Consider the following 42,828-nt stretch of genomic DNA (forward strand, 5'->3'; position numbering starts at 1 on the left):
GCACTGCTCAGAAGAATGGTCAAGTTATAAACCTGAGCCAATCCCACTCGATGTGTTCTGTGATGGCTGGTTAAAAGAGATGTACGATGACGGCGTATTAATCGGCACTAACTGGGATGAATCACTCAATGGTCCTGAAGTCGAGCCGCGTGAATTGCTAGAAGCGCTGGCGCTTGTACAGTAATTAAACACCGTGCTACACCCTAAGCCCAGCCTTTGCTGGGCTTTCGTCGTTTAAGGGTGTAAAATAATAATATTATGATCTGGTCGCTAAACTGCTTTTCTTTGCAGTGCGTATAACAGATATTGCAAATCAGTATTTGGAAAAACTATGTTATCAGAAGCAGCAATGTTAGTCCGTAGTGCACTTGAGACGCGTGGTCTTGAGACTCCTATGCGTGATAACGGCTTGTCCCGCGATGAAAAATACGAAAAGATTAATCAGTTACTTACTGAGGTTGTCACCACCTTGGGGCTTGATCTCACCGATGACAGTTTAAGAGAAACGCCACATCGCATTGCTAAAATGTATGTTGATGAGGTTTTTGGTGGTTTGGATTATCAAAACTTTCCGAAGATGGCGCTGATAGAAAACAAAATGCAAGTTAACGAGATGGTCAAAGTGAAAGACATCAGCTTTACTAGTACTTGCGAGCATCACTTTGTGACCATCGATGGCAGCGCTACGGTGGCTTACATCCCTAAAGATAATATCATTGGCTTATCTAAGATTAATCGCATAGTGCGTTTCTTTGCACAGCGTCCTCAGGTGCAAGAACGCTTAACCCAGCAAATCTTAGTGGCGTTACAAGCCTTACTTGAAACAGACAACGTTGCAGTGACCATGGATGCGGTACATTACTGCGTGAAATCGCGTGGTGTGATGGATGTGAATTCTAAAACGCAGACTACGGCACTAGGCGGTATTTTCAAAGATGACGCTCGCACCCGAGCGGAGTTTTTAGCTCGCTAATCGCCGTTGATTGCGGGATATCACGGGGCTAATTGCTTTAAACAATTAGCCCCTTGCAGTTCTAAAAAAGTCGTGGCATTTTCAGCACTCAAAGGTTTGCTGTAGTAGTAACCCCTGAATTTCATGACATTGCATGTTTTCTAGTAACTTCAGCTGCTCTACTGTTTCAACCCCTTCAGCAAGAGTAATTAAATCCATTCTTTTAGCAATATTAATGATCGCACTGACAATCGCTTTATCGTCTTTATCATTTAGAATATCTTGAATAAATGATTGGTCTATTTTTAATTTTGTTAAGGCAAAACGCTTTAAATAACTAAATGATGAATAACCCGTACCAAAATCATCGACTGAAATTTTAAAACCTAGCTCAATGTTATACCAGCGAAGTAGTGCTTCAAAGCCAATGATTTTTTGCGTTGGGTGATATCTAAATGAATACCGACAGTGAGTTTATGTTCTTAGCTGATAATGGTTCTGCCACGCAAAAGGACCCATACTCAAAGACCCTCTTTATGGCACATCTTAAATTGATTTTCGTATAATTTATTGTCTGTTTTGTTAATGTAATCGTCGAAATAAGCCCTAACACTGGTCTTATCATGTGGATGTAAGGCTTTAACCCATAGATCATCTATCGTGCCCTTTTGAGCGCGAGCAATACTGTTGGGTTAACCCTGCATAGCAACGTGTAAGGCTCACCGTAGCTTCAAAGAAAAAATCTTAATTAGAGCAATAAGTTGTAGTGCTGTTAAGAATGATATTTTTTATGAGCACACAACCTTAGTGTGTTTAATTTGTAGTATTAATGCATTCAACCATAACTTGCTGCCTATGAAACTAGCATTAAACAAAATAAACTGCTTTTCGTCTGGTGGCGTATAGTCACTACCTAAGATCGTTCTTAGCGGTAAATACTTGGAGAAAGCGAAATGAAAAAAACACTTAACCTCGCGGCCGTGCTAGCACTGACCTTTTCGGTACAGAGCTTAGCCGCACAGTGCGGTAATATTCTCGGCCATTCAGTGCAGCAACTCAAAACCCGTGAAAGTGTCGATTTATGTGATGAATTCAAGGGTAAAACATTAATTGTGGTGAATACTGCCAGTAAGTGTGGCTTTACTCCGCAGTTTGAAGCCTTAGAAACGCTTTATCAAAACTACAAAGATCAAGGTTTAGTGGTATTAGGTTTCCCATCAAATGATTTTCGGCAAGAACACAGTGATGAAGAAAAAACAGCTGAGGTGTGTTATTTAACGTACGGTGTTGAGTTTCCAATGTTTTCAACCAGCAGTGTGCGCGGGGATAACGCTAACCCTGTATTCAAAGCCTTAATTGCAAAAACCGGTGAAAGCCCGTCTTGGAATTTCAATAAATATATTGTCAGTAAAGACGAGCAACAAGTGGTGCATTTTGGTAGCCGAACCAGCCCTGATGATCCAAAGTTTATTGCTGAGCTTGAAAAACTGCTTGCGGCAAAGTAATTACTGACTTTGCTCAAAAGCGCTATCAATCGCGGTGGCATTGTCGGTGGCTGCTGTTCTTGCTAGCTCATCACAGCGTTCATTTTCAGGGTGGCCGCTGTGGCCTTTTACCCAATGCCAAGCAATCTGATGTTTGCTGCAAGCGGCATCTAAACGTTGCCATAAATCTTGATTTTTAACCGGCTGTTTTTGACTGGTTTTCCAGTTATTGCGTTTCCAGCCCGCTAACCACTGCATGATCCCCAAGCGCACGTATTGGCTGTCCGTGGTCAAATCAACCTGGCAGGGGCTGGTCAGTGATTCTAAACTGACAATAGCTGCGAGCAATTCCATTCGATTATTGGTGGTTAGTCGGAAGCCGCCACTCAGTTCCTTACGATGTTGCTTGTAAAGCAAGACACTGCCATAGCCGCCAGGACCAGGGTTACCCAAGCAAGATCCATCGGTATAGATCGTAACAGTTTTCTGCATAAAGTCTTTCCTCAAAGCAAAACGGCGTATAATCTACCCTAATAGTAGGCAATAGCGAAAGCAGCAATGTTAAAACGTCAAATTATCTTAGATACCGAAACCACCGGCATTAACCCAAAAGATGGCCATCGTATTATCGAAATTGGCTGTGTTGAGCTGCTAAATCGGCGTTTTACCGGTAACAATTATCATGTTTATATTAATCCAGAGCGGGAAATTGAAGCTGAAGCTATCGCCGTGCACGGTATTACTAACCAACGTTTGCAACATGAACCCAAGTTTCGAGATATTGCACAGGGCTTTTTCGAGTACATTAAGGGGGCCGAATTAGTCATTCACAACGCCGCTTTCGACGTCGGTTTCATTGATCATGAATTTGCCCTGTTGCAGCCAAAACTCCCACCAGTGGCGGAGTATTGTGGCATTGTTGATACGCTTAAATTAGCGCGAGACTTGCATCCCGGCCAAAAAAATAACCTCGATGCACTGTGCCGCCGTTATGATATCAATAATAGCCATCGTACTTTGCACGGCGCCTTATTAGATGCCGAAATTTTGGCTGATGTTTATTTATTAATGACCGGCGGGCAGGTCAGTTTAAACTTAGCGGCGGAAGACGCGAACAATCAACAGGATCAGCAGGGGCCCTTGGTTATCCAGCGCAGTGGTAAGTTAAAAGTGATTAAAGCCAGCAGCCAAGAATTAACTGCCCATCAAAGTCGTTTAGATTTAGTGCAAAAGAAAGGGGGCAGCTGTTTATGGCGAGATTAATGCTACTGTGTTTTATGCTGTGTAATGTGTTTGTGCTGACCGTTGCTGCACAACAAGACTCGACGTTACCTGTTGCAACGCCAGAATCGGCCTCAGCGCAAACACCCGAGCCATTAATGCGCATGTTGGCAGACTTGCCATTACGTAATCAAATTCCCTTGTTAGATAATCGGTTTCGAATCGATGACGGTATTGAATCTATCACCTTGGTATTTTTTCGCCGACCGGGTTCGGCTTCTATCGTATTAGTGCGTCCCGATGGCAGTAAGGTGTTTTATAACACGGCGAAGCAAAACAACATTCGTTGGTTTGATGGCCCTTCCTACGATTTAATTGAAATTACTCAGCCGATGCCAGGGCCTTGGCAGGCCGTCGGACGAGTTTTACCCGAAAGTAAGATTTTGGTGCTGACCGATGTGGAATTAGATGTTGATCCTTTACCTAAACCGATGATGGTAGGGGAAACGTTTAAGTTAACGGCGCGGATGCTGCAAGATGGCAAAGCGATTAATGCGCGAGAATTTAAAGACATCTTGTCGCTACAAGTGGTTTTTACCAGTACCAATGATAAACGTTACGAAAACTTCGGCCGAGGTATGGTGGAAGTGGCCAACTTTCGTGATGATGGTCGTGGTTATGACATCAGTGCGCGTGACGGTATTTTTACCGGTGAGATAAATTTGGTATTTGGCCAAGGCGAGTGGATCCCGCGTTTTATTGTGCGTACGCCTTTGTACACTCGCGAAGTGGAACAAAGCGCCGTTATTATTGAACCTTCGCCTATTACGCTTAACGTACAGATGGCAACTAAAGCGGAGCAAAGCCATATTATTATGTTGGATGCGAATAGTGATCTGGTAGACGTCGACTCTTTGCTGTTCCAAGGGCAAATTCAATACCCAGATGGCGATATGCAATCATTCTCTTTAGTCGAGCCTACCACAACAAAGCAACTGCAGGTCGATAACCGCGGGCATGGTAGTTATATTTTGAATATGGCCGTTTTTGGCCAAATGCGCGATGGTCGAGAGTTTGTATTAAATTTACCTGAAGAGCGTTTTTTAGTGGCCATGCTGGCGCAGGAAGCGCCTGACTTAGGGCCCGCCGACACTGCAACCGAAGCCATTGTTGAGGTTGCCGAGCCGGTTGCCACAGAAGTACCTTGGCTTTGGATCATTCTGATTAATTTGTTTATTTTAGTGTTAGGCGCAGTAGCCATTTGGTTTGTGTTATCTGGCAAGCAGTTCAGCCGTTTGATGTTTTGGCGCAAAAAGACCGAGCCTGCTGCTACCGCCGCGGGAAATAAGACGGCCACAGCGGCGAAAGTGGACAACACAGCGAACAAGAAATCAGCAAAAAAGAAAGATGGAGAAGATATATTGGATCTTTCTATGCCAGATGGCTAAGGAATAGGCAAAAGCGGAAAAAAAGAAGTTGACTGAGTTTGGGGTAATCCGTATCATTCCCGCCGCACCAGACGATACCCAAATGAAATCGTTTGATGCTGGCGCGGAGCGGTAGTTCAGTCGGTTAGAATACCGGCCTGTCACGCCGGGGGTCGCGGGTTCGAGTCCCGTCCGCTCCGCCAACAATTTTGATGCTTTCCGGAGCGGTAGTTCAGTCGGTTAGAATACCGGCCTGTCACGCCGGGGGTCGCGGGTTCGAGTCCCGTCCGCTCCGCCACTAGCATCAAAAAAGCTTCCTGATCCGGAGCGGTAGTTCAGTCGGTTAGAATACCGGCCTGTCACGCCGGGGGTCGCGGGTTCGAGTCCCGTCCGCTCCGCCATTTCAGTTAGTGTGCCATTGAGCGTAAGCTCACTCCAGTGCGGAGCGGTAGTTCAGTCGGTTAGAATACCGGCCTGTCACGCCGGGGGTCGCGGGTTCGAGTCCCGTCCGCTCCGCCATTTTCATCTAAATCAGCCAGCTAATGCTGGTTTTTTTGTGCCTGCAAATTAAGTGAGCGGTAGTTCAGTCGGTTGCTGTTATAAAAGCAAGCTTCGGGGTCATATACCAAGACCCCTAACGTTTTCGCCGTGGGCGAGATACTTTCTTTTGTGTCGCCAAAAGAAAGTATCCAAAGAAAATGCGACCCCACTTCCGCTCGAAAGCCCGACTGCTCATGCGTTGTCCAAGGCGAAAACGTAACTCGCGCTATGCTTCGTCGCCGCACTCAAACACCCGTTTTCTTAAAACCTTGGCCAACGATGATCAGTCGGCTCGCTCTAAGGGGACTAAAATCCAGAGTAAGCTTTGGGGCAAATATTAAGACTCTATTGATCAGTTAATAGCGAAGTAAACGTTGGCTTAAGACGTCTTTTTCAGGGATGAAAAAGAGGAGCGTACACGGATGTATTTACCGCGTGCTCCAGTCGAAGTTTTACGGAGCGTTTAACATTTTCGCTGTTGGCGAGATACTTTCTTTTGTGTCGCCAAAAGAAAGTATCCAAAGAAAATGCGACCCCACTTCTGCTCGAAAGCCCGACTGCTCATGCGTTGTCCAAGGCGAAAACGTAACTCGCGCGGCGCTACCGTCGCCGCACTCAAACACCCGTTTTCTTAAAACCTTGGCCAACGATGATCAGTCGGCTCGCTCTAAGGGGACTAAAATCCAGCGCAAGCTCCAAGCTTCGGGGGCAGATACCAAGACTCTGTTGATGAGTTAGTAGCGAAGTAAGCTTTGGCAGGATACGTCTTTTTCAGGGATAAAAAAGAGGAGCGTGCACAGCTGTGTTGAAATTGAGCCTTGTCGCAATGACAGTGCGGTGATCGGTTTTGCAGGGGTGTTATGTAGAATGTTGCCAGATAACCGGCTCTTGCGCGTTATGGGCGGCTTGAAGAAGCTCTAACAGTGGAAAGGCGCGAGTTGATGCGCTAGGCAAAGGTTCTTCTTGAAGTTCAGCGGGTAATTCAACTAATTCATGCTGCATGTCATCTTGCTGTTGTTGGACTTCATCAGCAAGGCGGCTACGTTGTTGCAACAGCGCGATGGCTGTTGCCACGTCTTTAGCAGGGATAATACCGGTAGATTTCTTAATAGTCTGCGCTGAGTCGGCCATATAGGTTTGCGTGTTACAGTTCATCATTTGCAACATCTGTTCACCGGACTGTTGTAAATAAGATAGCGCACTCCAACTGGGGGTTGTGAAAGTAATCATCTTTGAATCCTCTATTTTAATCTGTGGAGTGGTCGTGCTATCGGCCAGTGCTCACTGTATTGTGATTAACGCAAGATGGAGCGCATAGGGTAAGATTCGCATTTAAGTATGGTTCAGATAAGCATAGATAGCGAATTAACGCGGTGTAACGTATTGTTATCAGCGAATACCTATCCGTCGTAAGTGACGCACGAGTTGAGCTGAACGGCTGATTTGCTATTTAGCTATCACAAACGACTAGGTTTGTTTTTTCTCCTGCTGGGACAATTTGTGACTGGCTTTTTGTTGATACATGGCTACGTCTGCTTGGTTTAGCAATGACTCAAGATCCTGTGCGTCGCTGGGGAAAAAGGCAGTGCCGAGGCTTAACTCAAATGCAACTGACTGACCATTGGCGAAAAAAGTCGCGCGTTTAAAGCTGGTCATGATTTTTTGCAGGATAGGCTGAATATCTTGCTGCTTGCTAATGCGTGGCATAATCACTAAAAATTCATCGCCTGATAAGCGGCAAGCAACATCAGAACTGCGTAAATTAATTTGGAGTAGCCTGGCAACTTCTTGTAAAAATTGATCGCCAATCGCATGCCCAAAGCGATCATTGATCAGTTTGAATTTATCTAAGTCTAAGCTAATGATACAAAATTCAGCTCGGGAGTTAATGAGCGTCTCTAACCATTTCATCGCGAAACGCCGGTTAGGTAATAAGGTTAAAGGATCTTGCAGCGAGTTAATTCGTGCGAAATGGTAACTATAAAATAAGCTAATAAAAACCAGCAGTAATAACAAACTAAAACCGTACCCAATCACACGAATATATGACGACGCTAATGCCGGGCCGTTGTAAGATGTTCCGGGTAATTCGGCAATCGCTATCAACCAGCTGCCGTTGATTAATCGGATCGTTTCGCTGCTAAAAGCCTCTGCAAACACGCTTTCATCACCGAAAAACACCTCGCCATTCGCACCTAAACCATCTTTACCACGGATTGCCAGTCGAGATTGTGCAGCAAGCTCATTCACACCGGCTAACTTGAACAGCTTGTCTATTTCGATGACCGCGCTACAGGTCCCCCAATACCGCTGATTGAACGGTGGATCGGTGAAGATAGGCATCCGCGCAATAATGGCTTGGTTGCCTTGGATTAATGTTAGCGGCCCGGCAATAAAAACCTCTTGTCGCTGCTTAGCTAATTCGACAGTGTGTAATTGTTCCGGTGACTGGCGGTAATCAAAGCCTATAACACTTTCATTACCTGTTAAGGGATAGACAAAACGGATCACGTTATCGGGAGCTAAAGCGATATTGCGCAAACTACTGGACTTTAAATATAAGGCTTCAGCCATACGCGTCAATTGTTCGTTATCAGATTGCGGATTAACCGAAATCAGCGTGGCTAAACTATCGGCTAAAAAAATATTGGAATTTAATTCAGACTCAATATTGGCTCGAACCGAGGATAACTGCTGACTCAGGCGTTCATGCTGATGAATTTGCATTAGTTCTGCGTAATTACGATGATAATACTCGACTAGCATTACCACACTGGCCATAAACGCGGCTAATGCGAAAAATAATAGCGATTTTTTATGACCATTCGCCTTGCCAAACACTTGTTTCATAAAGGAAACTTTAAGATATCAAACAGCGACATACAAATCCTAGCTAGCGGCGTGATCAATAGCCGGCCTTACGCGCAAAACGCCCGAGTTGTTGCTCTGTCGTGGCAGTACCCTCTAACAAATTTTTAGCGGCATCGTCAATGGAAGCCATTTGTTGATAAGCTTGATTGGTGATCTGCTGGATCGCACTTAAATGCTCATGGGTTTGTTGATATTTTTCTTCAAGGTTAGATACGCTGCTGGTGATGGTTTTCATACCACCCTGAGCCGTTAGCAACTCTTGCTGTAATAAAGCAAATTCATGATTCGTTTCATTAATTTGATTTTGAGCATCTTTTGCTTGTTGATTTAAGCTAGTGGATTCTTCTTTTGTTTCTTTTACCAAGCGCTCCATATCATTCAAAAAACCTGAAATTTGCTTCGTTGCTTCATTCACTTTGGCTGCCAGTGTTCGCACTTCGTCGGCAACAACGGCAAAACCACGACCGGCATCGCCCGCTCGAGCTGCTTCGATGGCGGCGTTTAAAGCCAGTAAATTGGTTTGATCTGAGAACCCTTCAACCATAACTAAAATCTGTCGGACATTTTCTGAGTTTTTTTGTAAACCGTTAATAGTGGCGGCAAAAGAGTCAAGCAATCGAGCAATCGCCGCAAGTTGTTGATTAAGTTGCTGCATTTGTGTGCTGGCAACTTGAGCTTTACTTACTGCAAGTTGTGTTACCTCGCCCATTTGATCGCTGCTTTGGACGATGTTCGTTAAATAGTTGATAACTTGTTCACTTTCTCGGCGAATTAAAGTATTGCGTTGCTCAGTTTCTTGTAAGTTTTTGCGAGTACTTTTTACTGCGATAGATACCTGCTCATTGATCTGATGCGTATTACGCGCTTGTTGATGCACATTGCCAAGTACGTCACTAAGTTGGCTAACGAATTGGTTAAATTCGTCCGATAATGTTCGGAACTCATCAAAGGTGAAGGCGGGTAAACGTTGGCTAAGATCAGCCCCAGAGCGATTACTGTCGTGTAAATTTTTGACTAAAGCCTGAACCGGGCGAACAATTAAATGCCACATATAGAAGACAGTAAAACTATAAGCGGCGCTGCCAACAACGAGCAACAACCACCAAAGTTGTTTGTTATCAGTGGTAGGGTAAGCAAGATACATCGCCAGCGCAAAGAACAGGGTAATAAACATTACATTACCCACTATCTTTCGGGTTAAGGTAAAAAAGAATCGCTGCTCTATCAGATGGTAAAGTGTCATAACCCGCTCCAGTAAAGATGCTGGTTTAGCCCAGCATGGGTATTTTTAACAGTGCAGAACGTGCAAGGCAAAGGCGGTAGGTTTGCACTGTTATCAATATAAAACAATAAACTAGTTTATGGTATGTGCCAATGTTTAAGCATACCACTGACCTTATCTCTTACCCCTGCTAGCCAGATAACCGGAAGTATCATTCCGTTGCTGCCCTACTGTACTTTGTGAATGCTGTAGCATACCAATCATGCATAGCATTTAAGCGGTAACATCATGCTAAGGGATTAAGGCTTTAGCAAAAAACGCGCTTAAGAGCATTGCGCCGTAAAACGTTGTGCAATTTGCATAGCTTATGATTTAGGGTATGAAATATTTTTAATAATAAGGAAGTTTACTCTTTTCATGTTGTGTCGCGGGGTATTTATTTACAGGTTTTTTGCGCTAGATCTTAACCATGAGCAAAAAACTCGTGGTTAAGAACGGCGTTAAAGAGGAGATAGATTTAGTTAAATTTAATTTTTCGAGTGAGCCACCATCCGAACACCATGCTTAGCACAAAACCGATGGTACCGGTGCTACCTGAGGTTAGAGCGGCAATAGCAGGGCCAGGGCAATAACCTAATAGGCCCCAACCGACACCGAAAATTAATGCCCCTAACAATAATTGGCGATCTACTTTGGTGCTCTTTGGAAGATAAAAAGCCTTTTCTAGGAAAGGGGCTGCTCGTTTTTGGCTAAAGTAAAAACCAGTAGAATAAACCACTAAAGCCGCGCCCATGACTAACGCTAAGCTTGGGTCCCAGTTATCAAGTACATTCAGAAAACCAATTACTTTTGCGGGATCGATCATCATTGAAATAGTGATACCCGCAGATAACAATAAGCCGGATAAAAATGCCACTAATGCTTTCATATTTACTCCTGCTTAAAATAAGCTTGCAACCAGCACGCCTGCTGCCATAAATACTAAGGTAGCACTAATCGAGCGTGGAGATAGTCTACCGATACCACAAACACCATGACCTGAGGTACAGCCGCTGCCCCAGCCCGTGCCTAAACCCACCAATAAACCGGCAATTAAGGTTTTAGTGTTTAAGTCAGGCGTAGTAAAGGTGAGATCTTGCATAAAAAAGCTTACCAGTAGTGGTGCAACTAAAAGGCCAGCCACAAACGCAAATCGCCAGCCTCGACCATCACGTTCAAAAATAAGCTGGCTGGCAATGCCAGAGATTCCTGCTATACGTCCTAACATGGTCATCATTAGCAATGCACCAAAGCCAATTAAACTGCCGCCAATTAGCGCAGATATCGGGGTGAAATTCTCCATTACGACTCCTTATTGCGTGACGGGTAAGCCTGCTTCTTGCCAGGCTGCCATGCCACCCGCGACCGAATAGACATCAGTAAAGCCCATGTTCTGTAACGATTCCGCGGCTAAAGCCGAGCGAGCACCTGAACGGCAAATTAAATACAACGGCTCCTGTGCTAATTGCGCTAAGGCTAACTCTGCGGCACAACCTGACGCCGCGACGGCGGGGTGGTTAGCCAATTGCATTTCTAATACACCGCGTGGGTAGTTAACGACACTGCTGATGTGTGCTTGAGCAAATTCGGCAGGCTCACGTACATCAATAATACGAGTTGATGGCTGTTTTTCTAGCTGCGCCGCGAGTTGCTGAATATCGACTTCTTTGATACGTTCTTTTGCTTCGGCCACTAATTGTTGTGCTGTTTTCATTATAAATCCTCCAAAAAAACAGTTTATAAAACAGATTGATAAATCACTACACCCGCCATGATCGCCAAGAATACGGCAAAGCCCTTTTGTAAGATCGCTTTCGGTAATCTGCGATTGAGCCAACCGCCAACATAACTTCCCAAAATACCGGCCACAACCATGATAGTGATGGCGTGCCAATCAAATACCAAGCCTTGTGCATGAAACACACTGTAGTATTTTGCAAAACCGACAAACGATTTTAACGCAATGATCATTAAGCTGGTTGCTACGCCGATATGAAGGGGTAACCCGGCCAATAATACTAATGCGGGAACGATTAAGAAGCCCCCTCCAACCCCCACAAAACCAGTAATAGCACCGACAACTAAGCCATCGGCAATGACTTTAATATGATGAAACGTTTTGGGTTGATCAATCATCGTGACTTTGCTGCGCCACATCATTATTGCCGCAACCACCATTAAGGACGCGAAGACTAATAACTGCCAGCGGCTATCTACTAAGGTGCCTAGCCAAGCGCCACCATAAGTTCCTAACATTCCGGGTACACCAAACCATAAAACATGGCGCCAACTGATTAAACGGCGAAACATATTGTGGATTGAACCAAACAAGCTGATCAGCGCTACTATTAATAACGAAGACGCGATGGCCAATGATGCGGGCATGCCAACCAAATACAACAACACCGGTACGGTCAGGATCGAACCACCTGACCCGAATAACCCCAAGCTAAGCCCGATGATTAAAGCACCTATTAATACCAACATGGCCACTCCTATATTCTTTTATGGAATATGCATATAACGGAATTGCATTCTATGGGCTTTTTCGTTAAGCTGCAATCAAAATTTAGCATTAACTAAAGTAAGGGCTGAAAAAATGAGTAACCTAGATAATCTGCATATTGAAATGTTCTTTGATAATGATAGCGCAACTTGCAGTTATGTGGTTGTTGATAAAGCAACGGCTAAAGCGGCAGTGATTGATCCAGTACTTGATTACGATGCCGCCGCAGGGCAGGTTAGCACAGAGGCCGCAGATAAGATTTTAGCGTACTTAGCTGAGCAAGGCTGGCAATTACAGTGGATTTTAGAAACCCACGCCCATGCTGATCATCTTTCTGCCGCGCATTACCTAAAGCAAAAGACAGCAGCACCCATTGCGATTGGTGAGGGGATCCGGAAGGTTCAGCAAACGTTTAAAATGGTTTTCAATATCGCTGATGCAGAATTAATGGGCACGGGTGATTATTTTGATAAGTTATTTGCAGATGGTGAAACGTTTAACATCGGCTCGGTTACCGCGACGGTGATTAATACACCTGGTCATACTAACGACAGTGTCAGTTATTTAATTGCTGGCAATGTGTTTGTAGGTGATTCACTGTTTATGCCTGATGGCGGTACGGCACGTTGCGATTTTCCGGGTGGTGATGCTCATATCTTGTTCCGTTCTATCCAGCGTTTATATCAGTTGCCAGCAGAAACGGTTGTTTATGTTTGCCATGATTATCAACCGAATGGTCGTGAATTACGTTTTAAAACGACGATAGCAGAACAAAAACAGCAAAATATCCATGTGAAAGCTGACACCTTTGAAGCAGATTTTGTACAAAAACGTGAAACACGGGATAAAACCTTAGCTGTACCGCGACTGATTTATCCTTCGGTACAAGTGAATATTCGCGCTGGGCAACTGCCTCAAGCAGAAAGTAATGGTGTGAGTTACGTTAAAATACCTTTAAAACAAGTATAACAACCACGTGATGATGCGAGCTTAGAGTATTTTACACCCTAAGCTCGCCAAGCGATAATAAAACAGCCGCCCGCAATCAGTCGAAACTGCTGTTGTAGGTGCTATTTGAGCAAAGCCGTAAATTGACTGACTAATTGGTCTAAATCTAACAGCTGCTTTTCACCTGTGCGGCGATTTTTGTATTCAGCCTGACGGTTATCGAGGTTACGCTCGCCAATCACAATGCTGTGAGGCACACCAATCAGTTCCATGTCGGCGAACATCACACCCGGGCGCTCTTTACGATCATCAAAGAGTACGTCAATACCTGCAGCTTTAAGTTGTTGATATAACAGCTCAGTGGCTTCAGCTACACGCACTGACTTGTGCATATTCATTGGGATCAACACCACTTGGAAGGGCGCTATTGCGTCAGGCCAAATAATACCGTATTCGTCGTGGTTCTGTTCAATCGCGGCGGCAACAATGCGTGACACACCCACACCATAACAGCCCATGGTCATAATTTGGTGTTTACCTTCTTCATTCAATACACCGGCTTTAAGCGCTTGAGAGTATTTATCACCCAATTGGAAGATATGACCCACTTCAATACCACGCTTAATCACTAAGTGACCAAAACCACAAGGGCTGGGGTCGCCTTCAACGATATTACGAAGGTCGGCAACCTGGTAATCAGTGATATCGCGATCCCAATTGACGCCGGATAAATGGTAACCGTCTTTATTGGCACCCACAACAAAATCAGCAAGGTGTGCGGCGCTGCGGTCAACAATCACCGGGATGGTTAAACCCACAGGACCGACTGAGCCAGGTGCTGCGTTTACCAGTTGACGAATTTGCTGTTCGTTAGCAAATTGCAGGGGTACGGCAACTTGCGGTAATTTCTCCGCTTTAACTTCATTCAGCTCATGATCGCCGCGAACCACTAATGCAACTAGGGATGCCGGTGCATCATCCTTGGCAACGCCAACAACAAATAAGGTTTTCGCAATTTGCTGTTCGCTGATGTTTAATAACTCTGCTACAGCAGCAACAGTGCCGACATTTGGCGTGGCAACTTCTTGCATGCTTTGCGTTGCGGCTGGGCGTTCGCCCGCTGGCGCTATTGCTTCGGCCATTTCGATATTCGCGGCATAATCGCTGGTATCAGAGAAGGCAATGGCATCTTCGCCGGAAGAGGCCAACACATGAAACTCGTGCGAAACACTACCGCCAATCGCGCCGGTGTCGGCAAGCACAGGCCGATAGTCTAAGCCAAGACGATTAAAGATATTGCAGTAAGCGCGATACATGGCATCGTAGGTTTGTTGTAATGAGTCTTGGCTTAAATGAAATGAATACGCATCTTTCATTAAAAACTCACGCGCGCGCATCACACCAAAACGAGGCCGACGCTCATCACGGAATTTGTTTTGAATTTGATATAAGCTCAGTGGCAGCTGTTTATAGCTGGTGATTTCGCGACGAACCAGATCAGTAATCACTTCTTCATGTGTAGGGCCTAATACGAAATCGCGCAGATGACGGTCTTGAAAACGCAATAACTCGGCGTCCATTTTCTCCCAGCGCCCCGATTCCTGCCACAGTTCAGCCGGTTGTACCATCGGCATCAGTACTTCAATGGCACCGGCGTTGTTCATTTCTTCACGAACAATTTGCTCTACCTTACGCAACACTCTGACACCAGTAGGTAAGTAAGTGTATAAACCAGAAGATAAACGGCGGATCATACCAGCGCGAAGCATTAATTTGTGACTAATCACTTCGGCATCTGCTGGCGTTTCTTTCATCGTAGATAATAAATACTGACTGGTGCGCATGAGGCTCTCTGTAAAAAAGACTTAAAAAATTACCCTCATTCTAACAACGGATCTACTCAGGCAGAAGTTTAATCTGATGTTTAATGAGCTTATTTGTGACTTCTTGCTCTAAAAGCATGCCGCCAAGGCTGTATAAACCATCAGGTAACTCGATTAGACCTCTTAAATCCATTATCGCTGTTGTATTTTCAGCGGCTAACCAGCGTTGTTGTTTTGGAGAATATAACCAAACAGCAGCACTGGGGGTGGCAACTAGATTTTGATAATCACGACCATTCAGTTGATAAGGCACATTACTACCGCCGATAAACACGGCCATTTCTTCGCCGTTGACGTTAACGGTGGCTGCGGCTAAACGGTAGCGAGCATGGCCAGTGGGGTGGGGAATGCTTTGCCAGGCGATGCTATTGGCATTGTTACCCAGCTTTCCAGCCCAACATTCAGCCACCGGTTGTTGTTGTGGGCTGCTGTGATGATAATCCAAGGTTACGCCATCACAGACAATTAATTGATCTGCGGCAACAGCAGCTGCTAAACCAAAGGCAGGTTTACCGGGAAATGGTGTTGCTTGCGACCAGCGCTGGGTGAAATTATCAAATAACTGCACCACATTAACGGCACCGTATTCACTAAAACCACTGATGAGATAAATGTAACGATTTTGATAAGCCACGGCGGCCGCGTGATCGACCGGTACTGGCATATCATTTAAACGCGAATAGCGACGGGTGATGGGATCGAGCCGGTAGCTATCAGCTGCTGTCGTGGTTTTACCATCGCTTTGTACAAAAGCGCCGCCCAGAATGAAAAAATTATTGTTTAAGGCCACGGCACTGGCCCCAATGCGGCCTTGAAGCCGTTGTTGATTGGGTAAGATAGGTAAGGTTGTCCAGTTATATTCGCCAAGCGTATGTAACCACACTTTATCATGGATCTGTGCGCTGGTTTTTGCTGGGCCTATGCCGCTTGCAGAAAGCAGATAGGTTTTCCCTCGAACTGTGGTGGCTGCTACGGCATTATTACTGACAGGCTCAGGCAGCTCGGGCAGGGCGAAGCAAATAAAACTGGTGGCCAATAAGCTAAGGTAGCTGCATGATTTCAGTAACATGGTTGTGTTCTCCGTCGACGGTCCATTTAATATTAAATTCGTATAGGGTCATGCCATAATGTTGAATGTCAGCCCGTTGTTTTTTATAGGGTGGCCGTGGATCCTGTTTTAAAACCTTTTCAATAAAAGTGCGTAAATGCGGATAGTGCTTTTGTTGCTGGCAAAATTGTTCAGCATTTTCAGACATTGATACGGTCATCATGGTCTCTGGTGCGGCATCGGCAAAGCCACCATTTGCAGCAGGTAGCGCATCAGAATAGGGCAGATAAGGTTTAATGTCCAAAATGGGCGTGCCATCTAATAAATCTAACCCGCTGATCAAAATCTGTAATTTACCGTTTTTTCGAGTAACCCCATCTAGTTTTACGACCGATAAGCCAATTGGATTAGGTCGAAAGGTGGCGCGTGTGGCAAATACGCCTTTTCGGGTGTTGCCACCTAACCGAGGGGGACGGACTAACGGCGACCAACCCTTGTCTGCCGTTTCATGAAAAACAAAAACTAACCAGAGGTGACTAAAGGCTTCGATACCTCGCACGATCCCTTCATCGGCATAGTCAGCTTCTAATTCAATACTGCCACAGGCTTCTGCGATTAAACCTGGTTGTCTTGGTATGGCAAACTTTTGTTTATAGGGTGATTTAATATAGCCGATGCTATTAAATTGATACTGAGCCATCTTCAGAAATATCTTGGTTAATAAGCAGAAAAACAATCAGCTATTATGCAAGCCCCCCGTTAAAACAACAAGTAAACTTGCCCTTTACTATCAGAAGTCTAAATGGCTTTGACGCTAGACGTTTAAGTTGTCACAATACGTAGGTCTTTTTATTATTGAATTAGTGTCATTATGGAACAGCGTATTTTATTAACTGAGTGTCCCGATTCAAAAGGGCTGATCGCGCAGATCACCAATATTTGTTACAAGCACCAACTGAATATTATTCGTAATACTGAATTTGTTGATCCGGTAACCGGTCAATTTTTTATGCGTACCGAATTAGACGGCATTTTTAACGAGCACACCTTATTACAAGATTTGGATCGGGCTTTACCGCTAGGCAGTAGCCGCAGTTTGTTGTGCCGGCAGGCGAAAAAAGTCGTCGTGTTGGTCACAAAAGAAGCGCATTGTCTGGGTGATATTTTGATGAAAGTATATGATGGCTCGCTATCATTAAATATCGCGGCGGTTGTTGGTAATCATCCTGAATTAGCCGCATTGGCGCAGCGTTTTGATTTACCGTATCATTTTATTAGCCATCAAGGGCTGAGCCGAGCTGAGCATGAAGCCGCGTTGTTACAGGTGATCACACCTTATCAGCCTGACTATCTTATTCTCGCCAAGTTTATGCGGATTTTAACACCCCGTTTTGTCGCGCATTATCCGAATCGTATCGTGAATATCCATCATAGTTTTTTACCGGCTTTTATTGGCGCTAAGCCCTATCAACAAGCCTTTGAGCGTGGAGTGAAAATCATCGGAGCAACCGCGCATTTTGTGAATGAGCAACTCGACGAAGGGCCAATTATTCAGCAAAAAGTAGCTGCGGTAGATCACAGCTACAGCGCTTTGGATATGGAAAAAGCCGGCCGTGATGTGGAAAAGGCGGCATTGAGTGAGGCGCTACAATTTATTACAGAGGATAGGGTCTTTGTGCACGGTAATAAAACCGTGATTTTATAGGGCGCATGTCTGCGGCCCCACGGTGTTTAGTCTGCTAAACTGGGATCGTCATGTAAATCGAGCGCATAGATCTCATCAATTTGATCAATACTTGAGTGACTGACTCGTAAGTCTTTCACTCGACCGTTACGCAAACTATATACCCAACCATGCACGGTTAAAGCCTGATCGCGCTCCCATGCCTCTTGCACAAAGGTGGTGTGACACAGGTTACGCACCTGCTCCATCACATTAAGCTCAATCAGTCGATTGACACGTTGGTCTTCGTCCTCGATTAAATCTAGTTCGTTACGATGCATGGCATAGACATCTTTAACATTACGCAGCCAGTTATCGACGAAGCCAACACGCTGTTTCATCATGGCTGCCCGCACGCCGCCACACCCGTAATGGCCCACTACTAAAATATGTTTTACTTTTAATACTTCGATAGCGTATTGCAACACAGAAAGGCAATTCATATCCGAATGCACCACTAAGTTGGCAACATTGCGGTGTACAAACAATTCACCTGGCATCAAACCGACAATTTCATTCGCCGGTACACGACTATCCGAGCAACCAATCCACAAATATTCAGGGGCTTGTTGCTCTGATAATTGTTTAAAAAAGCCAGGTTGCTCGCGTTCAATCCGATCCGCCCATTGTCGATTGTTGATAAATAACTCTTTGAAATTTGACATTAAACAATCCAACTGAAGGCGTGATGCGCCACAATAACGATTTTTTTGCTGCTGACAAGCCCGACCAGCCGGCAATACGAGTGAGAACATGGTGATCCTACCTAACTGTTAGGGGCGTTGTCACGGAAATTAAAAAGGTTATTTATATGTTAAAGTAACAAAATGATAAGACTAACAGTTAAAACTTTTTTACTATTACATTATCTAGCTAGTTTTAATTATTTAAGATGACTTTTATTAACGCTAGCTGAATAATTATTTGGATTAATTTATTCAATACGAAAGAAATACTTTAATTATTTTACTTTATTCGATATTCTAGAGCTGTAATATTACTTGGGAGTATTAAAATGTCGTTATTACTTGATAAGCGTGAATTAAAGAAAGCCGCAAAAGAATTAACGCTGGCTAAATTAAATGATGTGCTAGACACATTAAATTCAGTATTGGTTGAACGCCAATCTGAAATTGACGCCATCAGTGAAATTGAACGTTTTGCCCGCGAAAAAGGATTTACGTTGGAACAGCTTGGCTATAAGCAAGTACAAGATGTGATGCCAGAAGAGAGCGTCAGTGTAGCCAAAGAATCAAAACGTCCGGTTAAACCAAAGTTTAAAACGTTAAACAAAGCCAGCCAGTATTTCTATGTTGAAGATGGCCAATTACAATTACTGCGTACTCACACCATGAAAAAAGGGTTACAAGCACGGGGTATTGAAGTTGTGCCGGTCAATAAAGTCGATAAAAAGTTTGCTAAAGATATTGAACGTTTATTAGATGAAGCGACAGAGCAAGCTACCGCCAACTTTAATAGCAAAGTGGTCGTTTGGAATGCTTGGGCTGCTGAAAACGGTGCTGAGATATTAGAGCCACGTTAATACGGCAAAGATAAGACATAAAAAAACCGGCATTGCCGGTTTTTTTATGTCTGTTTATTTAATCTGTGCATCTAACGATTGGCCATTAATACCGATACTATCGTCAGACATTAAATACAGATACAACCACATTAAATCTTCTGGTGTTTTTAACGTTGCCGCATCTTCACCCGGGTATGCACGCGCCCGCATACTGGTTCGGGTAGCACCAGGGTTAATACAATTACAACGTACGGTAGTGTCTTCATACTCGCTAGCAATAATTTGCATTAAACCTTCGGTAGCAAACTTTGATACCGCGTATGGCCCCCAAAACGCTCGACCTTGCCGACCCACGCCAGAAGAGGTAAACACGATAGACCCTTGCTGACTTAACTTTAAAACAGGCAGTAACGCCTGTGTCATCAACATGGCGCCTGTGACATTGACTTGCATAATGTCTTGCCAGCTGGCTAAGTTAATATGCTCGAACGGCGACAACACGCCTAAAATTCCTGCATTGTGTAATACGCCATCGAGTTTACCGAACTCTGCTTTAATGGTAGCGGCCATGTCGTGATAATTTTTTGCGGTCGCGCCTTTTAAATCTAACGGGATGATGGCTGGCTCAGGATATCCCGCATTCACAATTTCATCGTATACGGCGGTTAGTTTATGGGTGGTTTTACCCAATAAAATAACTGTCGCCCCAAAACGGGCGTAGGTTAAAGCGGCAGTTTTGCCAATGCCATCACCGGCGCCAGTAACTAAAATAACTTTATTAAGCAGTGCGCCAGCGGGCGCAGAGTAGTGTTTTGGTGCTTGCATTAACGGAGCCCCTGACTGAAAAAAACGGCAACAGGATACTTGGAAAAACCCGCTTTTGCACTCTTCTTGATGAAACTTCAGTTTATCTGTCTTTTTGCTCTAGCGATTTGCTAAAGTTTGAGTTAACTTTAACTGGTCGTAGCTGTTCGTTAGGGCAGTCACTCTAATTCAGAATAAGTGAAGCAAACTTATGCTTTGCAATAAAAAATACCAGTGATGGACAGGGGAGATAAAATGAAGAGATTGGCAATAAGCATTGCAGTAATCACCGCTTTAGGTTTAGCTGGCTGTGGTGATTCAATAGAAGATATCAAACAAGATGTAGCGGTTGAAGGTACGGTAACACCGAGTGCACGGGTTATATTTGACCCCACAGCAGGCAACGTTTCTGTACCAAACGATTTACTTTTTCAGGGTACTACTGATGGTACGCTCACGCTTGATAGCGGTGCTACCCCTGATTACACCAATCCACAAGTTGCATTGGGTGCTTTAGATGGTTGGTCTACGCAAAATCCGTTTACCATTGCCTTAAGCTTTCCTGCTGGTGTGACGTTAAATATGGACTCGGCGGCAGCACCTGGCTCTGTGCGTGTTTTTAAAGCCGTAATGGGTGATCCTGCGTCTCCTGAGACAGATTGTCGCGCTGTACCCCGTGGTGCCGCCTGTAAAATTGTTGCTGAATTACAATACGGTGTGGATTTCGTTTCTGCTGGTAGTGGCAACAGTGTTGCTGTAGTGCCATTAAAACCACTTGAATCTGCCACGACTTATCTTTTAGCGTTAACTAACGGTTTAAAAGACAGCACCGGTGCAGCCGTAAAACCTTCAACCACTTATGAATTAGTGAAACAAGACCTGAGCACTTTACCACTGGCCACGGATTCTCAGCGTGCCTTACAAGGTGTTATCAACAGCTTTGAAAACGTGATGGTGCGTGATCAAGGGCTACCCAAAACCAGCATTATTTATTCTGCGGCCATTACCACGCAATCAACAGGGGTTGTGTTAGCTAACTTAAAGCAGTTAATGGCATCGCCAACACCAACAGGTTATGCACCTACCGGTTTGGCTATGCAAAACACCGGTTTGACGGTTTCGCAACTTAACCCTGCTTTTGCCAGTCAGCCGGCTTTTACTATTACCCGTTTGTACCAAGGTAGTTTAACGCTGCCGTACTTTTTAGGTAAACCTTCTGAAGCGAATATGACCGCGCCGTTAAATACGCGTTGGACTGCACGTTGTGACAGTGGTGCTATTATTGCAGCCTTACCTGCTAGTATGAAACCCGAAACGCCGGTTTCTGAAAATGACGGTTTTTGTCAGGCGGTAACTTCAGGTGCGCTTCGCGATCTGGGTGTGGATAGTGCTCGTCATTTAACTAAGTTTAACGTGATCCCTGCTATCCGCAGTTATGAAACCGTTGGTGTGCAGATGACCGTGCCTGATGGAAATGTTATTTCAATGCCTGAAGCCGGTTGGCCATTGGTGATATTGCAGCACGGTATTACTTCTAAAAAAGAAGATATGCTAGCTGTTACAGGTGCCTTAGCTTCGCAAGGTTTCGCCACTATTGCCATTGATCACCCGTTGCACGGCAGCCGTGGTTTTACTCAAGCAACTGAAACCGGCAACTTAACGTTTAATGCCTCTACTAACTCTGCAACCGATTATATGAATCTGAGCAATCTGTTGGTGACTCGGGATAATTTGCGTCAAAGTATTGCGGATATGTTGGCGCTGCGTTTTGCTATAAATAACCTTACCGGTGTGACCATTGATAAAAGCCGCGTACAGTTTTTAGGGCATTCGTTAGGGGGCATTACAGGTACCAGCATGGTGGCGTTAGCGAATAGCACCACCGGCAATGCTGCTTTAGATGCCGCGTTTAAAGTTGAAAGCTCGGTATTAGCAATGCCAGGTGGTGGTATTGCTAACTTCTTATTAGACTCGCCACAATTTGGCCCACTGATTAAAGCCAGTGTGATGTTAGGCGCGGGTGGCCAATTAACCAGTGAGTTTGTCACTTATGTGGCTACCAATACTGATTGCGGTGCACCAACTGCGGCAACCGCTGCAACTTGGCCGACTTGTGCGGCGCCGGTGGTTAATCAGTACCTTGCTAGCTTAAGCCAAACAGGCAATACAGCACAGCAAGCGCGCATTACTGCCACCTTAAGTCAGTTTGCCTTTGCTGCGCAAACCGTGACCGACAGTGGTGATCCAAACAACTACGCAAAAGCCTTAGTCAGCAGCGGTACACCTACTTTTATGATTGAAGTAGTGGGTAATGGTGCGGATAGATTGCCAGATCAAGTGATCCCGAATGGCTTCTTTAATCCATTAACGGCGTTAGCCAATGGCCGTATGGCATTAGCCGGTACAGAACCACTGGCACGCTTATTAAGTGCCGGCTCAGTACCCGCTCAAGCGCCAGGTGTTGCGTTAACAGGCAATGCGATTACCCGTTTTAACGCGGGTGCGCACAGTTCAATTTTAAGCCCTGCAAGTAGCGCAGCTGCTACCGGTGAAATGCAATATCAAGCCGTGACGTTCTTTTTAAGTCGGGGTACACAAATTGGTATTCAAGATACTTCGGTGATTGTAAACTAAGCTTTGCTTAGCGTTTAACCACAGCCCGGTTGCACTTGCACCGGGCTGTTGCTTTTATTAGGGTATGATGCACCTTTATTATTCATTGTAAGGAGACAGGCTTTGGCATTTTTATATGAATACGGCATTTTTTTGGCGAAGGTTGCTACCTTGGTGGTGGCATTAGCGATTGTGGTGGCCATTATGGCAGGCGCTGCGATGAAAACGCGTCAACGTAAAGGTCAATTGTCTATTACGGATCTCAGTGAAGAGTATCAGCACAATCAGCAACTGTTACAACAGCAACTGATGGATAAAAAAGCCTTCAAGAAATAGCAAAAAGCCCAATCAGCAGAAAAAAATCAAGTGCAGCCAACACTCTTTGTCATTGATTTTAATGGCAGTATGGATGCGAAAGAAACCGACGCGTTACGCGAAGAAATTAGCGCCATTTTGGCAGTAGCCACGTCAAAAGATGAAGTATTGTTAAAGCTCGAAAGTGGCGGTGGTGTAGTGCATGGTTATGGTTTAGCCGCCTCGCAGTTAGACAGGCTAAAACAACAAAAGATCCCACTCACTATAGCCGTGGATAAGGTAGCCGCCAGCGGTGGCTATATGATGGCCTGCGTTGCCGATAAACTATTGGCGGCACCTTTTGCGATTATTGGCTCTATTGGTGTTATTGCACAAATACCTAATTTCAATAAATTATTAAAGAAAAACGATGTTGATTTTGAACAGTTCACCGCGGGTGAATTCAAACGCACTGTAACCTTGTTTGGTGAAAACACCGCAAAAGGCCGTGAAAAATTTCAGCAAGAATTAGAAGAAACCCATGTGCTGTTTAAAGACTTTGTCAGCCAACAGCGGCCAGTGTTGGATATCGACAGAGTGGCTACGGGTGAACATTGGTTTGGCTATCAAGCCCTTGCTTTAGCATTGGTAGATCAATTGCAAACCAGTGATGATTACTTGTGTAGTATGTTTGCCGAGCGAAAAGTACTACAGGTGAAGTTTCAATTGAAAAAAGGCTTGGCAGATAAACTGGGTGCAGGTGGCGCAAGCTTTGCTAGTGGTATCTGGCAAAATCTGCAACAACGCCGTTGGTGGTAACACATGGACGCAGCATTTTGGCAGGCGTGTTGGCAACAAAATAAACTCGGCTTTCAATTAGCTCAACCGCATCCGCTGTTGCAGCGTTGGTTGCCGCAGATCTTGGCCGAGCAGCCAAGGCTGACTGAAATCGTGGTACCGTTGTGTGGTAAAAGCCCTGATTTGCTATTTTGTCAGGCTTTGCGGCCGGTTCTGGGTATTGAGTTATCGGACATCGCTTGTCATGCTTTTTTTGCTGAAAATCAGCTGGCGCATACTGTTACAACAGCACATCCATTAGCCGAGCAGGGCTTTATTCGTTTTCAAGCTGAAGCGTTACAACTGTTACAAGGTGATTTCTTTCAATTGCCTGATAGTCGCGTCAACGCCAATAACCTTATCTACGATCGCGCGGCATTGATTGCGCTCCCTTTGGAAATGCGACAACGTTATGTTGAAAAATTAGATAACTGGTTAGAGCAGGGAGCAGTATTGCTGCTGATCAGCCTAGAATACCCCGAGGATGAAAAAGCAGGGCCACCTTTTAGTGTCACTAGCGCTGAGATAGAGCAGCATTTTGCAAAGCGACAGGTACAATTGCTAGAACAAGTGGATATTACCGGGCAAGGCTTTGCTCGGCGTCGTTTTGAAACATCACGTTTATGTGAAAAAGTGTATCTAGTTCAGGCATAAAGAGAGGAAAAACGCTACCCGCAACATCGGTGGGTAGCGCTAAAACTAAATGTTAATTTCTTAAATGATGGAAATCGATGGTTTCTTCTTTCTCACCGGCGTTTGGATTATTATAAATAGCCGCATTAAATTCTCCTTCGCTTTTAGCGACAATACAGGACACCATCGCATCACCGGTCACGTTTACTGCGGTGCGCGTCATATCCAGTAAGCGATCCACACCAATAATTAGCGCGATACCTTCAACCGGTAAGCCTACTTGCTGTAGTACCATCGCCAGCATGATTAATCCCACCCCCGGAACACCAGCCGTGCCGATTGAAGCCAAGGTTGCAGTTAAAATGACCATCAAGAAATCGCCAAGACTTAAATCGACGCCAAACACCTGAGCGATAAAGACAGTGGCAACACCCTGCATAATGGCAGTACCATCCATATTGATAGTAGCGCCCAGTGGAACTGTGAATGAACTGATGCTGTTGTTGACACCGAGCTTTTTATTGACCGTTTCCATGGTCACTGGCAGCGTGGCATTACTGCTTGAAGTACTAAAGCCAAATAGCGCGGCATCGCGCATTTTCTTTAAAAAGATAATTGGGTTTAAACCCGTTAGTGACTTTAACAGCAAGGCGTAAACCACAAACCCATGAAACAGTAGCACAAAAAGCACTACGCCAAAGTATTTGACTAAACTGCCGATAGTTTCTAAACCCAGCGTGGTGAAAAGTTTCGCCATCAGGAAAAACACACCATAGGGGGCTAAGTTCATGAGTAAAGTGACCAGCTTCATAATCACTTCATTAAAATCATTAAACTGTGCGGCAATCCGCTCACCCGGCTTGCCTGACAAGGCCACGGCTAGGCCAAATAACACGGCAAAAACGATAATTTGCAGCATATTGCCTGAAGCCATTGACTCTATTGGGTTACTTGGGAAGATATTGATAAAGACCTGCGCTAACGTTGGGGCAGAGCTAACATCAAAGGTTTGATCACTTTGCATTTCTACACCCAGCCCAGGGCCAGTGATTAATGCGGCACCAATAGCCAAGCTGATGGCAATTGCGGTAGTGATCATGTACAAGCCGATGGCTTTGCCACCTAAGCGCCCAAGTTTAGAGGTGTCAGATAACGAGCAGGTCCCACAAACTAAGGACACAAATACCAACGGCACCACCAGCATTTTTAAGCTGGCAATAAATATTTCGCCGCCAACATGAAAAATACCGTCAACAAAAAAAGCTTTTAAGGGAATATCCAGACCAAGCAAAGCCAAATTGCGCTCTTCGGCACCACCTAGTAAAAATTGAAAGAAGAAACCGACTGCAAGGCCCGCTAACATACCAATCACAATACGTAAGGTAAGACTGAGTTTTTTATTATTTGACGTCATATATAGTGGTTTTTTGGTTGTAGTAAAGCACTAAGACTACCAGTTTGTGCCAGCTTTGGTCACTAGAGAGAGAAATTTTTTTTAAATTAACCCTGCCAGCTGGATAATTAATGGTTTAAGATGCAAAATTAACAAAACTATAAAAGAAGTGCTAGGGAGAGTTTCATGTTAAACATCCGGCAATTGTGGGCGGTGTTCGTTATTTTCACGCTATCAGCTTGTGGCGGTGGTGGAACATTAGACGGTAGCAGTTCTGGCGGTACATCCGCAGTTCCTGTTTATAGTCTGAGCGTAACTTTAAAAAATAGCCAAGGCCAAAGTGCTAATCAGTTAGCACTTGCGACTCCTTTGATTATTGAAGCAACTTTAACTGCAACCAATTCAGGCGTGGTATCAGGCCAATTGGTCAGTTTTGCTTTAGATAACTCGTCTTTAGCGACATTTGCTAATGGCACAGGTAGCGCGGTGACTAATGCAAATGGTGTTGCATCGCTCGGTGTTAATGTTGGCACCCTCTCTGGTGCGGGTAAAATAACTGCAACTTTTGGTGATATAAGTGCCGAGGTTGTGTTTAGTTCGGCGGGTGATGGTGATACGAATGTCGGTGAAACGATTGGTTCCGTATCATTAATTGCAGATAAATTACAATTAGGCTCAGCGAGTACGGACAAAGTAGAGTTGAGTGCTTTAATTCGTAACACTAACAACAATGTTGTTTCTGATATACCTGTAACCTTCAGTACAGATTCAGGTGAAATCCAAGTGGTTGACTCTGCATCCGCAGCAAACGGTATTGCGCGTGCCACACTAACAACTCTTTCTAACAAAAATAACCGTGATATCACAGTTACTGTTAGAGCACAGCAGCAAAGTTCACAACTGATTGTTAAGGTTGTTGGCACTGAAGTTAGCATTAATGCACCGCAGGCTGTTGTCCTGAACGATAGCGCACAACTCGATATTTTTATTGTCGACTCTGAAGGTAATGGCCTTGAAAATGTGATGGTAAATATCGCATCGTCCTTAGGTAACACTTTAAGCGTGACTAATCCTGTAACCTCAGGTTCAACAGGTAAAGCGACCGTAACTTACACCGCTGTTAACAGTGGGATAGATACCATTCTAGTTACTGCGCTGGGAGCTCAACGCTCAGTGAGCTTAAATGTAAGCCCTGATTCATTTACATTTCTTCAAACTGTGACAAATGCGCCAGTTATTGAAGAAGTCAGTTTAAATAGCCCCAAAGAAATGCGTGTGCAATGGCTGGTAGATAATCTACCTAATGCTGCTCAAAACATTAATTTTGCCACTAGCCGTGGTGTCATTGCGGCAGAATCTGCTGAGCTAATTCAAAAAAATGTTGCGGTAGCCAAAACAACAGATGCTAATGGCCAAGCAAATGTTTATGTTTCTTCTGAGTATGCAGGTTTAACGACCATTGCTGCTCAAGCAGGCTCTGGAAGCAGCACGGTGAACACGCAGAAAACGATTGAGTTTGTTGCAGTAACAGCATCTAAGCTTGAACTACAAGCATTCCCTGCTCAAGTTGGTCCAGGTGAGCAAAGTAATGTTCGCGCAATTTTGCGAGACGCTAAAAATAACCCTGTTAAAAACCGCAGTGTTATTTTTACTCTGGACAATTCTGCCGGTGGGCAATTAAGTACCGTAAGTGCAATAACTAATTCTGCAGGGGTAGCAACCACAGTATTTACTGCTGATGTAAACACTGGTGCGGCTGTAGATGGTCTGAATTTGCAAGTTAAAGGTTCTTTAGTTAAAAACGCATCAGAAGCTAACGATATCTCTGGCATGACTGATATCGCAGTTGGTGAAAGAACATTGTTCTTCCGCTTCGGTACAGGTAATGTCATTTCTAAACCAAGCGATAGTCTGTATTCTAAAGAGTTTTCAGTCATTGTGACTGATAGTTCGGGTAATCCTGTTGCTAATCAACAGCTCAATGTGGCAGTTGTGCCAGTATCCTATGGTAAAGGTGTTTGGGTAAAATCGACACCTGAAGAATTTAAGGTTTGGGTTCCTCAACGTAGTACAACATGTCCTAATGAAGACGTTAACTTGGATGGTATTTTAGAAGTTTCTGAAGATACCAATAATGACAAACAAATTACACCTGGCAATGTTGCTACTGTGCCTCAAACTGTTACTGCAGATGAGAATGGTATTGCAGTGTTTAATGTTCGTTACCCACAAGATTATGCCACATGGTTAGATGTTAGGTTACAAATTTCAGGTTTTGCCGCAGGTACTGAGAACGTTGCCTTTAGAGAATATAATCTTCCAGTAGCCTCTGATGATGTAACTACCGAGACATCAGCGCCACCACCTAATCCATTAGGTAGCAGCGCTAACTGTACTGACATTTTATAATTCGTTTGAAATAAAAAAGGAGCCTTGCGGCTCCTTTTTTATTTCCTATTATTTTTAAACGATTAACGGCTTAAGCAAATAGGTGTTATGCAATACTTAGCCTAACGCTGAAAACTATACACCGAACCCAACTTAAGTAATTGTGTCAATTCATCCAAGGCGGTACGAGACTCGATAACTAATTGTGGATCGGCTAGATCAGATTCTGATAACCGATCACGGTAATGTTTATCAACCCAGCTATTAAGGTTAGCAAATAAGGTATCGTTCATCATTACAGCAGGGTTAACCGCTTGACGTTCTTGCTCGTTTAATACCACTCTTAAACGCAAGCAAGCAGGGCCACCGCCATTTTGCATGCTTTGCTTAACATCAAAATAATGGACGTTTTTAATCGGGGTATTTTGCTGGCACAGTTCGGTTAAATAACGATATACACCAGCATGCTCTTGGCATTCTGTTGGTGCGATGATTACCATTTCACCTGACGGCAAGTTAATTAATTGCGTATTAAATAAATAGGTGCTGATGGCATCCGCTACTGAGACTTGTTGATTTTTGACTTCAATAAAGTGCAGCTGGGCGTCACCAGGAAACTTTTGTTTGATCTCTTGTAAGCTGGCCGCTGTATTTAAAAAGGCCTGCTCATGAAAAAACAGCACGTTACGGTTACCCACGGCGATAACATCATTATGAAATACGCCCTGATCAATCACCTCAGGGTTTTGCTGCATAAAGACGGTGTTAGCCTCAGTTAACCCATGTAAACGCGCGACAGCTTGACTGGCTTCGATTGTTTGCCTAGCTGGATAGCGCTGTGGTGCCGGTTTACTTTGATTAAAGGCATAACGGCCATATACAAAGAGTTCAAGACCGCTTTGCCCATAGTCACTGCACAGACGCGTATGATTAGCTGCACCTTCATCGCCAAAGTGCTCATTGTCAGGTAAATGCAGATGATGCGCGAAGTGCCTACTGTCACTGAACATCGCTTGCAGGATCCGACCTGTAGTCGTTGGCTCCAGTGAGCGGTGAAATTTGTTAGTTAAGTTTGCTGGAGTAAAATGAATTTTTTTATCTGGCGTATCGCCGCTGGGTGAAACGGTTGCTGCGTTGGCGGTCCACATACTTGATGCAGAGCACACTGCGCGGTAAATTTCGGGGGCTTTTGCTGCGGCGTCTTGCATAACTTGTGCATCACTGCCACTAAAACCTAAGCGGCGTAGCATATCCAAATCGGGACGTTCTTGCGGTGCAAGCACCCCTTGAACCATGCCAAGGTCATGTAATGCCTTCATTTTTTGTAAGCCCTGTTTAGCAGCTTGTTTCGGGCTAGAATGATTTTTGGCATTGTTTAAAGACGCCACATTGCCGACTGATAAACCGGCATAATTGTGGGTAGGGCCCACGAGTCCATCGAAATTTGCTTCATAAGCTTGCATAGTTTTTCTTATCCTTTGTTAGTTGCGGTGCTGTTTTTGTTATTTTTACGACCGCGAGATGTTATGCTTCATTTTTTGCTGAGTGACAGGCCTTATCGCAGAATAATTGTGGCCTATTTGCATAATAATCAGTTTAGACACTTGTCACAACAGCGGTTTGCGGATATACGTTTAAAAAAGGGCACCACAAGATGGTGCTGTAATAGGGGATCTCTGGGTTTAAAATGGCGAAATCACTGGTAATAGTCGAATCACCGGCAAAAGCAAAAACCATCAATAAGTATCTGGGCAATGACTTTATCGTCAAGTCTAGCGTGGGTCATATTCGGGATCTACCTACGAGCAGTAGCAAAGATAAAGCTAAGGCTACCGATAAAACGCTTAGTAAAGACGAAAAGGCCTACCAAGCCTTGGTTGATCGAATGGGTATTGATCCCGAGCATGGCTGGAAAGCACGGTACGAAATTCTGCCTGGCAAAGAAAAGGTTGTGAAAGAGCTTAAAACGCTGGCTGATAAAGCCGATATCGTTTACCTCGCAACGGACTTAGACCGTGAGGGAGAGGCCATTGCATGGCATCTTCGTGAAATTATCGGTGGCGAAGAAAGTAAGTTTAAACGCGTGGTGTTTAATGAAATAACAAAAAACGCTATTACTCAAGCTTTTGAGCAGCCTGGTCGGCTTAATGTTGACCAAGTTGATGCCCAACAAGCTCGACGTTTTCTTGATCGCGTTGTCGGCTTTATGGTTTCACCGCTGTTATGGAAAAAGGTCGCCCGTGGTTTATCGGCTGGCCGTGTGCAGTCAGTGGCTGTGCGCTTGGTGGTTGAACGCGAGCGTGAAATCAAAGCCTTTGTTCCTGAAGAGTATTGGAGCATTGACGCTGACACCATGACGGCTTCTAAACAAGCCTTACAATTAGCGGTCAGCAAATATCAGGGCAAAACGTTCTCGGCGGTAAACAAAGCGCAAGCTGATCAAGCCCTGTCGTTATTAAATAAAGCCCAGTATCAGGTTTTAGATCGGGAAGATAAGCCCAGTAGTAGCAAACCTCAAGCGCCGTTCATTACCTCGACATTGCAGCAGGCGGCCAGTACACGGCTGGGTTATGGTGTGAAAAAAACCATGATGTTAGCGCAGCGGCTATACGAAGGCGGGCATATTACCTATATGCGTACCGATTCGACCAATTTAAGCACAGAAGCTGTGGCAAATTGTCGTGATTATATCGAGCAAAAATTTGGTAAAGCCTACCTACCTACTGAACCTATCAGTTATGGCAGTAAAGCGAATGCTCAAGAAGCGCATGAAGCTGTACGTCCTTCTGAAGTTACGGTGCTGGCGTCTGATCTTACTGATATGGAAGCCGATGCCAGAAAATTATATGAGCTTATCTGGCGGCAATTTGTTGCCTGCCAGATGCCTGCTGCACAATACGACGTAACCAACATTACCGTTGCAGCGGGAGATTTTGAATTAAAAGCCAAAGGTCGCGTGCTACGTTTTGATGGTTGGACTAAAGTTCAGCCAGCGATGAAACGCAAAGGCGATGAAGATACTGAGTTACCGGATGTGCGCACCGGTGAACAACTTACTTTAAAAGAGCTGCACGGTGCTCAGCACTTTACTAAGCCGCCAGCGCGTTTTAGCGAAGCCAGTTTAGTTAAAGAGTTAGAAAAACGCGGTATTGGCCGGCCATCGACGTATGCTGCTATTATTTCGACTATTCAAGATCGTGGCTATGTTCGGGTGGAGAATAAACGCTTTTATGCTGAAAAAATGGGGGAAATCGTTACCGATCGTTTAGTTGAAAACTTTGATGATCTGATGAATTATGATTTTACCGCCAATATGGAAGTGAAACTCGATGATATTGCCAAAGGACAGTTAAGTTGGCGTAAAACGCTTGACCAGTTTTATCAGGGCTTTACCAGTAAACTGAAAACCGCTGAGCTTGACCCGGAAGAGGGCGGGATGCGGGTTAATCAGTTCGTGTTAACCGATATTGAATGCCCTACCTGTGGTCGTAAGATGGGTATTCGTACTGCATCTACAGGAGTGTTCTTAGGTTGCTCAGGCTATAACTTGCCACCAAAAGAGCGCTGCACCACCACGATGAATTTAGTCTCGGGTGAGGAAGCGGTTAATGTTACTGACGATGAACTTGAAACAGAAGTGCTTCGCCAGAAGAAACGTTGTAGCAAATGCGGCACAGCTATGGACAGCTACTTGATTGATGAGCAACGTAAATTGCATGTCTGTGGTAATAACCCTGAGTGTGATGGTTATCAGGTTGAGGCCGGGCAGTTTAAGTTGAAAGGCTACGAAGGCCCTGAAATTGAATGTGATAAATGTGGCGCGCAAATGCAGCTGAAGTCGGGTCGTTTTGGTAAATATTTCGGTTGTACCAATGCAGACTGTAAAAACACCCGTAAATTATTACGCAGCGGTGAAGCAGCGCCACCAAAAGAAGATCCTGTTCATTTAACTGAATTAAAGTGCGAAAAATCGGATACGTACTTTGTGTTGCGCGATGGTGCGGCCGGTTTATTTTTAGCCGCGGCAACCTTTCCTAAATCTCGCGAAACCCGAGCGCCGCTAGTGAGTGAGCTTAAAACATTCCGTGACCGTATTTCACCGAAGTTTTATTATTTGGCTGATGCGCCTGCTAAAGATAAAGCCGGTAACCCTGCTATTGTTCGCTGGAGTCGAAAGACTAAACAACAATATGTAATGACCGAACATGAAGGCAAAGCCACAGGTTGGGCGGCATGGTATGAAAACGGTCGCTGGGTGGTCACAGAGAAATAAGCTTTAGATGCTTAGCGTGATAACATAGGCACTAAAACGTTCAATGGATAAGCACAAATGGTAAGGCCTTGGCCTTACCATTTCTTTTTGGGAGCAAAGAGCTCATCGAGATCTTTGTTATCTTTATCATTACGATCTGCGGCGTCTTTGGCATTACCGCTTTTTAATGCTGCGGTTATTTCAGCTAACTGCTGCTGAACTTCGGCTTGACGCTGGCTAATATAGTCATTTTGTTGATTGGATGCTGCGAGTAGTTTTAATGCTTTTTCATAGTATTGCCGAGAAGAGCCAATCATATTATTGGTGAGAGCACTCTTACCGCGCTTAATTTGTGTTTCGACAGTGATACGTAATTGAAACAGATCAAGACGTGCATCCTCGTCTACCACCAGTTGAGTTTCCACTTTACCTCGAGCGTGCTCTGCTCTGAGCATGGTTCTTAGCTTTTTAATAGCTTTGAACATCGCGATACATTGCTGATCATCATCAGGTAGGCTGATATTGTCTGCAACAGCGCCCGTATTATTTTTCAATTCTTCGATACGGTTTTCAGTATCTTCTAAGCGCTGGCGTAATTCCCGCTGATCGGGTTCGAGCTGTTTCATGGCTTTTAACAAATAGCTGACCCTGCGCATCAGCATTAAGGCAATACCGTTAGACATCGGCACATTCGTAGAATTAAACAAAATTTCTTCTGTTTCTTCTAGTGCGTGACGCAATTTAGTGAATTCAGCACGTTTTAATTTTTGAATTTTTTCTTTATGCTGCTGCACCACATTGACTGTAATGGCGATAATCACCAGTGCTAAGATTAGCGTGATGATTAGGGAAAATACCATCGATACCTCTGCCTTATAGTTTTCGGTGTGTTAAGCCGCTGTTTTGCTTGCGTAGCCATAAGTCTACGCGTCATTATTCCGTTCGGCTTGACAAAATCTAGCTTAGACTAGCAAAAATCGCACCATAAGCCAGCTATTTTTAGCCAGCAAACGCAGCTATTTGCTAAAACAAAATGTTATAGATAGTGCTATTATACAAAATTATTGGAATATTTGGGCTATCCAGATTGTTGACCGTTACCGGGTAAGGAAGTCAATTAATGAAATTGCAGCAACTGCGTTATATTGTCGAAGTGATGAATCATAACCTTAATGTTTCTTCTACGGCAGAAAGTTTATTTACCTCACAGCCCGGTATCAGCAAACAAGTACGGATGCTAGAAGATGAGTTAGGCATTCAAGTATTTGGACGTAGTGGTAAACACTTGACGCACGTTACACCTGCTGGTCGCGAAGTGATCGAAATAGCCCAGCAAATATTGGCCAAAGTCGACAATATTAAAGCCATCGCCAAAGAGCACACCTTACCCGATCAAGGTAAACTCAATATTGCGACGACACATACGCAGGCCCGCTATGCGTTACCTCCGGTGATTGGTAATTTTATGCAGAAGTTTCCCAAGGTCTCGCTACATATGCACCAAGGTACACCTCAGCAAATTTCTGAAGCTGCTTCACGTGGTGATGCCGACTTTGCCATTGCCACTGAAGCGCTGCACTTATACCACGATCTGGTTATGCTGCCTTGTTATCATTGGAATCGCAGTATTATTGTTGGAAAAGATCATCCCCTTGCGCAACTGGACCACAAAGTACAAATTGAAGATGTAGCCCGTTTTCCTATCGTCACTTATGTTTTTGGTTTTACCGGGCGCTCAGAGCTCGATCGCGCTTTTGCTGCGAAAAATTTAGAGCCGCATATTGTCTTTACCGCTACCGATGCCGATGTCATTAAAACTTACGTGCGTTTGGGTCTGGGCGTTGGCGTGATCGCTTCAATGGCGATTGACCCGAACTTAGACAAAGATTTAGTCGTGATCGAAGCAGGGCATTTATTTGAAGCGTCTACTACCAAAATTGGTTTTCGAAAAGGCGCATTTTTACGCACCTATATGTATGAATTTATTGAGCGTTTTGCGCCACACTTAACCCGTGATGTCGTGGAAAAAGCCAGTGCTTTGCGTACTCAAGAAGACATTGACCGGATGTTTAGTAAGTTTGTGCTACCGATCCGCTAGTTGAAATTCTTGCTGCAAGATGGCCTGAGTAAAGTGACTCTTCAGATAAAAACCCCGCGGTAAAGTTTGGATCGGTTCGCCATGCGCACCGATCGCTTTTGTTAGCGCTTTGCTATCGGCTGCCTTAGGCCGTAATTGCAAGGCCTTACCGTGAGCCCCTCGAATATTAGCGATACCGCCAAGGCTAATTAATTCCATTAACTCTTCCCAATCTTGTTGCAAAATAGCAGCCTGTTCAGCATTGGGTTGCCATAAAAAACCTTGGCCTATAATTCGCTGATGCAGGGGAAGTTGTCGCTCAGCCAGGATGGGCAACCATAATACTCGCTGTAATTTCTGACAAACCCAAGAGTCCGCCCAATGTTGACCAATGTTACCCGTTAATGGCGCCACACAAACATAGGTACTCTCCAGTGGTTTGCCGCTGTGATCAATGGGCAGTGTTTTTAATTCAATGCCTAACTCTGGAAAATCAGGTAAAGCCTGTGAACCTGCGCTCGCCCCTAAGGCTAATTCCATGAGTTGACCGACCCAGCCTTTATCTTTACGGAGATCTTTGGGGACCGGTTGCGATAATTCTGCTGCTAATTGCCCCAGCGTTAAACCGGCGATACGTTGGCAGTTAGTCAGTAGTTCGGCAGTAGATTGTGGTTTTGCAGACATGTTGCGCTATTTTGAACATTACTGCTTTTACCCTAGCATTATTTAAGGCTTTTGGCTGTTTAAAAAGGCAGCAAACCGACTTATGCACAAAAGTATTTGGTATTTCGAAAGCGCCAAATATAATTAATTGCATGAAATATAAAGAGAAAATGATAAGGTTTTGTTTGAAGTTATTTGCGGGTTTCGAGTTATTAAGTGGCTAACTGAGGCTTAGTCACAGCTTTATGCACAGCATCTGTGAAAAAGCTCACATTCGCGCACTGCTTGTTGCGTTATCTGTGGATAACTTATGGGGTGTGATTGAAAAATACCGTTTGCCGCCAAGACGACTTTGTGAAAGAATCCTCTACATAGCAGATTTAACATCGCTTGAGGTTTGTGTGATCGATGCCGAGGGTTTCCGACCCAATGTCGGCATAGTGATTTGTAACACCCATGGACAGGTGTTTTGGGCGAAAAGATATGGTCAACATTCCTGGCAATATCCACAGGGTGGCATTGATGACGGTGAAACACCGGAAGAAGCCATGTTTCGCGAATTGCATGAAGAAGTTGGGCTTCGGCCTGAAGATGTGGAAATTATTGCGACAACCAAACACTGGTTACGCTATAAGTTGCCGAAACGGCTGATCCGCAAAGACAGCAATCCTGTGTGTATTGGACAGAAACAAAAGTGGTTTTTACTGCGTTTGATCTGTCGGGAAGAGGATGTCAATCTGGCGAAAACCAGTCATCCGGAGTTTGATAGTTGGCGATGGGTCAGTTATTGGTATCCGGTACGGCAGGTGGTTTCCTTTAAACGGGAAGTGTATCGCAAGGTTATGAAAGAATTCGCTCCGGTCGCTTTGCCGTTTGTTCGCCGGGACAGTATAAAACGAAAAACTTGAAATAAAACCTGCACGTGAAATGAGGTTACTATGCTAGGCCAGCTGCGGCGAATTGTTCAGGATGTGGCACAAGAGCCGATACTAAACAAAGCTATGGCTGGCTTGGTTAGCAGCGTTAAGCATGCCTTGGAAACCGAGTGTTGCTCGGTTTATTTGGCAGATTATAAGCAACAACATTTTATGTTGATGGCCACTGACGGCTTAAATCAAGATGCTGTGGGTAAAGTGGCTATTGGTTTTTCCGAAGGTCTGATTGGCTGGGTGGGGCAGCGTGAAGAGCCCATTAATCTAGCACAAGCTCATTTACACCCTCGCTTTAAAGTCACTCCTGAAGTCAGTGAAGACAGTTTTTCGGCCTTTTTAGGTTGTCCCATTATCCATCATCGTAAAGTACTTGGTGTATTAACCATTCAGCAAGCGGCTGAACGGGTATTTAGCGAAGATGAAGAATCCTTTCTGGTAACACTGGGCGTGCAGCTTGCCTCGGTGTTAGCTAATGCTGAAATGCGTGATGCGGCGACACGAATTACCCCTTTTAGCCAGCAAGGCTCACAGTTTCATGGTTTACCTGGTTCCCCTGGGATGGCCATTGGCGAAGCCTATGTTGCGCAGCCGGCCAGTGACTTTGCTGCTATTTCGTTAAAGCGCGCCGAAGATCCAGAAAAAGAATTAGCCTTGTTTTATCGGGCCGTTAAAATCACCAAAGCCGAATTTAATCGTTTAGCAGAGCGCATGTCGAGCCATTTACCGGCCGATGCATTAGCTATTTTTGATGTCTATCATCAGCTTCTTGACGCTGCCAGCCTGGGGCGCGAAATCGAAATTCAAATTACCGATGGTTGGTGTGCCAAAAGTGCTTTAAAACGCGTGGTAGAGCGTTTTGCCAGGCAGTTTGATGACATGGATGACCCTTACCTGAGAGAGCGCGGTTTAGATATTCGTGATCTGGGGCAACGGGTGCTCAATAATTTATTGGATACCGAACAACGCCGCGCTAAATTACCCGATAAAGTGGTGTTGGTGGCTGATGAAGTTACGGCGACGATGTTGGCCGAAATTCCACGTGAGCAATTAGTTGCTGTGGTTTCACTGCGAGGCTCCGTAAACTCGCATGCCGCTATTATGGCTCGCGCTTTAGGGATCCCAGCCGTGATGGGGGTAAGTGAGTTACCGTTGTTGCACTGGCATGCGCAGCGCGTGATTGTAGATGGCTACCAAGGTCATATCTTGTTATCCCCTTCTGAAGCACTCTGCCATGAATATCAGCGGCTTATCACTGAAGACGTTGCGCTAAATGCACGTTATATGGAAGAAATTAGCTTACCATCGGCTTCAAAATGTGGTGAGCAATTTAAGTTTATGGTGAACTCGGGGTTAGCCGTTGAGTTAGAAAATGTCCACGCCCAATACACGGATGGCGTAGGGCTTTATCGCACAGAATTTCCGTTTATCATTCGTGACCAATTTCCGACAGAACAAGACCAAGTCGATTTATATGCGCAAGTGCTAGGCAGTTATCCCGGTAAAACCGTCGTTATGCGCACGCTCGATGTCGGTGGGGATAAAGCACTGCCTTATTTTAGTATTATTGAAGAGAACCCCTTTTTGGGGTGGCGCGGTATCAGATTAACCCTAGACCATCCAGAGATTTTCTTGGTGCAAATTCGTGCCATGATCCGCGCTAATATCGACCATGATAATTTGCATATTTTACTACCGATGATTTGCGATTTGCACGAGGTGGATGAAGCCATTCGTTTGGTGAAGCAAGCTTGTTTTGAGTTAAGTGATGAGTTAGAAATCACTTTACCGCTGCCAAAAATTGGCGTGATGATTGAAGTGCCCTCAACCTTGTATTTGTTGCCAGAGCTTGCGGCAAAAGTTGATTTTTGCTCGGTGGGTACTAACGATTTAACCCAATATTTGTTAGCTGTTGATCGCAACAATGCACGAGTAGCGAATTTGTATGATGCTTTGCATCCGTCGGTACTTCGTGCGTTATACCGTTTAGGGCAAGATGCTCAGGCGCTCCACTTTCCTATTAGTATTTGTGGTGAGTTGGGTGGCGAGCCCGCCGGGGTATTGTTACTGGCTGCAATGGGCTTTCGGCGCTTTAGTATGAACAGCAGTAATTTAGCGCGCATAAAATGGTTGTTACGGCGGGTTGAGTTGGCCGAATTACAGCAACTACTCACAGAGGTGCTGCAGTGCCATTCACCCAAACAAATACGAGCAGAAGTGCAACGCTTTTTAGAGCAAAAACAGTTGTTAACTAAGCTTAGAGCCTAAATATCCCAGCCTGATAATCTAATTTCATTGTAAAGTCACTGCCACTGCAGTCGTCAGTAATTAAGGAAGTTTATGACAAGTTCGGCAATACCCTTTCCTAATCTCGATCCGGTTTTACTCGATCTAGGGCTGGTTAAAATTCATTGGTACGGCATGATGTATTTGTTAGCCTTTGGTTTAGCCTATTGGCTGGCGAATCGTGCCGCAGCTAAACCGGGTTCAGGTTGGAACAGCGATCAGGTTAGTGATCTATTGTTTTACGGTTTTGTGGGGGTGCTGTTAGGCGGTCGTGTTGGCTATATTTTATTTTATAATTTTGCCACTGTGCTCAACGATCCCTTGTATTTATTTCGGATCTGGGAAGGCGGCATGTCATTCCATGGCGGTTTAATCGGTGTACTAACTGCGATGGCCTTGTTTGCACGTAAGTATCAAAAAGCTTACCTAGCGCTGGGCGATTTTGTGGCGCCTTTGGTACCACTGGGCTTATCGGCTGGGCGAATTGGTAACTTTATCAATGGCGAATTGTGGGGCCGTACTACTGATGTGCCTTGGGCGATGGTTTTTCCGGGCGCTGGTGCGTTGGGCCGACACCCATCGCAGCTTTACCAAGTGGCGTTAGAGGGCCTATTACTATTTATTGTTATTCTAATTGTGCGACGCTTGCGTCCACCGGTTGGTGTGGTCGGTGGGGTCTTTTTGTTAGGTTATGGTTTGGCACGTTTTACCGTTGAATTCTTCCGTGAGCCTGATGCACACCTGGGCTTATTATCACTTGGTATGACCATGGGGCAATGGCTTTGCTTACCCATGATGTTAGCCGGCATCGGGATTATGGTGTTTTCGTTCAAGCAAGGCAGAGCGTCAGGAGTGAGTAGCCAATGAAGCAGTATTTAAAACTTTGCCAGCGCATTATTGATGAAGGGGTTTGGGTTGATAACCAACGCACGGGTACCCGCTGCTTAACGGTGATCAATGCTGATCTTGAATACAATGTCGCTGCGAATGAGTTTCCGTTATTAACCACGCGTAAAAGTTACTATAAAGCCGCCATCGCTGAATTATTAGGTTATCTTCGTGGTTATGACAATGCTGCGCAGTTTCGCGAACTGGGCTGTAATACCTGGAATGCGAATGCCAACGAAAATGCAGCGTGGTTAAATAATCCCGCCCGCAAAGGGGTTGATGATTTAGGCCGTGTTTATGGCGTGCAAGGGCGGGGCTGGCAAAAGCCTGATGGCTCGCGCTTAGATCAGTTACAAAAACTGGTTCACAACTTATCGCAAGGGATCGATGATCGCGGCGAAATTTTGACTTTTTACAACCCTGGTGAGTTTGAATTAGGCTGCTTACGGCCTTGTATGCACACGCATACCTTCAGTTTACTTGGCGATACTTTATCACTGACTTCTTACCAGCGCAGCTGTGATGTGCCTCTGGGTCTGAACTTTAATCAAGTGCAATGCTTTGTGTTATTGGCTTTAATCGCGCAAATTACCGGGCATAAGCCTGGCAAGGTTTATCATAAAATCGTTAATGCGCATATTTACGAAAATCAGTTACCACTATTAAAACAGCAGCTACTCCGTGAGCCGTTCCCGCTACCGAAATTACACCTTAACCCCAATATCAAAACACTCGCCGATATTGAGCAATGGGTCACTCCTGATGACTTTACCTTAGAAGGCTATCAATCGCATCCAGCCATTAAATACCCGTTCAGTGTTTAATTGCTAAACCTTGCTATGGCTTTGGCGATAGCAGGCAAACAGCATAACGCTGTGCATTGGCAGCGTTATGCATAATGCCGAGCAGTTGAGTATTTAGCATAACGCGATTTGCTTAACTAACTTAACTTGGCGTAATGCTGAGTTATTTTTTAGTCAAAGTCTGTATGGTGCGGCAATAACATCTCGTCGTCTTAAATCACACCTAGCGATAGTCGCAACTTCACACTTATTGTCAACAAGCTCTGGTATTTCGCTTAATACACCTTAGCGTCAAGAACCCAACTTAATTTCTGGCGTGGTTTTTGCTTTAAAACAGTAATCGACCAGGATGAGGTGATCATGAAATATCTTCTTGCCAGCGCATTATTGCTGCTGCTTTGTGGCTGCGCGCAAAAAGCAGAGCCTGAACCCACTGTCAAAATGCCATTGCGGCAAGTTTCTGCCGTCGGCTTAAGTGCGCGGCCGCTGGATTTTTATACGCATCGTTTAGCACAAACACTGTTTGCGTCGATCAGTAGTGAGCACTTTCGCAGCCCGTTGGCGGTCAGCAGTTTTCTACCGACACGACAACTTAGCCTGGCGCAATTAAGTGAGCAAGAAATTGATTTAGCGAATCAACTTGCTGAAAGTATGCTTAGCGAAGCGGTGCAACGAGGTTTTGTCGCTGTAGATCTGCGCTTACGCCAAGAATTGTTATTGCAAAGCGATCATGAACAAGCGCTATCTCGGCAGATATCGGCGTTACGCCAACAGCATGGTGCCAGAGCATTATTAACCGGCACCTATACCGTGCAAGAAGATGGTTTAGTGGTTAATGTACGTTTGATTGAGCTGGATAATCAACAAGTGATCGCCGCTGCCACCGATTTTGTGCCACACAATGTGATGTGGAGCCCAGATAAAATACAAAAACGCGGTAATTATTTATTCCGTAGTGATCGGATCGGAGAGAAACCATGAGAGCTTTTGTTATCAGTGCTGTTGTTGCCTTTAGCTTAACCGCTTGCGTGCAACAGGCCAGCCAACAGCCGAAAATTGTGCCAGAGAATGCGGTGACGATGCGGGGAGAGCTGGCTCGAGAGCAGCGCATTGCTAACCAACAAGCCTTTGAACCGCAATCGGTCACACAACACTATCGGCAAACCCCCGTGGTAACGCTGGATAATTATGCGCGTAATTTAGTACAAGAGTTGATGACCAATCACCATAATGCCGATGAGAATGCGATGGTGGCGGTAACCGATTTGGCGTTTATTGATACCGATTTACAGCAAGGTTCTGTGTTTACCAATCATCTTAGCGAAGCGATTATTTACGATTTGCATTTGTTTGGTGTGCCAGTATTAGATTATAAAGTTACGGATTATATTCGTGTCACCCCACAAGGTGATTTCGTACTAAGCCGTGATTTTAATGAGCTTTCTGCAGAGTTACCGATTAAGTATGTTGTGACCGGCACCGCCACGCTGCATCAAGCTGGCATTATGCTCAATGCGCGTTTAATTCAAATTGATAGCAAAAGAGTGATCTCTGCGGCGCGAACCTTTGTGCCTGCAGCAGTCTATAATGCCATTTTGCAGCAGCATGGCGATGCCACATTAAAATTAAAGCAGGGTTAACCCCTTTGGCGCTAAAGAAAGACTTGCATGGGTCGATAAAGAACTGACATGCTATGTCAGTTTTTAGGAGAACGCCATGATAAAGAAGAACCTGCTGCTGCTCAGTTGGGCAGCGCTGTTGCTGGGCTGCCAAACGCATCATCAAAGTCAGCAAGCTTACATACCTTGCGATACCAGTGGTCATTGTAATTCTGAGGTGCGTGCGCCATCTTATGGTGCAGAGCAAAGCAATACGATTCGACCTGAGCCGTCAGCTAAAGCAATGAATACTGATCGGCAGCAAGGCTGGTCAGTACCTTATCAATATGTCACCAGTTTACAATCGAATAAGCAGCTCAACGATTATGTGGCGCAAATGGCGATGCAGCTTGTCGAGAACTTTCATTATTTCCCAACAGAATCTCGCATCGCGGTTGCCTCTTTTGTCGATTTAGATGGTGAGTTAAATCGAACTAACATCGTTGGCAATCAGTTAGCAGAAGGCTTTATTCACCAATTGCAGCAATTTGGTTTGCAGGTAGTCGATTTTAAAACCACGCGCGATATCCAAATTACCCGAAATGGCGATTTTGTATTTAGTCGTGATCACGCAAAACTCGATATGCTGCAGCAAATTGATTTTGTTTTATCGGGTACGATGATCTTCACGCCACGCGGTATCATGGTTAATGCGCGCATCATCAATTTTCACAGCAAGGTCGTGGCCGCCAGTTCGCAATTGCTCATTCCACACTTTGTCATCAGCTCCCTTTATCCGGGCATTACCCGTTAAACATTGCCAGCCTCGAGGGCTGGCGTTGTTATCACTCTGTTTTCTCAATCGAAACTGGCATCTGCGTCTTGCTGCGGTGTGGCTAAGGCGGCTTGGTCCGCAGTCAGCGGCATGGCACGTGATTGCTGGTTAATCTGATATAAACGCTCAGTATTGGTTAGATCTTG

At 44.8% G+C, this 42,828-nt stretch carries 38 protein-coding genes, 4 tRNA genes and 1 pseudogene (1 of these 43 cut by a window edge); 25 read left to right on the forward strand and 18 right to left on the reverse strand.

From position 1 onward, the window contains the following. Positions 1 to 184, forward strand: partial view of a DUF2750 domain-containing protein gene (locus JAO78_RS14255; protein WP_226752038.1) — the 3' portion only. It extends 170 nt beyond the left edge of the window; the window shows 184 of its 354 coding nt (coding positions 171-354); its start codon lies beyond the left edge, outside the window; its stop codon occupies positions 182 to 184. Positions 185 to 331: 147 nt separating this feature from the next. Further along, positions 332 to 973: a GTP cyclohydrolase I FolE gene (folE, locus tag JAO78_RS14260; protein WP_226752039.1), complete on the forward strand. Its 642-nt coding sequence runs from the start codon at positions 332 to 334 to the stop codon at positions 971 to 973. Between the two features lie 81 nt (positions 974 to 1,054). On the opposite strand, the gene JAO78_RS14265 is transcribed toward folE, so the two are convergent. Then, positions 1,055 to 1,384 (reverse strand): EAL domain-containing protein, encoded by a 330-nt coding sequence (locus JAO78_RS14265; RefSeq protein ID WP_369413472.1) that lies wholly within the window; start codon positions 1,382 to 1,384, stop codon positions 1,055 to 1,057. Positions 1,385 to 1,905: 521 nt separating this feature from the next. Between JAO78_RS14265 and JAO78_RS14270 the strand changes: the two genes are divergently transcribed. Next, positions 1,906 to 2,457, forward strand: a complete 552-nt coding sequence (locus tag JAO78_RS14270) for a glutathione peroxidase (protein ID WP_226752040.1) — start codon at positions 1,906 to 1,908, stop codon at positions 2,455 to 2,457. Here the strand turns inward: JAO78_RS14270 and rnhA are convergent, their stop codons facing one another. After that, positions 2,458 to 2,928: a ribonuclease HI gene (gene rnhA, locus JAO78_RS14275; RefSeq protein ID WP_226752041.1), complete on the reverse strand. Its 471-nt coding sequence runs from the start codon at positions 2,926 to 2,928 to the stop codon at positions 2,458 to 2,460. Between the two features lie 66 nt (positions 2,929 to 2,994). Here rnhA and dnaQ point away from each other — a divergent pair, with 66 nt between their 5' ends. The 6 genes from dnaQ to JAO78_RS14305 all read left to right on the forward strand — a co-directional run bounded on the left by dnaQ (position 2,995) and on the right by JAO78_RS14305 (position 5,603). Then, positions 2,995 to 3,699, forward strand: a complete 705-nt coding sequence (gene dnaQ, locus JAO78_RS14280; RefSeq protein ID WP_226752042.1) for a DNA polymerase III subunit epsilon — start codon at positions 2,995 to 2,997, stop codon at positions 3,697 to 3,699. Next, positions 3,687 to 5,105 (forward strand): TIGR03503 family protein, encoded by a 1,419-nt coding sequence (locus JAO78_RS14285; RefSeq protein ID WP_226752043.1) that lies wholly within the window; start codon positions 3,687 to 3,689, stop codon positions 5,103 to 5,105. Before dnaQ ends, JAO78_RS14285 begins: the two co-directional genes overlap by 13 nt. A gap of 105 nt (positions 5,106 to 5,210) precedes the next feature. Then, positions 5,211 to 5,287: transfer RNA gene (locus JAO78_RS14290), tRNA-Asp, on the forward strand. An 18-nt stretch (positions 5,288 to 5,305) separates the two neighbouring features. Next, positions 5,306 to 5,382 (forward strand) — tRNA-Asp (locus JAO78_RS14295). 26 nt (positions 5,383 to 5,408) lie between these two features. Next, positions 5,409 to 5,485 (forward strand) — tRNA-Asp (locus tag JAO78_RS14300). Between the two features lie 41 nt (positions 5,486 to 5,526). Beyond that, positions 5,527 to 5,603 (forward strand) — tRNA-Asp (locus tag JAO78_RS14305). A gap of 879 nt (positions 5,604 to 6,482) precedes the next feature. Here the strand turns inward: JAO78_RS14305 and JAO78_RS14310 are convergent. The 7 genes from JAO78_RS14310 to JAO78_RS14340 form a co-directional block, all read right to left on the reverse strand. Further along, positions 6,483 to 6,854 (reverse strand): DUF1840 family protein, encoded by a 372-nt coding sequence (locus tag JAO78_RS14310; protein WP_226752044.1) that lies wholly within the window; start codon positions 6,852 to 6,854, stop codon positions 6,483 to 6,485. Positions 6,855 to 7,091: 237 nt separating this feature from the next. After that, positions 7,092 to 8,474 (reverse strand): diguanylate cyclase domain-containing protein, encoded by a 1,383-nt coding sequence (locus tag JAO78_RS14315; protein WP_226752045.1) that lies wholly within the window; start codon positions 8,472 to 8,474, stop codon positions 7,092 to 7,094. 55 nt (positions 8,475 to 8,529) lie between these two features. After that, a complete protein-coding gene (locus tag JAO78_RS14320; RefSeq protein WP_226752046.1) occupies positions 8,530 to 9,738 on the reverse strand; it encodes a methyl-accepting chemotaxis protein in 1,209 nt (402 codons plus the stop codon). Positions 9,739 to 10,234: 496 nt separating this feature from the next. Next, on the reverse strand, positions 10,235 to 10,645 hold the full coding sequence (locus tag JAO78_RS14325) for a DUF6691 family protein (protein ID WP_226752047.1): 411 nt from the start codon (positions 10,643 to 10,645) through the stop codon (positions 10,235 to 10,237). A gap of 12 nt (positions 10,646 to 10,657) precedes the next feature. Continuing rightward, a complete protein-coding gene (locus tag JAO78_RS14330; protein ID WP_226752048.1) occupies positions 10,658 to 11,059 on the reverse strand; it encodes a YeeE/YedE family protein in 402 nt (133 codons plus the stop codon). 9 nt (positions 11,060 to 11,068) lie between these two features. After that, the gene (locus JAO78_RS14335; RefSeq protein ID WP_226752049.1) at positions 11,069 to 11,470 is read right to left on the reverse strand and encodes a rhodanese-like domain-containing protein; all 402 of its coding nucleotides are present in this window, start codon (positions 11,468 to 11,470) and stop codon (positions 11,069 to 11,071) included. 23 nt (positions 11,471 to 11,493) lie between these two features. After that, positions 11,494 to 12,243 carry a sulfite exporter TauE/SafE family protein gene (locus JAO78_RS14340; RefSeq protein ID WP_226752050.1) on the reverse strand — a complete coding sequence of 250 codons (750 nt, stop codon included), beginning with the start codon at positions 12,241 to 12,243 and terminating at the stop codon, positions 11,494 to 11,496. A 112-nt stretch (positions 12,244 to 12,355) separates the two neighbouring features. Here JAO78_RS14340 and JAO78_RS14345 point away from each other — a divergent pair, with 112 nt between their 5' ends. Then, positions 12,356 to 13,231 (forward strand): MBL fold metallo-hydrolase, encoded by an 876-nt coding sequence (locus tag JAO78_RS14345; protein WP_226752051.1) that lies wholly within the window; start codon positions 12,356 to 12,358, stop codon positions 13,229 to 13,231. A 101-nt stretch (positions 13,232 to 13,332) separates the two neighbouring features. Here the strand turns inward: JAO78_RS14345 and JAO78_RS14350 are convergent, their stop codons facing one another. Genes JAO78_RS14350 through tsaA form a run of 3 tightly spaced genes read right to left on the reverse strand, consistent with a single transcriptional unit; the run spans position 13,333 to position 16,841 of the window. Continuing rightward, entirely contained in the window at positions 13,333 to 15,054 is a 1,722-nt protein-coding gene (locus JAO78_RS14350) for a proline--tRNA ligase (RefSeq protein WP_226752052.1), read from the reverse strand. Between the two features lie 52 nt (positions 15,055 to 15,106). Next, entirely contained in the window at positions 15,107 to 16,162 is a 1,056-nt protein-coding gene (locus JAO78_RS14355; RefSeq protein WP_226752053.1) for a Kelch repeat-containing protein, read from the reverse strand. Continuing rightward, entirely contained in the window at positions 16,134 to 16,841 is a 708-nt protein-coding gene (gene tsaA / locus JAO78_RS14360; RefSeq protein ID WP_226752054.1) for a tRNA (N6-threonylcarbamoyladenosine(37)-N6)-methyltransferase TrmO, read from the reverse strand. The genes JAO78_RS14355 and tsaA overlap by 29 nt, the downstream gene beginning before the upstream one ends. A gap of 171 nt (positions 16,842 to 17,012) precedes the next feature. Between tsaA and purU the strand changes: the two genes are divergently transcribed. Then, complete coding sequence (gene purU / locus JAO78_RS14365; protein WP_226752055.1) at positions 17,013 to 17,846, forward strand: formyltetrahydrofolate deformylase; 834 nt, start codon at positions 17,013 to 17,015, stop codon at positions 17,844 to 17,846. A 26-nt stretch (positions 17,847 to 17,872) separates the two neighbouring features. Here the strand turns inward: purU and can are convergent, their stop codons facing one another. Further along, positions 17,873 to 18,529 (reverse strand): carbonate dehydratase, encoded by a 657-nt coding sequence (gene can, locus JAO78_RS14370; RefSeq protein ID WP_226752056.1) that lies wholly within the window; start codon positions 18,527 to 18,529, stop codon positions 17,873 to 17,875. Positions 18,530 to 18,879: 350 nt separating this feature from the next. On the opposite strand from can, the gene JAO78_RS14375 reads away from it, so the two are divergent. Then, positions 18,880 to 19,407, forward strand: a complete 528-nt coding sequence (locus JAO78_RS14375; RefSeq protein WP_226752057.1) for an H-NS family histone-like protein — start codon at positions 18,880 to 18,882, stop codon at positions 19,405 to 19,407. 54 nt (positions 19,408 to 19,461) lie between these two features. On the opposite strand, the gene JAO78_RS14380 is transcribed toward JAO78_RS14375, so the two are convergent. Continuing rightward, positions 19,462 to 20,214: a YciK family oxidoreductase gene (locus JAO78_RS14380; protein ID WP_226752058.1), complete on the reverse strand. Its 753-nt coding sequence runs from the start codon at positions 20,212 to 20,214 to the stop codon at positions 19,462 to 19,464. A 234-nt stretch (positions 20,215 to 20,448) separates the two neighbouring features. Here JAO78_RS14380 and JAO78_RS14385 point away from each other — a divergent pair, with 234 nt between their 5' ends. The 3 genes and pseudogenes from JAO78_RS14385 to JAO78_RS14395 all read left to right on the forward strand — a co-directional run bounded on the left by JAO78_RS14385 (position 20,449) and on the right by JAO78_RS14395 (position 24,591). After that, positions 20,449 to 22,827 carry a VolA/Pla-1 family phospholipase gene (locus JAO78_RS14385; protein ID WP_226752059.1) on the forward strand — a complete coding sequence of 793 codons (2,379 nt, stop codon included), beginning with the start codon at positions 20,449 to 20,451 and terminating at the stop codon, positions 22,825 to 22,827. A gap of 102 nt (positions 22,828 to 22,929) precedes the next feature. Continuing rightward, positions 22,930 to 23,919: pseudogene (gene sohB, locus JAO78_RS14390) on the forward strand (protease SohB). A gap of 3 nt (positions 23,920 to 23,922) precedes the next feature. Next, the gene (locus JAO78_RS14395) at positions 23,923 to 24,591 is read left to right on the forward strand and encodes a class I SAM-dependent methyltransferase (RefSeq protein WP_226752060.1); all 669 of its coding nucleotides are present in this window, start codon (positions 23,923 to 23,925) and stop codon (positions 24,589 to 24,591) included. Between the two features lie 52 nt (positions 24,592 to 24,643). Here the strand turns inward: JAO78_RS14395 and JAO78_RS14400 are convergent, their stop codons facing one another. Then, positions 24,644 to 25,984: a dicarboxylate/amino acid:cation symporter gene (locus JAO78_RS14400; RefSeq protein ID WP_226752061.1), complete on the reverse strand. Its 1,341-nt coding sequence runs from the start codon at positions 25,982 to 25,984 to the stop codon at positions 24,644 to 24,646. Between the two features lie 165 nt (positions 25,985 to 26,149). On the opposite strand from JAO78_RS14400, the gene JAO78_RS14405 reads away from it, so the two are divergent. Further along, a complete protein-coding gene (locus JAO78_RS14405) occupies positions 26,150 to 28,372 on the forward strand; it encodes an Ig-like domain-containing protein (RefSeq protein WP_226752062.1) in 2,223 nt (740 codons plus the stop codon). 101 nt (positions 28,373 to 28,473) lie between these two features. Here the strand turns inward: JAO78_RS14405 and astB are convergent, their stop codons facing one another. Then, the gene (gene astB, locus JAO78_RS14410) at positions 28,474 to 29,814 is read right to left on the reverse strand and encodes an N-succinylarginine dihydrolase (RefSeq protein ID WP_226752063.1); all 1,341 of its coding nucleotides are present in this window, start codon (positions 29,812 to 29,814) and stop codon (positions 28,474 to 28,476) included. Between the two features lie 224 nt (positions 29,815 to 30,038). On the opposite strand from astB, the gene topA reads away from it, so the two are divergent. Next, a complete protein-coding gene (topA, locus tag JAO78_RS14415; protein WP_226752064.1) occupies positions 30,039 to 32,624 on the forward strand; it encodes a type I DNA topoisomerase in 2,586 nt (861 codons plus the stop codon). A gap of 74 nt (positions 32,625 to 32,698) precedes the next feature. On the opposite strand, the gene JAO78_RS14420 is transcribed toward topA, so the two are convergent. Further along, positions 32,699 to 33,463: a hypothetical protein gene (locus tag JAO78_RS14420; RefSeq protein WP_226752065.1), complete on the reverse strand. Its 765-nt coding sequence runs from the start codon at positions 33,461 to 33,463 to the stop codon at positions 32,699 to 32,701. A gap of 260 nt (positions 33,464 to 33,723) precedes the next feature. Between JAO78_RS14420 and cysB the strand changes: the two genes are divergently transcribed. Next, complete coding sequence (cysB, locus tag JAO78_RS14425; RefSeq protein WP_226752066.1) at positions 33,724 to 34,701, forward strand: HTH-type transcriptional regulator CysB; 978 nt, start codon at positions 33,724 to 33,726, stop codon at positions 34,699 to 34,701. On the opposite strand, the gene mutH is transcribed toward cysB, so the two are convergent. After that, entirely contained in the window at positions 34,687 to 35,364 is a 678-nt protein-coding gene (gene mutH, locus JAO78_RS14430; RefSeq protein ID WP_226752067.1) for a DNA mismatch repair endonuclease MutH, read from the reverse strand. The genes cysB and mutH overlap by 15 nt on opposite strands. Before the next feature lie 380 nt (positions 35,365 to 35,744). On the opposite strand from mutH, the gene rppH reads away from it, so the two are divergent. From rppH to JAO78_RS14465, 7 genes are all read left to right on the forward strand, one after another. Further along, positions 35,745 to 36,251 (forward strand): RNA pyrophosphohydrolase, encoded by a 507-nt coding sequence (gene rppH, locus JAO78_RS14435; RefSeq protein ID WP_226752078.1) that lies wholly within the window; start codon positions 35,745 to 35,747, stop codon positions 36,249 to 36,251. Between the two features lie 30 nt (positions 36,252 to 36,281). Then, the gene (gene ptsP, locus JAO78_RS14440; protein ID WP_226752068.1) at positions 36,282 to 38,540 is read left to right on the forward strand and encodes a phosphoenolpyruvate--protein phosphotransferase; all 2,259 of its coding nucleotides are present in this window, start codon (positions 36,282 to 36,284) and stop codon (positions 38,538 to 38,540) included. Positions 38,541 to 38,612: 72 nt separating this feature from the next. Next, a complete protein-coding gene (gene lgt / locus JAO78_RS14445; protein ID WP_226752069.1) occupies positions 38,613 to 39,425 on the forward strand; it encodes a prolipoprotein diacylglyceryl transferase in 813 nt (270 codons plus the stop codon). Next, entirely contained in the window at positions 39,422 to 40,270 is an 849-nt protein-coding gene (locus tag JAO78_RS14450) for a thymidylate synthase (RefSeq protein ID WP_226752070.1), read from the forward strand. The genes lgt and JAO78_RS14450 overlap by 4 nt, the downstream gene beginning before the upstream one ends. A 339-nt stretch (positions 40,271 to 40,609) precedes the next feature. Then, positions 40,610 to 41,230 carry a FlgO family outer membrane protein gene (locus JAO78_RS14455; protein ID WP_226752071.1) on the forward strand — a complete coding sequence of 207 codons (621 nt, stop codon included), beginning with the start codon at positions 40,610 to 40,612 and terminating at the stop codon, positions 41,228 to 41,230. Continuing rightward, positions 41,227 to 41,889, forward strand: a complete 663-nt coding sequence (locus JAO78_RS14460; protein ID WP_226752072.1) for a FlgO family outer membrane protein — start codon at positions 41,227 to 41,229, stop codon at positions 41,887 to 41,889. The genes JAO78_RS14455 and JAO78_RS14460 overlap by 4 nt, the downstream gene beginning before the upstream one ends. Before the next feature lie 76 nt (positions 41,890 to 41,965). After that, positions 41,966 to 42,661 (forward strand): FlgO family outer membrane protein, encoded by a 696-nt coding sequence (locus tag JAO78_RS14465; RefSeq protein WP_226752073.1) that lies wholly within the window; start codon positions 41,966 to 41,968, stop codon positions 42,659 to 42,661. Positions 42,662 to 42,828 lie beyond the last annotated feature (167 nt).

This window comes from Alishewanella maricola (genome assembly GCF_016343785.1).
GTDB lineage: Bacteria > Pseudomonadota > Gammaproteobacteria > Enterobacterales > Alteromonadaceae > Alishewanella > Alishewanella maricola.

Bases quoted from the DNA above. Each gene is read 5' to 3' on its own strand.
- purU (WP_226752055.1), top strand. From the start codon at position 17,013: ATGGAACAGCGTATTTTATTAACTGAGTGTCCCGATTCAAAAGGGCTG.
- lgt (WP_226752069.1), top strand. From the start codon at position 38,613: ATGACAAGTTCGGCAATACCCTTTCCTAATCTCGATCCGGTTTTACTC.
- JAO78_RS14420 (WP_226752065.1), bottom strand. From the start codon at position 33,463: ATGGTATTTTCCCTAATCATCACGCTAATCTTAGCACTGGTGATTATC.
- JAO78_RS14270 (WP_226752040.1), top strand. From the start codon at position 1,906: ATGAAAAAAACACTTAACCTCGCGGCCGTGCTAGCACTGACCTTTTCG.
- JAO78_RS14320 (WP_226752046.1), bottom strand. From the start codon at position 9,738: ATGACACTTTACCATCTGATAGAGCAGCGATTCTTTTTTACCTTAACC.
- tsaA (WP_226752054.1), bottom strand. From the start codon at position 16,841: ATGGCTCAGTATCAATTTAATAGCATCGGCTATATTAAATCACCCTAT.
- JAO78_RS14400 (WP_226752061.1), bottom strand. From the start codon at position 25,984: ATGACGTCAAATAATAAAAAACTCAGTCTTACCTTACGTATTGTGATT.
- can (WP_226752056.1), bottom strand. From the start codon at position 18,529: ATGTCAAATTTCAAAGAGTTATTTATCAACAATCGACAATGGGCGGAT.
- JAO78_RS14325 (WP_226752047.1), bottom strand. From the start codon at position 10,645: ATGAAAGCATTAGTGGCATTTTTATCCGGCTTATTGTTATCTGCGGGT.
- rnhA (WP_226752041.1), bottom strand. From the start codon at position 2,928: ATGCAGAAAACTGTTACGATCTATACCGATGGATCTTGCTTGGGTAAC.
- JAO78_RS14345 (WP_226752051.1), top strand. From the start codon at position 12,356: ATGAGTAACCTAGATAATCTGCATATTGAAATGTTCTTTGATAATGAT.
- mutH (WP_226752067.1), bottom strand. From the start codon at position 35,364: ATGTCTGCAAAACCACAATCTACTGCCGAACTACTGACTAACTGCCAA.
- dnaQ (WP_226752042.1), top strand. From the start codon at position 2,995: ATGTTAAAACGTCAAATTATCTTAGATACCGAAACCACCGGCATTAAC.
- astB (WP_226752063.1), bottom strand. From the start codon at position 29,814: ATGCAAGCTTATGAAGCAAATTTCGATGGACTCGTGGGCCCTACCCAC.
- JAO78_RS14380 (WP_226752058.1), bottom strand. From the start codon at position 20,214: ATGCAAGCACCAAAACACTACTCTGCGCCCGCTGGCGCACTGCTTAAT.
- JAO78_RS14310 (WP_226752044.1), bottom strand. From the start codon at position 6,854: ATGATTACTTTCACAACCCCCAGTTGGAGTGCGCTATCTTATTTACAA.
- JAO78_RS14450 (WP_226752070.1), top strand. From the start codon at position 39,422: ATGAAGCAGTATTTAAAACTTTGCCAGCGCATTATTGATGAAGGGGTT.
- JAO78_RS14285 (WP_226752043.1), top strand. From the start codon at position 3,687: ATGGCGAGATTAATGCTACTGTGTTTTATGCTGTGTAATGTGTTTGTG.
- ptsP (WP_226752068.1), top strand. From the start codon at position 36,282: ATGCTAGGCCAGCTGCGGCGAATTGTTCAGGATGTGGCACAAGAGCCG.
- cysB (WP_226752066.1), top strand. From the start codon at position 33,724: ATGAAATTGCAGCAACTGCGTTATATTGTCGAAGTGATGAATCATAAC.
- JAO78_RS14465 (WP_226752073.1), top strand. From the start codon at position 41,966: ATGATAAAGAAGAACCTGCTGCTGCTCAGTTGGGCAGCGCTGTTGCTG.
- JAO78_RS14330 (WP_226752048.1), bottom strand. From the start codon at position 11,059: ATGGAGAATTTCACCCCGATATCTGCGCTAATTGGCGGCAGTTTAATT.
- JAO78_RS14315 (WP_226752045.1), bottom strand. From the start codon at position 8,474: ATGAAACAAGTGTTTGGCAAGGCGAATGGTCATAAAAAATCGCTATTA.
- JAO78_RS14395 (WP_226752060.1), top strand. From the start codon at position 23,923: ATGGACGCAGCATTTTGGCAGGCGTGTTGGCAACAAAATAAACTCGGC.
- JAO78_RS14350 (WP_226752052.1), bottom strand. From the start codon at position 15,054: ATGCGCACCAGTCAGTATTTATTATCTACGATGAAAGAAACGCCAGCA.
- JAO78_RS14335 (WP_226752049.1), bottom strand. From the start codon at position 11,470: ATGAAAACAGCACAACAATTAGTGGCCGAAGCAAAAGAACGTATCAAA.
- JAO78_RS14460 (WP_226752072.1), top strand. From the start codon at position 41,227: ATGAGAGCTTTTGTTATCAGTGCTGTTGTTGCCTTTAGCTTAACCGCT.
- JAO78_RS14355 (WP_226752053.1), bottom strand. From the start codon at position 16,162: ATGTTACTGAAATCATGCAGCTACCTTAGCTTATTGGCCACCAGTTTT.
- folE (WP_226752039.1), top strand. From the start codon at position 332: ATGTTATCAGAAGCAGCAATGTTAGTCCGTAGTGCACTTGAGACGCGT.
- JAO78_RS14375 (WP_226752057.1), top strand. From the start codon at position 18,880: ATGTCGTTATTACTTGATAAGCGTGAATTAAAGAAAGCCGCAAAAGAA.
- JAO78_RS14385 (WP_226752059.1), top strand. From the start codon at position 20,449: ATGAAGAGATTGGCAATAAGCATTGCAGTAATCACCGCTTTAGGTTTA.
- JAO78_RS14455 (WP_226752071.1), top strand. From the start codon at position 40,610: ATGAAATATCTTCTTGCCAGCGCATTATTGCTGCTGCTTTGTGGCTGC.
- JAO78_RS14340 (WP_226752050.1), bottom strand. From the start codon at position 12,243: ATGTTGGTATTAATAGGTGCTTTAATCATCGGGCTTAGCTTGGGGTTA.
- JAO78_RS14405 (WP_226752062.1), top strand. From the start codon at position 26,150: ATGTTAAACATCCGGCAATTGTGGGCGGTGTTCGTTATTTTCACGCTA.
- topA (WP_226752064.1), top strand. From the start codon at position 30,039: ATGGCGAAATCACTGGTAATAGTCGAATCACCGGCAAAAGCAAAAACC.